The following is a 49,915-nucleotide window of genomic DNA, read 5'->3' as shown; positions in this document are numbered from 1 at the left end:
CACTGCCTACGAAACAGCAGCTCAGCCTGCTAACGCGCCTGCGATAGCCTGACCTCACTCATCAACCCTGTCCGCCCAAACGGGGTAAGCCCAGTCCTGAATGAGTCATTCAAGACCTCCCAAGCCCTGAATGACTCATTCAAGACGTTGCCTCAGGCCTCCCCCACGTCCTTGCGCAGCAAGCAGAACTCGTTGCCCTCCGGGTCCTGCAGCACCTCCCAGGACTCGCTCCCGTCCTGGCCCACCTCCGCCCGGCGGGCACCCAGCGCCAGCAACCTCGCCAGCTCCGTCTCCTGGTCCGTCCCCGCCGGGCTCACGTCCAGGTGCAGCGGCAGCTTTCCCCGGCGCGGGTTCTCCGTCCGCGCCAAGATCAGCGTCGGCGGGCCGGAACCGAAGCGGCCGCCCGGTGGGCCCAGCTCGAGGCCGTCCGGCTCGTGGCCGATCACCTCGTAGCCGAGCACCGCGCACCAGAACTCGGCCAGCCGGTCCGGGTCGTGGCAGTCCAGCACCAGTTCCGTGATCCGGCAGGCCATCCGCTCAGCTCCGTTCGGTTTCCCTCGCCACGTCCGCGGCTTCGTCCTCGTCCATCGCCTTCGTGTCGCGCGGGGGCAGGAACGGCTCCGCCTGGTCGTCCTCGCGGCCCGCCTCGATCGCGCGCCCGCGGGCCAGCTCGGCGTCCAGTTCCGCCCCCAGCAGCACCGCGACGTTCGAGATCCACAACCATACAAGGAACACGATCACCCCGGCCAGCGAACCGTAGGTCTTGTTGTACGAACCGAAGTTCGCCACGTACAACGCGAACCCGGCCGACGCCAGCACCCACAGCAGCACGGCCAGCAGCCCGCCCGGCGTCAGCCACTTGAACCCCGGCAGCCGCACGTTCGGCCCCACCCAGTACAGCAGCGCGAACGCCAGGCTGACAAGCAGCGCGATCACCGGCCACTTCGCGATCTCCCACACCAGCACCCCGGTCGAGCCGAGCCCGATCGCGTCGCCGATCCGGCGGGCCACCGAACCGGTCGCGACCACGCCCAGCGCGCACGCCGCCAGCAGCACCACGATCCCGACCGTCAGCGCGATCCGCAGCGGGATCGTCTTCCAGACCGGCCGGCCCTCCGGCATGCCGTAGATCGCGTTCGACGCGCGCATGAACGCCCCGATGTAGCCGGACGCCGACCACAGCGCGCCGAGCAGGCCGATGATCGCCAGCGGCCCGGCCAGACCGCGCGAACCGGCCAGCTCCTTGATCGCGCCGACGAGGATGTCCTTGCCCTGCCCCGGAACCAGCTGGTTGATGTTGTCGATCACGGTCTGGATCGCGTTCGGGCCCAGCAGGCCGAGGATCGCGGTGAGCACGATGATGCCGGGGAACAGCGAAAGTACGCCGTAGTACGTGAGCGCCGCGGCCCAGTCGGTCAGGTTGTCGCGGTTGAACTGCTTGAAGGTGCGTTTGAGCACCTCGCCCCAGGTCCGCTTGGTCAGCTCGCCCGGTCCTTCGGGCGCCTTCCGTCGATCGGCTGCCATCGCCACCTCCTGCTTCCGCGCTGGCATACCCCGTCCGGGACGGGGTACTCCTCGTTCGTCCCGACCAGCAGGAGGAAGCCGTGACCGAGGTCAGCCGCGTGATCGACGTACCGCCCGAGGCCGTGTTCGAGGTGCTCGCCGACGGCTGGCTCTACGCCGGCTGGGTGGTCGGGAGCTCGCACATCCGCGACGTCGACGAGGATTGGCCCGCCGTGGGTTCGCGGATCCACCACAGCGTGGGCCCGTGGCCGGTGCACATCCAGGACCAGACGGTCGTGACGGCCGTCGAACCGGGCCTGTCGCTGTCTTTGGAGGCTCACGGCTGGCCGCTGGGCGCGGCCGCGGTCGGGTTGACGCTCGTGCCGCACGGCGAAGGCAGGACGCTGGTCCGGATGACCGAGCACATCGTCCGCGGCCCGGGCAAGGTGCTGCCGGCGGCCCTGCAGTCGCTGCTGGTGAAGCCGCGGAACACGGAGTCCCTGGCCCGGCTGGCGGATCTGGCGACCGGCAAGCACGCCCGGGCGAAGAGCGGCCACCCGCGCCCGTGATCAGCCGGCGGGCTCGCCGAACCAGCGGGCGAGGTGGACGTCCAGCTCCCGCTGGTGCTCGCCGATCCAGGCGACGTACCCGTCGGGGCGGAGCAGCAGCGCCGGCACGTCCACGGCCGCCGTGGGATCGGCGATGACGTCGACCCGGTCCGCCCAGCCCCCGGCGCTCAGCCGCTCGGTGCGGTCGAGCACCAGGCCGCGGCCGCGGCGCAGCCGGTCGTAGAGGCGTCCCTGCTTCAGCTCGACGTCGGCCAGGCGGCGGCCGACCGGGTCCGGGCCCGCGCCGAAGTCGTAGCGGATGCCGAGCGCGGTGATCTTCTCGATCAGGTACCGGTTGACGTCGGGGAAGTCCATCAGTTCGGTGAGCAGCCCGCGCACCGCCCGCGGACCCGGTCCGGCGGCGTGCAGTTCGACCTGGGCGCGGGTGTTGTCCAGCACGTCCTGGGCGACGGGGTGGCGTTCGGCGTGGTAGGTGTCCAGCAGGGCGTCCGGTGCCGAGCCGCGGATCCGCGCCGCGAGCTTCCAGCCGAGGTTGACCGCGTCCTGGACGCCCAGGTTCAGGCCCTGCCCGCCGGCCGGTGGGTGGATGTGCGCCGCGTCGCCGGCCAGCAGCACGCGCCCGACGCGGTACTGCTCGACGAGCCGGGTGGCGTCGCCGAAGCGCGACAGCCAGCGCGGGGAACGCACGCCGAAGTCGGTGCCGGCGAGGGCACGCAACGCTCGCCGGAAGTCTTCGATGGTGGGCGTTTCCGCACCGGGCTCCGACTCGGCGACGACGACGCGGTAGACGTCTTCGCCGAAGGGCCGGAAGTCGAAGGCCTTGTTCGTCTCCCGGACCTCGGCCACCTTCGCCGAGATCTCCTCCGGCGGCATGGCCGCTTCCAGTTCGCCCATCAGCGTGAAGGTGCGCGACGGTTCGCCGGGGAAGCCGACCCCGAGCAGCTTGCGGACGGTGCTGCGCGCGCCGTCGCAGCCGACGAGGTAACGGGCTTTCACCCGCTCCCCGTCGGCGAGTTCGACGGTCACCCCGTCGTCGTCCTGCTCCAGGCCGGTCAGGGGGCGGCCACGCCGGATTTCCGCGCCGAGGTCGGCCGCGTGGTCACCGAGCAGCCGGTCGACGACGGGCTGCGGGATGCCCAGCAGGTACGCGGATTCCAGGCCTTCGGGCGCCGGTTTGGGGATGGCGGCGAAGATCCCGCCGACCGGGCGCCGGCGTCCGTGTTCGAGGAGGCGGTCGAGCAGGCCGCGCATCGCCATCAGCTCGAGGCTGCGCACGTGCAGGCTCACGATGCGCACGAACGACGACGCGGGCTCGGGTTCCTTTTCCAGCACGAGAACCCGCACATCGTGCAGCCGCAGTTCAGCGGCCAGCATCGCACCGGTCGGCCCGCAGCCGGCGATGATCACATCGAACACGAACCACCCGTTTCCGCAGGTCCTGACACCGGCGGCCGAGTATGCGGGAGGCGGGGTGCGGCCGCAAGCGAAATATCGGGCCCGGGAAGGCCGCCGGGCTCGGCGGGGGATCGCGGGGCGGTGGTCCGGCGCTCAGCCGCGGATCGCCCGGCGAGGCGCCCGAACCACCGCCGCGTCCCGGCCCTCAGCCGCGGATCGCGCGGCGAGCCGCCCGAACCGGCCACACCCCGGCCTCAGCCGTAGATCGCGCGGTGGGCCGCTCGGATCACCGCCGCGTATCCCCCACCCAGCACGCCCGCCCGGGCCAGCGCCGCCTTGGCCGCGTTCGCGCCCGGGCCGCCGTGGACCGCGCCGCCCGGGTGGGCCGATGCCCCCGCCAGGAACAGCCGGTCCACCGGGGTGTCCGCGCGCCCTGTTCCGGGGACCGGGCGGAAGAACAGCTGCTGGTGGATCGCCGTCGTGCCCGCGTTGATCGCGCCGCCGACCAGGCCCGGGTTGTGGTCCGCGAGCTCGGCCGGCCCCTGCACGTAGCGGGCCTTGATCAGGTCGGTGAACCCCGGCGCGTTCGCCTCGACCGTCTCCTCGATGCGCTTCACCCGCCGCTCCAGCGCCGCACGGTTCTCCATCGTCCCGCGCGGCACGTGCGTGTACGCCCACGCCGCCTCCGTGCCCGCCGGCGAGCGCGTCGGGTCCGTCGTGGTCATCTGACCCAGCAGCAGGAACGGGCGGCGCGGGGTCCGGCCGCGCGCGAGTTCGCCGCCGAACGCCGACAGCCCGTCCAAATCCGTCCCCAAGTGGATCGTGCCGGCGCCGCGAGCCTCTGAGGCCGTCCACGGGATCGGGCCGGACAACGCCCAGTCGACCTTCACCGTCGCACTGTCCCATTCGAACTTGCCGAGGTCCTCCAGCAGCCGCGACGGCAGCCACTCCGCCCCCACCAGCTTCCGGTACAGCACCGGCGCCGGCACGTCGGCGAGGACGGCCTTGGCCGCCCGCACCGCGACCCCGGAGCCGTCCCGGACGCCGAGCGCCCGGCCGTCGCCGACGAGCACCTCGCGCACCGGACGTCCACAGTGGACTTGGCCGCCGCGGGACTCCAGCCGGCGCACCAACGCCGCGATCAGCTCCCCCGCCCCGCCTTCGGGCACCGGGAAACCCACGTCCTGGCCGATCATCGCGAGCAGCCAGCCGAAGACCGCGCTGCCCGCGTTGTCCACCGAAAGGTCGCTGTGCGCGGAGTTCCCCGCCACGAGCAGCTTCGCGCCCTCGCCGGCGAATAGCTCGTCGCCGAACCGGCGCGCCGGCAGCGTCAGCATCCGCGCCAGGCGCAGCGCGTCCCCGGTTCCGGTGCGCCGCAGCAGCTTCAGGGCCGGGCGGACCGGCGGGAACGGCGTGAACAACGCGTTCAGCAGCGGCTCGCGGATCCCCTTCCACTGCTCGAACAGCCGGCGCCACGCGTCGCCGTCGCCCGGGACGAACTCGTCGGCCGACGCCGCTGTGCGGTCGAGGTCCCGGGACAGGACCGCACACCGGTCGTCGGGCAGGATGTGCGCGAGGACGTCGGGGGCGTGCCGCCAGCGCAGGCCGTGCTCCTCCAGCTTCAGGCCCCGGATCACCGGCGACACCGCCGAGAGCGGGTAGAAGGCGCTGAACAGGTCGTTGCGGAAGCCCGGTTCGGTGACCTCGGCCGTGCGGACCGCGCCGCCCACGTGCTCGGTCGCCTCCAGCACGAGCACCGACCAGCCCGCGTCGGCCAGCAGGTTCGCCGCCACCAGTCCGTTGTGGCCGGCGCCGATCACCACGGCGTCGGCGGCTTCGGTGCTCACTGGCGGCCTCCCGTTCAGGCTTGTGACTGGTGGCTCGGCCCCACCCGCGTGAGCGAGCGCAGCCTGGACCCGACCCCACCGCGGCGCGGCGGGGCCAGGGGCGGGCTCGCCGCCCCCTCGCCCGACCGGAGCCCGGCGACCAGCTCGGCGACCGCGGACGCGGCGTCGTACCGAGGTTGCCAGCCCAGCGCGATCTCCGCCAGCGTGGTGTCCGCGAGCGCCGCGCGGTCGGCGAGTTCCAGCCAGCCCGGGTGGACCGGGAGCGCGCCGCCCGCCCAGGCCGCCCGGACCGCGACCAGCGCCAACGGCTTGGGGACCGGGAGCCGCCTGCCGCCGAGGACCGCGGCCAGCGCGTCGGAGTCGAGGACTTCGGGCGCCGCGAGGTTGACCGCGCCGGCGAAGCCGCGGTCGAGGATCAGCCGGATCGCTTCGGCGACGTCGGCGGTGTGCACCGCCTGGGCGCGCAGTCCCGTCCACAGCGGAACCGGCAGCCGCCGGCCGCCGACGATCCGCGCGGGCACCACCGGGTCGAGCAGCCAGCGCGCGAACTGCCCGGCCGCGCGCCGGTGGACGATCGCGCACGGCCGGATCCGGGCCACGGACACCTCGGGGTGCCGTTCCCCGAACCGGTCGAGCAGCGTCTCCAGCGCGGCCTTGCCCCGGCTGTAGGCGCTGTGCGGAATCCCGGTGCACGCATGGGTTTCCGGCACTTTCTCCCAACGCGGCGCCGGGCCGTAGGCCGCGACCGACGACGCGACGACCACGTGCGGCACCCCGGCCGCCGCGGCCGCGCCGAGGACGTGCCGGGTGCCGTGGTCGTTGGTCCGCCACATCGGCGGGTCGCCGCGCACCGGCGAGATGGCCCACGCGAGGTGGACGACCGCGTCCGCGCCCTCGAACAGCCGGGTCAGCTCCGGTTCGGCACCCCGGACCCCGATGTCGACGGCGCGCCAGCCCGCCCGGCGGTACGGCTCGGCCGTGGTGTCGGGCAGCCGGCGCGCCAGGCCGACGACGTCGCAGGCAGGGTCGAGGGCGGCCAGCAGCGCCGTTCCGACGTTGCCGGTGGCCCCGGTGATCACGATCCGCACACCGGGTGCGTACCCCGTCACGCGAACATGAAACTCAGACCAGGTCCCGGGGGATCCGCCGGTGCCAGTTCCGGGAGACGATCCGGCGGGCGCCGTCGTAGCCGTCGAGCCGGGCGTCGATCACGAACTCGGTGTCCGTGCAGGACACCCGCGTGCGGGTCTCGCTGCGCGCCAGCCACTCGCCGCGGGAGAACGTCACGACCCATTCGGTTTCGGCGACCGGCGAGCAGAAGTCGTCGGCCTCCCAGGTGTAGCGCTCCCGGACGTCACGGCTCACCTCGAGGTCGAGCTCGTCGAAGCGCACGGTGCCGGCGTTCTTCACGATGTCGAGCGCGGAGTGGTAGTCGACGAGGTCGCGCGAAACGGTCCAGCGCTGCTCCCCCGGCGTCAGCGCGGTCACCGGCATCGGCGGCGCGCCTTCGGGTTCGCCGAACGGCCGGGCGGGCAGCTCGTCCGGTTCGGCGACCGGCCGCACCGGCAGCTCCAGCGCGCTGTGTCCGGTGTGGACACTCAGCAGCACCGGCTTCGGCGGCGGCCACGCCAGTGGCCAGTACGAAGTGGACAGTGACAGCCGGATCCGGTGCCCCGCCGGGAAAGCCTGCGCGACGGCGTTCAGCTCGATCTCGACGGCGCACCGCTGCCCCGGCTCCATCGGCGCCGGCTCGTCGTGACCGTCCCGGTGGGTCAGGTTGAGCAGGCCGTAGGTGACGCGGGTGGCGCGCCCGTCCGGGGCGACGTCGGACAGCCGCGCCGCGATCATCGCCACCGGCTGGTCGGCCGAGACCTCCAGCCGGACGACCGGCGAGCCGAGGATTTCGCAGCGTTCGGTGAGCACGTCGGTGTCGAAGACCAGCGAGCCGCCGTCCTCTTCGCGCTGGTCGTAGGGCAGGTCCGGCGGGGCGCTGTAGGACGCCCACTTGCCGGAGAACTGCCCGACCGACAGCGGCGAGGACACCGTCAGCGCCTCGTCTTCGACGGTCTCCCCGGGCCGGGCGAGCCGGTGGCGCGCCAGCGGCAGCTCCTGCGGCTTCACGTGCGGCGAGGGCCAGGTGGCTTCGCCGACCCACCGGCCGGGACGGTCCTCGTAGGACGTCGACGGCGGCACGCTCTCCTGCATCCACGTCCGCAGCATCGGCCCGTCCATGGCCTCGTTCTCGACGCCGCGCAGCCAGTGGTCCCACCACGTCACGACTTCCTGGAGGTACCCGATGGCCGGCCCCGGCTCGCCGAGGTGCGGGTACTTGTGCGACCACGGCCCGATCAGCCCGCGCCGCGGGACGTCGAGGTGGGCGAGCAGCCGGATGACGGCGTTGGAGTAGCCGTCGGCCCAGCCGCTGGAGGCCAGCACGGGGACCTGGACGTCGCTGTAGTTCTCCGACACCGAGGCGTGCCGCCAGTAGTCGTCACGGCGCTGGTGGCCGAGCCAGTTCTCGATCCACAGGCTGCAGTTCTCCAGCCGCTCCAGCCACATCTCGCGCCACCGGTCGCCGACGACCGCCGGGTCCGGCGGGAGCGTGGCGTAGCCGAACATGGTGCCCGACTCGGCGACGTTGTCCGAGAGCAGGCAGCCGCCCATGTAGTGCATGTCGTCGGCGAACCGGTCGTCGGTGAACGACGAGATCACGATCGCGCGCAGGCTCGGCGGTTTCCGCGCCGCGACCTGCAGCGCGGCGAACGCGCCCCAGGAGATTCCCATCATCCCCGTGTCGCCGGTGCACCACGGCTGCGCGGCGATCCACTCGAGGACGTCTTCGGCGTCGAGCTGCTCGCGTTCGAGGTACTCGTCGGCCAGGACGCCCTCGGACTCGCCGGTCCCCCGGATGTCCACGCGCACGCACGCGTAGCCGTGGCCGGCGAGGTAGGGGTGGTGGATCGAGTCGCGCGGGGCGGTCAGGTCGCGTTTGCGGTACGGGATGTACTCGAGGATCGCCGGCACCGGCTCGGCGTCCGACGAAACCGGCCGCCAGATGCGGGCGGACAGCACGGTTCCGTCGGACGCCGGGATCCGGACGTGGTCCTCGACGGTGATTTCGTACGGCAGCGAGGTGACGGCTCGCAAGAGTCAGTTCCCTCCCGGGGTTACGCGTGGGGCTGCAACAGGATCTTCTGCGCGCCGTCGAGCTTCTTCTGGAAGATCTCGTACGCGCGCGGCGCGTCGGCCAGCGGCAGCTTGTGGGTGGCGAAGCCCTCGACGCCGAGCGGGTCGCCGTCGCCGGTGAGCACCGGCATGATGTCGTCGAGCCAGTGCCGGACGTTGGCCTGGCCCATCCGCAGCTGCACCTGCTTGTCGAACAGCTCCATCATCGGCATCGGGTCGACCATGCCGCCGTAGACACCGGACAGCGAGATGGTGCCGCCGCGGCGGACGGCGTCGATCGCGGCGTAGAGCACGCTCAGGCGGTCGATGCCGGCCTTCTCGGTGATCTTCTCGCCCAGCGGCTGCGGCAGCAGGCCGACGAGGGTGTGCGCGAGCTTCCCGACCGGGGCGCCGTGGGCTTCCATGCCGACGGCGTCGATGACGGAGTCCGCGCCGCGGCCGTTGGTCAGCTGCCGGATGCTGTCGCCGATGTCCTTGTGGTCGCGGGTGTCGAGGGCGGTGGCGCCGTGCTCGCGGGCCCGGGCGAGCCGCTCGGGCACGAGGTCGACGCCGATCACCTGGGCCGCACCGCGGTGCCGGGCGATGCGGCAGCTCATCTGCCCGATCGGCCCGAGCCCGAACACGACGACGGTGCCGTCCTTCGGGACGTTCGCGTACTCGACGGCCTGCCACGCGGTCGGGACGACGTCGGAGAGGTAGACGAACCGCTCGTCCGGCGGGCCGTCCGGCACCTTGATCGGGCCGTACTGCGCCTGCGGGACGCGCAGGTATTCGGCCTGGCCGCCCGGGACCTGGCCGTAGAGCTTGGTGTAGCCGAGCAGCGAGGCGCCCTTGCCGTGTTCCTTGACCTGGGTCGTCTCGCACTGCGACTGCAGGCCGCGTTCGCACATCCAGCAGTGGCCGCAGGAGATGTTGAAGGGGATGACGACGCGGTCCCCGGGTTTGAGGTTCGGCACGGCGTCCCCGACCTCTTCGACGACCCCCATGGGCTCGTGGCCGAGGATGTCGCCTTCGGTCATGAACGCGCCCAGCACTTCGTAGAGGTGCAGGTCCGAGCCGCAGATCCCGGTCGAGGTGACGCGGATGACGGCGTCGGTGGACTCCTCGATCTTGGGGTCCGGTACGTCCTCGACGCGGACGTCGCGCTTGCCGTGCCAGGTCACTGCCTTCATGGCTCTCCCTTTCCGGGTACGGTTCTCGAGGCCCGGTTTCCCGCAGGAGGAAGAGGCAAACGCGGCTCAGGCCAGAGCCTCGCAGCGGACTCCGCGCGCCGGCCCCACGGTCTTGAATGAGTCATTCAGGACGCCGGAAGACCTGAATGACTCATTCAAGACCTTCGCCCGTGCTGCTCAGGTCAGTGCGTCCGCCACCAGGTACACCGCCGCGGCCACGGCAGCCGCCGCCGGGAAGGTCAGCACCCAGCCCAGCACGATGTCCCGCGCGATGCCCCACCGCACCGCCGACAACCGCCGGGTCGCGCCCACCCCCATGATCGCCGCCGTGATCACGTGGGTCGTCGAGATCGGGGCCTTCACCACGAACGCCGTCACGTACAGCACCGACGACGCCACCGACTCCGCCACGAAGCCGTGCGGCGGGTCCAGCGGGAACACCCGGCGCCCCAGGGTCCGCATGATCCGGAGACCACCCGAATAGGTGCCCAGGGACAAGGCCGCCGCGCACAGCAGGGTCACCCACAACGGCACCGAAAACGTCGCCTGCTCCCCCGCCGCCACCAGCGCCAGGACGATCACGCCCATGCCCTTCTGGGCGTCCTGCAACCCGTGGCCGAGCGCGAGCGCCGACGCCGAAAGGATCTGGAACCGGCGGAACACCCGGCCGCTGCGGTGCGGGTTCGCCCGGCGCAGCAACCACAGCGCCGCCACCATCGCGCCGTAGCCCAGCCCCAGCCCCAGCAGCGGCGACGCCACCATCGGGATCAGCACCTTCTCGGCGATCCCCGCCCAGTGCACCGTGCTCGCCGCGGCCAGCGCCGCGCCCACCATCCCGCCGATCAGCGAGTGCGAGGACGACGACGGCAGCCCGAAGTACCAGGTGACCAGGTTCCAGGTGATCGCCCCGGCCAGCGCGGCGAACACCACCGTCAGCGCGTCCGGGCCGGGCGGGACGTCGATGATGCCCTTGGCCACCGTCGCGGCGATGCCCGTCGACAGCAGCGCACCCGCCAGGTTCATCACCGCCGCCAGCAGCAGTGCCGCACGCAGGGTCAGCGCCCGCGTCGACACCGCGCTCGCGATCGCGTTGGCCGCGTCGTGGAACCCGTTGGTGTAGTCGAAGAGGAGCGTCAGGACGATCACGACGACCAGGGCGGCCGTGCCCGTCACTCACGACTCCTTGACGGCGATGGTCTGCACCACGTCGGCGACGTGCTCGAAGGCGTCGGCCGCCAGCTCGAACTGCTCGACGACCTCCTTGGTCTTGAGCACTTCGAGCGCGTCCCCGCCGGGTTCGAACAGGTGGGCCAGCACTCGCCGGTAGACGCGGTCGGCCTCGTTCTCCAGCTCGTTGATCTCGATCCAGTACGGCTCGAGCTCGCCCACCTTCGCCAGGCCGGGCATCGAGTTCGCGGTCAGCTCGGCGCACCGGCACAGCACCCGGACCAGCAGGTCCGTGCCCGGCGGGAACGCGTCGATGCGGTACAGCACCGCCAGGTCCGCCGCGGTGTCCATGAAGTCCAGCACGTCGTCGATCTTCCCGGCCAGCGCCTGGATGTCCTCGCGGTCGAACGGCGTCACGAACGAGCTGTTCAGCTCGACCATGATCGTGTGCATCAGCTCGTCGCCGTGGTGCTCGACCTCGTGCAGGCGCTTGGCGAGGGGCTCCCGCTCCCCGGGCTCGGCGGCGACGAGCTCGCGCAGCACCGCGGCGGCGGTCACCAGGTTTCTCGCCGCGTCCGTGAGCAGGTCGAAGAACCGGGTACCCCGTGGGGTGAACCGCATGGATGGCCGTCCCTTCGTCGACGCAACCGCCGTGAGCCGGGTACCCCCGCCGGGGGCACGTTTAACAGGCGATCTCGGGGAAACCAGGGGGCCATGACCTCACCCGGATCCCGGCGCCTGAGAGTACTGCTCTGGCACGTGCACGGCTCGTGGACCGACGCGTTCGTCCGCGGCCGCCACGAATACCTCCTGCCGGTGTCCCCCGAGGGCGCGCCCTGGGGGCTCGGGAAGGCCGGCCGCGACTGGCCGTCGGTCACCGAGGTGCCGCTCGACGGCTTGGCCGAGGCCGAGCCGGACGTCGTCGTCGTACAGCGCCCGGAGGAGCTCGACCTCGTCGCGCGCCTGGGCGCGCCGGCCGTCTACGTCGAACACAACGCGCCGCGGCCGTACGCCGCTTCGAGCGAGCACCCCCTCGCGACGCGGTCGGACATCACCGTCGCGCACGTGACGCACTTCAACGAGGCGATGTGGGACTGCGGCCGCGCGCCCACGACGGTCGTCCCGCACGGCATCCCCGACCCGGGCGCGCGCTACACCGGCGAGCTCGCCGCCGGCGTGTCGATGATCAACGAACCGGTGCGCCGTCGCCGCGTGACCGGCGCCGACCTGCTGGAAACGCTCGCCGAGGCCGCCCCGGTCGACCTGTTCGGCATGGGCACGGAGGAGGTCGGCGGCCGCGGCGACGTCCCCGCGCCGGCGCTGCACGACGAGATCGCCCGCCGCCGCGTCTACCTGCACACCGCCCGCTGGACGTCGCTGGGACTGTCCCTTCTGGAGGCGATGCACCTGGCCATGCCGGTGGTCGTCTTCGCCGCCACCGAGGCGATCGAGGCCGTCCCGCCGGACGCGGGCGTGCTCTCCACCGACGTCTCCGTGCTGGCCCGGGGCTTCCGCGAGCTGGTGCACGAACCCGACTTCGCCGCGCTGGCCGGCAAGAACGCCCGCGAACACGCCCTGAAAAAACACGGGCTGGACGCCTTCCTCGCCACTTGGGACCACCTCCTCGCCGAGACGGCCCGCTGAACCCCGAAGGGAACGCCTCACCGATGAAGATCGCGATGGTGTCCGAACACGCCAACCCCCTGGCCGCGTTGGGCGAAGCCGACGCCGGCGGACAAAACGTGCACGTCGCCGAGCTGTCGGCGGCCCTCACCCGGGCCGGCCACGACGTCACCGTCTACACGCGACGGGAGAGCCTCGACGAGCCGCTCGAAGTCCGGACGCCGCAGGGTTACGACGTCGTGCACGTCCCCGCCGGGCCGCCGCGGAAGGAGCCGAAGGACCGCCTCCTGCCGTACATGGGCGAGTTCGGCAGCTTCCTGCGCGACCGGTGGGCCGCCGACCGGCCGGACGTGGCGCACGCGCACTTCTGGATGTCCGGCCTCGCGACCGTCCTCGCGGCGAGCGCGACCGGGACGCCCGTCGCGCAGACGTTCCACGCCCTCGGCGTCGTCAAGAAGCGGTACCAGGGCGACCAGGACACCAGCCCGGCCGACCGGATCCGGCTCGAGCGGATCATCGGCAGGCAGGCCGGGCGCGTCATCGCCACCTGCTCCGACGAGGTGTTCGAGCTGTCGCGCCTCGGCGTGCCGCGGTCGCGGATCTCGATCGTGCCCTGTGGCGTCGACCTCACGCGGTTCTCCCCCGACGGGCCGATCGCCCGCCGCCGCGAACACCACCGCCTGGTGGCCGTCGGCCGGCTGGTGCCGCGCAAGGGCTTCGACATCGCGATCACCGCGCTCGCCCAGCTGCCGGACACCGAGCTGGTGATCGCGGGCGGGCCCGAACGCGGGCGGCTGTCGCAGGACCCGGAGGCCGGCCGCCTGCGGGAGCTGGCCGACCGGCTCGGCGTCGGCGACCGCGTCCGGTGGCCCGGTCAGGTGTCCCGTGCGGACATGCCGGCCCTGCTGCGGTCCGCCGACACCGTCGTGTGCACGCCGTGGTACGAGCCGTTCGGGATCGTGCCCCTGGAGGCGATGGCCTGCGGCGTCCCGGTGGTCGCGGCCGCGGTGGGCGGGCTGACCGACACCGTCGTCGACGGCGTCACCGGGCTGCTGGTCCGGCCGCGCCAGCCGAAGGAGCTCGCGTCCCGGGTCCGCCGCCTGCTCGACGACCCGGCGCTCTGCCACGCGTACGGCACCGCCGGGCACGACCGCGCGGTGGCCCGCTACTCGTGGGACCGCGTCGCGGCCGACACGCTCCGGGCGTACCACAAGCTGGTCCCGCAGCAGGCCGTCACCGCCGAAGCCCGCTGACCACTGTCTTGAATGAGTCATTCAGGGCCTCCGAGGTCCTGAATGACTCATTCAAGACATCCGGGAGCCGGTTCAGCCGACGTAGCGGCGGGCCTTCGAGTTCCGCTGGGGTTCTTCCAGCAGGTACAGGCCGTGCTCGACGTGCGGCGGGACCACGCGGCGGTCGCGCAGCACCCACGGCAGGCCGCGCAGCACGTCCAGCAGGGCCGCTGCCGTCGCGCGGTCGCGAGGGGCGGAGCGCAGCACCTCGCGACCGCGGCGGAAGACCGCCGGCCAGGGACGGCGCAGCAGGAGTGTCCACAGTGTGTTGCGGATGCCGAGGCGACGGCGGTGGCGCGGGTCGCGCAGCTTCGACGGCGCGTGGTGGATCACGACGTCCTCGGCCCAGCACATCCACCAGCCGCGTGCGGCGAGGTCCAAGGCGAACAGCTCCTCCTCGCCGCCCAGCCACATCCGCGTCGAGAAGCCGCCGACCTCGCGGAACGCGCTGACGCGCACCGCGGTCAGCCCGGCCATGACGCCCAGCAGCGCCGGCCCCGGCAGCCACGACGGGCCCGGCACCGGCGATTCGCGCAGCTCCGGCGTGATCGGATCCTCGGCCAGGCCCGGCTCGACCAGGCAGCGGCCGGTCACCGAACCCAGCCCCGGGTACGCGTCGAGCAGGTCCGCCGCCCGCGTGAGCGCGCCCGGCTGCCAGGTCGTGTCGTCGTCGCAGAACGCCACGTACGGCGTTGTGACCTCTTCGACAGCGATGTTTCGCGCCACCGCGCCGAGGTTCTCCCGCAACGGGAGCAGCCGGACGCCGGGGAATTCGCGCGCGACCATGGCGGCCGTGTCGTCCGCGGACCCGTTGTCCGCGACGAAGATCGGCGGGTCGTCTGGCAGGGATGTCATGTGCGCCAGGGTCTCCCGCAGCTGCTCACGCCGGTTGCAGGTGATGATCACGACCGAGATGCGCGCCATTCGGCGGTCCTTTCCAGAGTCCGGGCCTGGTCTTCGACGTGGGCGGGTAAGAGGCGGCGGGAGCCGAGTGCCCGGGGCAGCCGGGCCACGGCGCCGAGCACGGCGCCAGGCGCGGTGACGAGCGTCCGGGCCACTTCCCGGCGGCAGACGCGGGGCGGGCGGCGCAGCACGGCGATGAGCAGCCGGTTGCGCAGCTCCGCGCGGCGGCGCCAGGACGACGGCGGCCGCGACCGCGACGGGTGGTGGTGGGCGCGCAGGTGCCCGACGTAGCAGACGTCCCAGCCGCGCGCGGCCAGGTCGTAGGCGAGCAGCTGCTCCTCCGCCCCGAAGTGCAGGAGCGGGCTGAAGCCGCCCACCTGCAGGTACGCCGTCCGGCGGACGATCGCGGAGCAGGCGAGGAACCCGAGCACCAGCGGCCCGGGCGCGCCGTCGGGGCGGCCGAGCGGGCTGCGTTCCATGTCGGGCGTCACGGGGTCGTCCCGGCATTCCGGGCCGACGAGGGTGCGCGCGGCGAGGAGGCCGGTCCTGGGGTGCTCGTCGAAGATCCGTTCGGCTTCCGGCAGCGCGCCGGGCGCCCACCACGAGTCGTCGTCGCTGAAAGCCACGTACGGCGTCTCGGCGACGAGCACTCCGAGCGTACGGGCGGCGGCACCGAGGTTGTGCGGCAGCCGGATCAGCCGGACGCCGGGGAAGCTCGCGGCAACGTCGGCCGTGTCGTCCTCGGAGGCGTTGTCCAGCACCACGACCGGCGGCCGCGGGTCCAAAGAGGACAGCTGCTCGAGAGTGCGTGCCAGCTCGCCGGCGCGGTTGCAGGTGGCGATGACGACGGTCGTGCGCGCCTTCACCGCGAACCCGCCAGCTCGTCGAGCAACCCGGCCAAGGACGGTGCCGGCGGCGATGGGACCGCAGTGGACAGACACCACTTCAGGCGGGCGTCGAGCAAGGCGGTGTCCCCCGCTTCTTCGGCGGCGACGACCGGCCAGCCGAGCGCTTTCCCCTGCGCGGTCACCTTTCCGCCGCCGGCCACCGGGTCGACGGCGAGCACCGGGACCCCGGCCTTCAGGCCGAGCACCAGCCCGTGCAGCCGCGTGGTCACGACGGCGTCCACTTTGGACACGAGCGAGACGAACTGGTCCGGCGTGGCGCACCGCTGCCAGTCCTCGTGCGCCAGCCGCGTGTCGAGGGGCACCCGCGCGCAGTCCAGGCGGGCGACCCAGCCGGTCAGCGCGTCGTGGACTTCGTCGTGCCGTCCCGCGCCGCCGTACTCGGGCTGGTGCGGGGCGAGGACCACGCCGAGCACCGGGGTCTTCGAGACCGGCGCGGCCAGGGACAGGTCCGGGGTGACGCCGTCGTCGCGTGGGAAGACCCGGTGGAACCCGGTCACCGCCGGGTCGTCCGGGTCGGGCACGGACACCCCGATCGCGATCCGGCGGTAGGACGCGTACCGCTCGTGCAGCGAACGCACCTGCGGCCCGTGCAGCGGGCCGCAGGCGAACACCAGGTGTGTGTAGTCCTCGGGCGGGGCGTCGGGCAGGTGCCGGGTACCGGGGCGGAAACCGGGGCTCCACACGACGTCGTGGTCGATCCCCGCGCTCGCGAGCGCGGCCCCCACCGCCCGCAAGCTGAGGACGTCGCCCGCGGTCGCTTCGCCGTGCAGGAAACTGGCCCATCCGGTGAGCAGAACTCGCATGACGGCCGGGTACCCGGCCGGCGCGGCCTAAACGGGGTTTGCGCCCACTGCGCCCGGGTAGCCCCCACGGCATGACGGATCCGGGAGTGCCCAGGCGGTTCGAACGCGCGGTCGTGACCGGGGGTGCCGGCTTCGTCGGCGCGCACCTGTGCGAACTGCTGCTCGAAGAGGACGTCGAAGTGATCGCCGTGGACAACCTGGCGACGTCCTCGGCGGACACCCTCGACGCGCTGCGCCGGCACGACCGGTTCCGGTTCGTGCGCCACGACGTCACTCAGCCGATGCCGCTGAACTGCCGGGCCGACGTCGTCTTCCACCTGGCGTCGGCCGCATCGCCGCGCGACTACCTGGCCCTGCCGCTGGAGACGCTGCGCGCCGGTTCGCACGGCACCGAGCACGCGCTCGACCTCGCCCGCCGCGACGGGGCCCGGTTCGTCCTCGCCTCCACCAGCGAGGTCTACGGCGACCCGCTGGAACACCCGCAGCGCGAGGAGTACTGGGGCAACGTCAACCCGATCGGCCCCCGCAGCGTCTACGACGAGGCCAAGCGCTTCGCCGAAGCCCTCACCTCCGCCTACCGTCGCGAACACGGCGTCGACACCGGGATCGCGCGGATCTTCAACACCTACGGCCCCGGCATGCGCGCCCACGACGGCCGGATGATCCCCGCGTTCCTCGACCAGGCCCTCAAGGGCGAACCCATCACGGTCACCGGCACCGGCGAGCAGACGCGGTCCATCTGCTACGTCGAGGACACCGTCCGCGGCCTTGTGGCGCTGGCCCGATCCGGCCACCCGGGACCGGTCAACATCGGCAACCCGCACGAGCTGACGGTGCGCCAGGTCGCCGAGCGGATCAAGGGGATCACCGGCTCGGCCTCCCCCATCGAGGAGATCGACGCCGTCGTCGACGACCCGAAGCGCCGCTGCCCCGACATCTCCCTCGCGCGGGACGTCCTCGGGTGGGAACCGAAGATCGACGCCGACGACGGTCTCCGTCGCACTGCGGCGTGGTTCCGCCGGGCGCCGCTGCGCTGAGTAGCGACGCCCAGGGGTTTTGCGCGCGATCGTTTATGGGTGACTTCGCCGGGTAGCGCTATAGGCGAGAGCGGACCGGCGAAGAAGTCCGCACCGGAATGCCAGAGGCAGGTCGATGCGCATCCTCGGGATCAACGCCGTCTTCCACGATCCGGCCGCCGCGCTGGTGGTCGACGGCGAGATCGTCGCCGCGGCCGAAGAAGAACGCTTCAGCCGCCGCAAGCACGGCAAGCAGGCCGTCCCCTTCTCCACATGGGAACAACCCGCGCAGGCCGCGGCCTGGTGCCTGGAACGGGCCGGGCTGACCGCGAAGGACCTCGACGCCGTCGGCTATTCCTACGACCCCGCGCTGGTCGAGCCCGGCCTGCCCGGCCACGACCCGAGTGGCGAGGAGCTGCGGACCGAATTCGCGAAACGCGCCCCGCTGTTCCTCAAGGCCGCATTGCCCGGTCTCGACCCGGGCATCGTCAAGTTCGTCCGCCACCACGTCGCGCACGCCGCGTCGGCCGCGCTCGCCGCGCCCTTCGGGGACTGCGCCGTGCTCGTGGCCGACGGCCGCGGCGAAAGCACGTCCTACCTGGCCGGTGAGTACCGCGACGGCCGATTCAAGGAACTGGCCGCGCAGAAACTCCCCCACTCACTGGGGCTGCTCTACGAAGACCTGACCGAGCACCTCGGCTTCGCCCGCTCCAGCGACGAGTACAAGGTCATGGCGCTGGCCTCCTACGGGAAGCCGGAGTACCTCGACGAGCTGTGCGAGCACGTCCACGTCACCGGCGACGGCGGCTTCCACGCCTCCGGCGTGAACCTGGGTGCGCTGGCCCCACGCCGGGAAGCGGGCGAAGAACTGACCCGCCGGCACGCCGATCTGGCCTCGAGCGTCCAAAAGGTCCTCGAAGACATCCTGCTGGAGCTGACGGACTGGCTGCACGACCGCACCGGCCACCGCGACCTCGCGCTGGCGGGCGGGATCGCGCTGAACTGCGTCGCCAACAGCAGGCTGCACGCCGAGGGCCCGTTCGACCGGGTGTGGGTGCAGCCCGCGGCGGGCGACGCCGGCACTGCGCTGGGCGCGGCCCTGCAGCTCGCCGCCGACGCCGGGGAACGCGGCGCGCCGATGGGCGACGCCGGCCTCGGTCGCGAGTGGACCGACGAACAGCTCGAAGAGATCCTCATCAAAGCGAAGCTGCCCTACGAACGTCCCGACGACGTCGCCGAAACCGTCGCCGAAGCGCTCGCCGACGACGCCGTCGTGGCCTGGTTCCAGGGCCGTGCCGAGTTCGGGCCGCGGGCGCTCGGCCACCGGTCGCTGCTGGCCCACCCGGGCCGCAAGGCGAACCTCGAACGCCTCAACGACGTCAAGGGCCGCGAGCAGTTCCGCCCGGTGGCGCCGATGGTGCGGGCCGAGCGGGCGGCCGGGATCTTCACCCGCGGCCCGCTGCCGAGCCCGTACATGCTGTTCGTGCACGACGTCGCCGAAGACTGGCGGGAGAAGATCCCGGCCGTCACGCACGTCGACGGCACCGCCCGCGTCCAGACCGTCGAAGACCGCGAAAACCCCGTGCTGGCGCGGATGCTGGCCGGGTTCGAACGGCGCACCGGCCTGCCGGTCGTGATCAACACCAGCCTCAACACCGCGGGCCGGCCGATGGTCGACTCGCCCCGCGACGCGCTCGAGTGCTTCGGCTCGGCGCCGATCGACCTGCTGGCGCTGGGGCCGTTCGTGCTCCGGCGTCCCCGTCCGACACGAGCCGGCGCGGCGTCGCCGGAGGAGAAGGAGGTGCCGTGATGGAAGACCATCTCGCCGCTCTGGCCGAGGCCGCCCGGCGGACCCGCGAATCCGCGCCCAAGATCGTCGCGTGGGGCCGGCACCTGGCCGGGGTCTTCGAGGCCGGCGGCCGGCTGCTCGCCTGCGGCAACGGCGGCAGCGCGGCCGAGGCCCAGCACCTGACCGGCGAGCTCGTCGGGCGGTTCCGCCACGAGCGGCAGCCGCTGTCGGCGATCGCGCTGCACGCGGACACCTCGGCGACCACGGCCATCGTCAACGACTACGGCGACCACGAGGTCTTCGCCCGCCAGGTGCGCGCCCACGGGCGGCCGGGTGACGTCCTGGTCTGCCTGTCCACCAGCGGAACCAGCCAGAACGTCGTCGCCGCGGCCAAGGCCGCGCACGAGCTGGGCGTCACCACGTGGGCGCTGACCGGGCCCGCGCCGAACCCCCTCGCCGCGTTGTGCGACGACGCCGTGACGGTCGAGGCGCCGACCGTCGCGACCGTCCAGGAGATGCACCTGGCTCTGGTGCACGGCCTGTGCGCGGCGCTCGACGACGCGCTCGGGGTGACCGCGTGAGGCCGCTGGTCGTCCTCGGCGACACGCTGCTCGACGTCGACGTCGAAGGCACCGCCGAGCGGCTGTGCCCGGAGGCGCCGGTACCGGTGGTCGACCTGACCGCGCGGCGCCGCCGCCCGGGTGGCGCCGGCCTCGCCGCGTTGCTGGCCGCGCGGTCCGCGGCCGAAGTCGTGCTCGTGACGCCGCTGGGCGACGACGAAGGCGGGCACGCGCTCACCGGCCTGCTCGAACCCGACGTCACCGTGCTGCCGCTCCCGCTGCGGGGCACGACGGTGTGCAAGACGCGCGTCCGCGCGGGCGGTCAGTCGTTGCTGCGCCTGGATTCCGGCGACGGCACGGCCGCCGCCGGCCCGCTGCCCGCCGCGGTGCGGGAGGCCCTCGAAGACGCCGGCGCGATCCTCGTCGCCGACTACGGGCGCGGCCTGACGCGCAACCCGCACGTCCGGCGGCTCCTGCGGGAGCGGGCCGAGCGGATTCCGGTGGTCTGGGACCCGCACCCCCGCGGTGCCCAGCCGGTGCCCGGGATCGCGCTGGTCACGCCGAACCTCGCCGAGGCCCGCGCGGTGCTCGCCGGGCACGAAGACCCGGCCGAGCTGGCCAAGCTGCTGCGCGGGCACTGGCACGCCGGCGCGGTCGCGGTGACCGTCGGCTCCCGCGGCGCCGTGGTGTCCGACGGCCTCGGCGAAACGGCCGTGCCGATCCCCGCCGCGGCGCGGGTGCCGGGGCACGCCGCGCCCGACACGTGCGGGGCGGGCGACCGGTTCGCCGCGGCCGCCACCGCGGCCCTGCTCGACGGCGCCGACGCCGGGGAAGCCGTCACGACCGCGGTCGAAGCGGCCGCCCGGTTCGTCGCCGACGGCGGGGCCACGACGCTGTCCACGAACGACGGTCCGATGGCGGACCCGCAGCCGGCCACCGACGCCTTCGGGCTCGCCGAGCGCGTCCGGGACCGCGGTGGCCGCCTGATCGCCACCGGCGGCTGCTTCGACCTGCTGCACCCCGGGCACGTGAGCCTGCTGCGGCAGGCCCGCGCGCTCGGCGACGCCCTCGTCGTCTGCCTCAACTCCGACGCGTCGGTGCGGGCCCTCAAGGGACCCGGCCGCCCGCTCGTGCGCGACCGCGACCGGGCGCGGCTGCTGACCGCGTTGTCCTTTGTGGACGCCGTGGCCGTCTTCGACGAGGACTCCCCCGCCGCCGTGCTGGACCGGCTGCGCCCGCACGTGTGGGTGAAGGGTGGCGACTACGCGGCCGCCGACCTGCCCGAACGCGCGGTCGTCGAACGCCACGGCGGCGAAGTCGTGCTCGTCCCGACCGTCCCCGGCTATTCGACGTCGCGGCTGGTCGCCGCGGCGGCCAGTGCCTGATTTCCCCGATCTTGCGAAGGAGTGCGATGCGACCCCTCGGCAACGTCCTGATCACCGGTGGTGCCTCCGGCCTCGGCGCCGCGACCGTCGACGCCGTCCGCAAGGCGGGCGGCACCCCGTACGTCCTCGACCGCGTCCGCCCCGAAGACCCGGCCGAATACGTCGAGGCCGACCTGAGCGACACCGCCGCGACCGAAGCCGCGGTGCGCGAGCTGGCCGACCGCGCCGGCGGCTTGGACGGCGTCTTCACCGCCGCCGGCACCGACGCCTGCGGCCCGCTCGGCGAAGTGTCCACCGAGGACTGGGAGCGAGTCGTCAAGGTGAACCTGCTCGGCACCGCCGCCGTCGTCCGCGCCGCGCTGCCCCACCTGGAGCGCTCACAGGGCACGGTCGTCACGGTCGCGTCCACTTTGGGCATCAAGGCCGTGAGCGACGCGACCGCCTACTGCGCCTCCAAGTTCGGCGTCGTCGGGTTCACCCGCGCGCTGGCCGCGGAACTCGCCGGGCGCGTCGGCGTCACGCTGCTCATTCCGGGCGGGATGTGGACGCACTTCTTCGACGGCCGCACCGACCAGTACAAGCCGCCGCCGGACGCGAAGCTCAACCAGCCCGAGAACGTCGCGAACACCGTGGTGTTCGCGCTGCAGCAGCCACCCGGCTCGGAAGTGCGCGAACTCGTCGTGTGCGCGTCGGAGGAGGGGTCGTGGCCGTGAGCTCCGCGGTCCTCGTGCTGCGCGCGCTCGGGCTCGGCGACCTGCTGACCGGGGTCCCGGCGCTGCGGGCGCTGCGGGCCGCGTACCCGGACGAGCGCCTCGTCCTGGCCGCCCCGGACGGGCTGCGCGACCTCGTCGAGCTGATCGACGCCGTCGACGAGCTGCTGCCGACCGCGGGCCTGGGCGACCTCGCGTGGCCCGGGCCGCCGCCGAGGCTGGCCGTGAACCTGCACGGCAGCGGTCCGGAGAGCCTCCACGACCTGCTGGCCACCGACCCGGCCGAGGTGCTGACCCACCACCACCCCGACTTCCCCGACGTCCCCGGACTCGAGTGGCGCGACGATGTCCACGAAGTCGACCGATGGTGCCGGCTCGTCGAGTACGCCCACGTGGAAGCGGACCGCACGGCGCTGCGGCTGCCGGTGCCGCCGGGCCCGAGCCCCGCGCCGGACGCCGTCGTGGTGCACCCGGGCGCGGCCTTCCCGGCGCGGCGCTGGCCGCCGGAGCGGTTCGCCGGCGTGGTGCGGGCGCTCGCCGCGGCCGGGCACCGCGTGGTGCTCACCGGCAGCGCGGGCGAACGCGACCTGGCGTCGTCGATCGCCGACCGCGCCGGGCTCGGCGAAGACGCCGTGCTGGCCGGGCGGACGGACCTGGCGGAACTGGCCGCGCTGGTGGCCGGGGCCGCGCTGGTCGTCTGCGGCGACACCGGCGTCGGGCACCTCGCGACCGCGTTCGGCACGCCGTCGGTGCTGCTGTTCGGCCCGACCCCGCCGCGGCTGTGGGGCCCGCCGCCGGCCGCGCGGCAGCACGTCGTGCTCTGGGCGGGCAACGTCGGCGACCCGCACGGTTCGGAACCCGACGGCGGGCTGCTGCTCCTCGGCGAGGAACGCGTGCTGGCCGCGACCCGCTCGGCGCTGGAAGCGCGGGTCGCGCATGGCTGAGCACATCGGGATCGTCGGCGCGGGCTACGTCGGCCTGACCAGTGCCGCCTGTTTCGCGCGGCTCGGGCACCGGGTGACCTGCGTGGACACCGACGAGTCCAAAGTGGACGCCCTGCGCCGGGGCGAGGTGGCGATCGCCGAACCCGGCCTGGCCGAGCTGGTCGGGCAAGGCCTCGGCGACGGGACGCTCACCTTCACCGGCGCCCAGGCCGAGCTGTACGGCGCCGACCTCGTCTTCCTGTGCCTGCCGACGCCGCCCGCCGAGGACGGGCGGCCCGACCTCGGGGTGCTCGAACACGTCGTGCCGCAGCTGGGGCGCCTGCTGCGGCCCGGCTGCGCGGTGGTCACGAAGTCGACGGTCCCGGTCGGCACCGCGGCCCGGCTGCCCGTGCTGCTGGGGCGGGATGACCTGCCGGTCGTGGCCAACCCGGAGTTCCTGCGCGAAGGGCACGCCGTCGAGGACTTCCTGCACCCGGACCGGGTCGTCGTCGGGACCGACCCGCCGGGCTCGGCCGCCGGGCACCGGGTCGCGAGGCTGTACGAGCCGACCGGCGCGCCGGTCGTGGCGACCGACTCGGCCAGCGCGGAACTCGCGAAGTACGCGAGCAACGCGTTCCTCGCGGTGAAGCTGTCCTACGTGAACGTCCTCGCCGAACTGTGCGAGCGGTTCGGCGCCGACGTCCGCGAGGTCGCCCGAACCATGGGCCTGGACGCGCGGATCGGTCCGGAGTTCCTCGCCCCCGGCCCCGGCTGGGGCGGCTCGTGCCTGCCGAAGGACACCTCGGCGCTGCTGCACGCGGCCGAGTCCGCGGGCGTCGAGTTCGGCATCCTGCGTGACGCGGTCCGCGTCAACGCCCGGCAGCGCGCGCGGGTCGTGCGGGCCGTGCGCCAGGCGGTCACCGGGTCGCCGGCGGGTTCTCTCGCCGGCGCGCGGATCGGCTTGCTGGGCCTGGCGTTCAAGGCCGGCACCGGCGACCTGCGCGACTCGCCTGCGCTCGCCGTGGCGGCCGATCTCGCGCGGGCGGGCGCGGAGCTGGCCGCCCACGACCCGGCCGTGGGCGCCGTGCCCGGCCTGGACGCCGTCCAGGTCGTCGACGACCCGTACCTGGTGGCCAAGGACGCCGCCGCACTGGTCGTGCTCACCGAATGGCCGGAGTTCCGGGATCTCGACTGGGCCCGGCTGGCCGCGTCGGCGGCGCAGCCGATCGTCGTCGACACCCGCAACCTGCTCGACCCCGACGCCGTCGCGGGCTTCACGCACGTCGGCGTCGGAACCCCACCCAGGAGGCAGTCATGACCCTGCGCGTCGTCGCGCTGACCTGCACACTCAAGCCGTCGCCGTCGAAGTCGAGCAGCGACCTCATCGCGCGCCAGCTGCTCGACCTCTTCGCCGAGCGCGGCGTCACCGGCGAGGTGGTCCGCGTGGTCGACCACGACGTCCGCCCTGGCGTCGAAGCCGACATGGGCGCCGGCGACGAGTGGCCGGAGATCCGGCGCAAGATCGCGGCCGCGGACATCCTGCTGATCGCGACCCCGACGTGGGTCGGCCACATGTCGAGCGTCGCGCAGCGCGTCCTCGAACGGCTGGACGCGGAACTCTCCGAAACCGACGACGAGGGCCGGCCGGCGATGTTCGGCAAGGTCGCGGTGGCCGCCGTGGTCGGCAACGAGGACGGCGCCCACAAGATCATCGCGGATCTGTTCCAGGCGCTGAACGACGTCGGTTTCACCGTGCCCGCGCAGGGCGCGACGTACTGGAACGGCGAAGCCATGCAGGGCGGCGACTACCAGGACCTCGACGAGACGCCCAAGGCCGTGGCCTCGACGAACGCGACGCTGGTCCGCAACGCCGTCCACCTGGCGACTGTGCTCGGAGCGCAGCAGTACCCGGCCTCCTGACTACTCCTTTCGGGTGAGGTCCTTGCTTCGGACGAGTGTGGCGCAGGCCACGGGGTAGCCGGGCAGGACCTTCGATCCCGTCAGGGGGCTCCACCGATGCCGAACCGAGTCATGATCAGCCGCGACAGCAAGCCGATCCCCTGCGAGGAGTGCGGCCTGCCCACGCTGCACGTCGCCCGGCTGGTCGCCGGGGACGGCTCGCTGCTGGGCCAGACGATGGTCTGCACGGCCTGCCGCCGCCACCGCTCGGAAGCCGAGGCCATCGCGGTCCCGTGACGGCTCGGCCCGCTCCACCGACGTAGTGAATGACTCATTCATGTCGCCTGGCGACATGAATGAGTCATTCACGTCAGTTCAACGGTTCTCCAGCTTCTCCACGAGCAACCGGGCCGGCAGGATCATCGTGCCCAGGCCCAGCCGGGCCGGGACACCGTCTTCATCCGCCGTCACCAGGCGTTGTTCCAGCTTCTCCAGCAGCGCACGGCATTCGTCGAGATCCACGGGCTCCCCGGCCACCGCCACCGCCTGCACCGCGCCGGCCAGCAGGTGCATCAGGTCGGCCAGGGAGTCCCGCGCGTCCGGCCAGGGGTACTCGAACGGGTGACTGCCGGACCCGCTCGCCGTCGTGCGCACCGCCGCGACCAGCTGGGACACCGCCGGCCACAGCGAAATCAGCGTTCGCAGCGGGCGTTCGTGGCGGGTGCCGGAACTCGGCCGGCCGCGGCGCAGGTTGAGCTTGCGTCCTTCCTGCGTGAGACCGACAGCTTCCTCGGCCGCCAGCACCTGGCTGCGGGCGTCGCGGGACTGCGACCGCAGGTCGTCGAGTCCGCCCGGCTCGTCGTGGCGGACCAGATCCGACAGCGATTCCAGCAGGCCGGCCAGCGCCTTCGTGAGCCGGTCGGCCGCCGTGGCCAGGCGTTCGCCGTAGAGCGGCGGGAAGATCAGCGTGTTGACCGCGACGCCGATGGCCGCGCCCAGCGCCGTCTCCAGGAGGCGGTCGCCGAGCAGCGAAAGGTCGCGGGCCGTGCCGTAGGAGATCAGCAGCATGCCGGTGACGCCGACCCAGACGCCGGCGTCGCCGAACCGCCGCCAGCTGCCCGCGAGCAGGCCCAGGAAGACGACGACGGCCAGCGCGACCGCCTGCACCGGGATCAGCTGCCCGGCCACTGCCGCGAGCAGCACGCCGGTGGCCACCGAGCCGACCTGCTGGAGCCATCCCCGCAGCGACCGGTACACGGTCGCTTCCACCAGGAAGATGGCCGCGTACGGCGCGAGGAACGGCTGCGGCAGCTTCAGCACCAGCGTCGCCAGCAGCCACGCCGCCGTCGCCGCCAGCGTGGCCTTCGCCGTCTGGACGAGGACCCGGCGCTCGCGGCCGGGCACCCGCATCGCGCGGGCGAACCAGCCCACCGGCGTCCGGTCGTGGTGGTCGGCGTCCGTGCCGAACACCGCGACCAGGCCCCGTTTGACGTCCTCGCCCGCCTTCAGCCGGAGGGTGTGCCGGTCGGTCATCCGGGCGGCGCCACGTGCACGAGCTTCGTCTGGGTCAGCTCGTCGAGCAGCTCCGGCCCGTAGCCGTAGCCGTTGCCGCTGCGGCCGCGGGGGTGCGCCGCCCCGCCGGGGGCGCCGCCGAAGACGTTGTTGACCTTCACCGTCCCCGCCGGCAGCTCTCGCCACGCGCGCTGGGCGTTCGCCATCGACGCCGTGAGGACGGTCGCCGCGAGCCCGTAGTCGCCTTTGGCCGCTTCGGCGAGCCCCTCGTCGAAGCTCGGCACGACCTGGACCGGCGCGACCGGGCCGAAGGTCTCCTCGGCCATCACCCGCAGGTCCGCCGCGCAGCCCGTGAGCACCGTCGCCGGGTAGTGCGCGCCCGGTCCGTCGGGCACTGCTCCCCCGGTCAGCAGCCGCGCCCCGCGCTCGACCGCGTCCGCGACGTGCGAGTGGACGTGCTCGCGGTGGCGCCGGTCGACCAGCGGCGCGAGCGTCCGCGCTTCGGCCTCCTTGACCAGTGCGGCTAGGAAAGCGTCGGCGATGGCTTCGTGGACGTAGATCCGTTCGACGGCGACGCAGATCTGGCCCGAGTTGGCGAACGCGCCCAGCGCCGCCTGACCCGCCGCCCACGCCGGGTCGACGTCCGCGTCGACGACGAGAGGGTCGTTGCCGCCGTTCTCGAGCAACGTCTTCGCGCCGGTCGCGGCCGCGCTCGCGGCGATGGACCGGCCGGTCGCCGTGCTGCCGACGTGGGCGAGGACGTCGACGTCGGCACGCATCGCCAGGACCGCCCCGACCCCGCCGTCGCCCTGCAGCGTCTGCACCACCCCGCCGGGGAACACACCGCACAGGAGCTCGCCGAGCAGCTGCCCGGTGTGCGGCGCGCGCTCGCTCGGCTTGTGCACCACCGTGTTCCCGGTGACCAGGGCCGCGCCGAGCAGGCCGCAGGCGACCGCCACCGGGTCGTTCCACGGCGTCAGCGCGACGACCACGCCGCGCGGTTCGGGCACCATCAGGTCGGTCGCGCCCGGGTCGCCGAGCAGGCTGCGCCCGCGGTGGACCGGGCCGAGCTCGGCGTACTGGTCCAGGGTGCCGGCGCCGGCGAGGACGCCTTCGCGGGCTTCGTCGCGCGGGCGGCCGGTTTCCGCCTCGTTCGCGGCGGCCAGCTCATCAGCCTGGGCCCGCAGCCGGTCGGCCGCAGTGTGCAGCAGCGCGCCGCGCTCGGCGGCCGGCGTCCGCGCCCACGCGGCCCGGGTCTCGTTCGCCAGCAGCAAGGCGGCGTCGATCTCGTCTTCGCCCGCGGTGGGCACGCTGCCCACCACGCTGCCGTCGGCCGGGTTCCGGATTTCGATCGTCCCCGCGGTCATCCGCACCTCCTTCTCGTCCTCGCCCGGTTACCCGCCCGGACCCGATCGACACGCCGTTTGACCGGGCGCCACGCGGGTAGCCCGGTCCGGTGACTGCTTCGCTCGACTACACCGTGGTGATCCCCACGACGGGCCGGGAGACGCTTCGGCCACTGCTCGACACCGTGCTCGGCGGCGAAGGCCCGCGACCGGCGGAGATCCTCGTCGTCGACGACCGCCCCGGCGGGTCCGAACTGGACGTTCCCGCCGGCGTCCGCGTCCTGCGTTCGGGCGGGCGCGGCCCGGCCGCCGCGCGCAACCTCGGCTGGCGCACGGCGAAGAGCGAGTGGATCGCCTTCGTCGACGACGACGTCGTGCTCGCCCCGGACTGGCCCCGGCAGCTCGCCGAAGACCTGGTGTCGCTGCCGCCGGAGGTCGCCGCGTCCCAGGGCCGGATCACCGTCCCGCTGCCGGCCGACCGCCGTCCCACCGATGACGAGCGCAGCACGGCGGGCCTCGAAACCGCGCGGTGGATCACCGCCGACATGGCGTACCGGCGCGCCGCGCTCGTCGAGGCGGGCGGGTTCGACGAGCGGTTCCCGCGCGCGTTCCGCGAAGACTCCGACCTCGCCCTGCGCGTCGCCGAAGCCGGGCACCGGATCGACCAGGGCGAGCGGCTGACGACGCACCCCGCCCGACGCGCCGGATTCTTCTACAGCGTGAAAGCCCAGCGCGGCAACGCGGACAACGCCTTGATGCGCGCCAAGCACGGCGTCCTCTGGCGTCAGCGCACCGGTGCGGGCCAGGGCCGGCTCGGGCTGCACGCACTGTCCACAGTGGCCGGTCTGGCCGCGCTGGCGCTCCCGATCTTCCGCCGGCGCGGGAAAGCCGTCCTCGCCGCCGGGATCTGGGCCGGGCTGACGGCGGAGTTCGCCACCCGCCGGATCCTGCCCGGCCCCCGCACGCCGGGCGAGATCGCCCGGATGGCCGTGACGAGCGCGCTCATCCCGCCGGCCGCCTGTTACCACCGCGTCCGCGGCGAAATCGCGGCGCGGCGCCCGAAGCCGCCGGTCGCGGTGCTGTTCGACCGCGACGACACGCTGATCGTCGACGTCCCCTACCTCAACGACCCGGCCGGGGTCCGCCCGGTGCCCGGCGCCGTCGAGCTGGTGCGCGGGCTGCGGGACCGGGGCGTGCCGGTCGGCGTGGTCAGCAACCAGTCGGGTGTCGCGAAAGGACTGATCAGCCCGGACCAGCTCGCGGCGGTGAACGACCGCGTCCAGGAGCTGTTCGGCCCGTTCGGCACGTGGCAGGTCTGCGTCCACGACGACGGCGACGGCTGCGACTGCCGCAAACCCCGGCCCGGCATGGTGTTCCGCGCGGCGGACGAGCTGGGCGTCGATCCGGCGTCCTGCGTAGTCATCGGCGACACCGGCGCCGACGTCGACGCCGCGCTGGCCGCCGGGGCACGTGCGGTGCTGGTGCCGACGGCCCGCACGCTCGAACCCGAGATCGCCCGCGCGCGCCGGCACGCCGCCGTCGCGCGGGACCTGTCCGAAGCGCTGCGCGTCGCCGGGGTCGCCGGATGAGCCGGGTGCTCGTCGCCCGCCAGGACAACCTCGGGGACGTCCTGCTCGCCGGGCCGTGCGTCCGCGCGGTCGCCGCGCAGGCCTCGCACGTGACGCTGCTGGCCGGGCCGCACGGGCGCGCCGCGGCCGAGCTGCTGCCGGGCGTCGACGAGGTGCTCACGTGGACGGCGCCGTGGATCGACCCCGCGCCGCCGCCGGTCACCGCCGAGGACACCGGCGAGTTCGTCGCGCGGATCCGGGCGAAGTCGTTCGACCGGGCGCTGATCCTGACGTCGTTCCACCAGTCGCCGCTCCCGTTGGCGCTGCTGCTGCGGCAGGCGGGCGTCCCGTGGATCGGCGCGATTTCCGAGGACTACCCGGGCAGCCTGCTCGACCTGCGCCACCGCGTCGACGGCGACCCGCCGGAACCGGTCCGGATGCTGTCCCTCGCCGAGGCGGCGGGGTACGAGCTCCCCCCGGACGACCACGGCGCTCTGGCCCTGCAGCGCCCGCTGCCACCCATCACGCGCCTGACGGGCGGCGGCGCGTACGTCGTGGTCCACCCGGCGGCGTCGGTACCGGCGCGCCAGCCGTCGCCGGCGTGGAGCCACCGGGTGGTGCAGGCACTGGCGGCGGAGGGACATCGCGTGCTCGTGACGGGAGCGCCGGGCGAAGCGCACCTGACGGCGGGGGTGGCGGGAACATCGGCGGTGAACCTCGGCGGCCGGACATCCCTGGCCGAGCTGGCGGCGGTGCTCTCGGGAGCACAGGTGGTGGTCGCGCCCAACACGGGCCCGGCCCACCTGGCCGCGGCGGCGGGCACCCCGGTGGTGTCGCTGTTCGCCCCGGTGGTCCCGGCCGAGCGCTGGGCCCCGTACGGCGTCCCGGTGGTGCTGCTGGGCGACCAGGCCGCGGCGTGCCGCGACAGCCGGGCCCGGGTGTGCCCGGTGCCGGGCCACCCGTGCCTGGAGGAGATCGACCCGGCAGAGGTGTGCCGCGCGGTGGCGGAGCTGGGCGCGGTGACCCAACCCCGGCCGGCGATCAGTTCGCTGCTGTAACCCGGTTTTCAAGTCGGTACCGGCCCGGGCGAGCGGCACCCGCCCGAGCCGGGTCCGGGGTCAGCCGCCGATCTCCTTGCTGACCCCGCTCGGGCCGTCGTAGGTCCGGTCGGGCAGGCCCCGCACGACATCGAGGGTGCGGTCATCGGCCCCGTTCCGTTCGGCCGCGCGCACGAGGTCGTCGCGCCGGGCGGGGTAGTCGACACCGGAGAGGTACTTCTGCAGTTCGATCGGATTCGGCTTGTTCACGGGAATCTCCATTCCGCTCGGGGAACGGCGCGGTTACCCGGTCGAAGCCCGGACACACGCGCGGTCGACGCGGCCGCCGCACTCGGTGGGAAAGCCGGCCGAGAGCGCGCTCAGCTCGGCGCCGGCTGCTCCTCCGCGGAACGCAGGTGCCGCACCACGGCATCCGGGTGCCGGGTCAACGGCTGCAACGGCAGCTCCGGCTTGTCCACCACCCGCTCCAGGTGCCGCAGCAGGATCCCCTCCCGCAGCGCCCATGGGCAGATCTCGACGCGAGGCACGTCCAGCGCCGACAGCGTCACCTCGGCCGCGAGTGCCCCGGCCACCACCTGACGGGCCCGCGGGCGGGAGATCCCGCGCCACCCCGCGCGCTCGGCCGCCGGGACGCGGGCCAGTCTCGGGAGCCACTTCCGCAGGTCCGCCACCGCCAGCTCGCGCGGCGCGAACGGGCCCTTGCGCTGCGGTGACGCGCCCGTCAACCGCGCCAGCTGCTTGAACGTTTTCGACGTCGCCACCACGCGCCGCGGCGGGCCCTCCCAGCGCAGGCGGTCCAGCACCTCGGACAACGTGTCGCGGACGTGGCGGCGCACCGCCTTCAGCTGCGCGCGCGTCGGCGGGTCGGCCGTGAGGAACTCGCGGGTGAGGCGGCCCGCGCCCAAGGGGAGGGAGATCGCCAGCTCGGGTTGCTCGTCGCGGCCGAGCACCAGCTCCATCGACCCGCCGCCGATGTCGATCAGCAGCAGCCGCCCGGCCGACCAGCCGTACCAGCGGCGCGCCGCGAAGTACGTCAGGCGGGCCTCTTCCTCGCCGGACAGGAACTGGGGCCGGATCCCCGAATCCGCCTGGATGCGGTCGATGACGTCCTCGCGGTTCGCCGCGTCGCGCACCGCCGCGGTGACGAACGGGTACAGGTGGTCGACGCCGAGCCGGACCGCCGCGTCGACCGACCGGGTCACCGCCGCCGCCACGCGCTCGACGCCGGTCTCGCTCAGCGTCCCGTCGGGCAGCAGCTCCTCGGCCAGCAGCGTCGGCTCCTTCACCGCGTGCGCCGGGAGCGGTGGTGCCCCGGCGGACACGTCCACGACCTGCAGCTGAGCGGAGTTCGATCCGATGTCCAGCACGGCCAATCTCATCCGGACGGGTTACCCCGCGCCGGCCGGGTTTAGTCCCGGGTGGACGTGGTAGCCGTCCGGGAACGAAAGGAGCCGCCCGTGTCCCTCCCGGCGCCACTGCCCGCCGACGCCGCTTCGCCGCGACGCGCCGTCGTGACCGGCGCGGACTCCGGCATCGGCCGCGCGGTCGCCGTCGCCCTCGCCGGCGGGGGCCTGGACGTGGGCATCACCTACCACTCCGACGCCGACGGCGCCGAGGAAACCGCTGCTGAGGTCCGCTCGCGCGGCGTGGCGGCGCACGTCCGGCAGCTCGACCTCACCCGGCTGCCCGGAGCCGCCGACGTCGTCGACGCGTTCGCTGCCGATCTCGGCGGCATCGACGTCCTGGTCAACTGCTCCGGCACCGGCAGCAGCCAGCGGGTGCTCGACCTGAGCTACGAGAAGTGGCGCGAAGTCCTCGACGTCGACCTCGACGGGGTCTTCCTGCTGTCGCAGCGCGCGGCGCGGCACATGATCGACGCCGGCCACGGCGGCCGGATCATCACCATCACCAGCGTGCACGAGCACGTCCCCCGCGTCGGCGCCGCGCCCTACTGCGCCGCCAAGGCCGGAGCGGGCGCGCTCACGCAGGTGCTCGCCCTGGAGCTGGCCGAACACGCCATCACCGTGAACTCCGTGGCGCCGGGCGAGATCTCGACGCCGATGACCGGGCAGGCCGACGCCGACCCGCGCGAGCAGCGGCGGCCCGGCATCCCGCTCGGGCGCACCGGGCACGCCGCCGAGGTGGCGGCCGCCGTCGCGTTCCTCGCGACCCCCGCGGCCGGCTACATCACCGGCACGTCGCTGGTCGTCGACGGCGGGCTGGTCCTGATGGGCGCCCAGCACGGCACCGCCCACGACGGGAACGCCTGGCGTTCCCCCTGAGACCAGGGGCCCGCGCCGTGGCTGCAGGGACACCGGCGCGGGTCCCGGCCGGTGGCCGGACGGCGGTCCCCCAGCCCGCCGTCCGGCCCCTTCCACCCCTCCCGTTTCCCGTCCGGTTCGCCGGGTATCCGCCCCGCAAGGGAAAAGGAGGCTTTTCATGACGTCCGCCGAGACCCGCTCCCGGACCGGCCCCGCCTGGCTCCGCCCGGTCGTCGCCGTGCTCGGGCTGCTCTACCTCGCGCTGGGGATCGCCGGATGGCTGACGCCGGAGACGGCGACGGTCGGCCACGTGACGAGCAGCCAGGTGGCCGGCCTGTTCAGCGCGAGCGTGCTGCTGAACCTCGTCCACACCGCGGTCGGCGTCCTCGGGTTGCTCGCCGCGACGCGCGGCGCCGGCGCGATCATCTACTGCTGGGTGCTGTTCGTGGGCTTCGCCGGCATGACCGCCTACGGCGTGCTCGCCACGGCGTTCGGCACGCCGGAGGACCCGATCAACGTCAACTGGGCGGACAACGTGCTGCACGGGCTCACCGCGATCGCCGGGCTGGTGCTCGGGATCGCCGGTGCCCGCGCGGTTTCGGCACGGCAGCGACGGGTAGCCGGGGAAGACGCCACGTGAAGGAGGCTGCCGTGCACCGCGAAAGCGATCAGCACTCGCCGCGCGAGGACGACGAGCTGAAGGCCGAACTGCAGGGGATGCTGCAGGGCAACGGCCCGTCGCGCGCCGAGGAGTGGCGCGACCCCGAAGGCCCCGCGGACGACGACCCCGACGTCCCGCCGATGGGCGGCGGCGCATGACCACAGGTGGCTCGGCGACGGTGCGAGAACCCACCGTCGTCGTGCACTACCGCCTGCACGCGGACTTCTGCGTCCGGTTCCCGCGGTTGCGCCGCGCGCTGGGCGCCCGCAGCGGACTGGACCTGGACGCCGACGGCCTGCGGGTGCGCTTCGGGCCGTGGCTCGTCACGACGCCGCTGGGCAACATCGCGGGTGCCGAAGTCAGCGGGCCGGTCAACCCGGTGCGCGCGCTCGGTGTCCGGCTGTCGCTCGCCGACCGCGGCCTGACGTTCGGCACGACCACGGAGGGCGGCGTGTGCCTGCGGTTCCGGGAGCCGGTCCGCGGCATCGACCCGTGGGGCCTGATCCGCCACCCCGGCCTGACGGTCACGGTCTGCGAGCCGGACCTGGTGGCCGACGCGATCAACCGGGTGGTGGCGGAGGCGTGACGAGGATCTTGGCCATCGCCGTCGACTGCCGCCGGCCCGACCTGCTGGCGGAGTTCTGGAAAAAGGCGTTGCGGCAAGGGAAAAGCCGGACCTGGACGGACTCCCACGGGCTGACCTACCGGCAGCTGGACTTCGCCGACGGTCCCGCACTGCTGTTCCAGCCGGTGCCCGAGGAGAAGGCGGTGAAGAACCGGCTGCACCTCGATCTGGCGCCGTCGGAGGGTGACCAGCGCGCCGAGGTCGAGCGGCTGGTGATGCTGGGCGCGAAGGTCCTCGACGACCCGCCCGACGATCCGTGGGTCGTGCTCGCGGACCCGGAGGGCAACGAGTTCTGCGTCCTCCCGGCGCGCTGATTCAGGCTTGGCCCTCGGGCAGGCAGACGGTCTCGTCGCTCGCGTAGGCGGCGAGGCGCTCGTCGAAGCCGTCCGGGGCCCCGGGTCTGCGGAAGTCCGGGGGATCCGGCTGGCCCGGGTAGCCGTCTTCGTAGAGGCCGCGCACGAACGCCACCACCGCCGCCGGGGCCGGCAGCACGTCCGAACCGAGGTAGGACAGCACGACCACGTCCTCGCCGGTGGCCGACTCGACGGCGGCGGCCCAGCCGTCGCGCTCGTCCCACAGCAGTGCCGTTTCGTGGTCGGGGAACCGCGCGAGCCGCCGCTCCAGCGCCAGGTACGCCGTCGCCGGCGCGTCCACCTCGCAGAACCAGGCGGGCGCGTCCAGCTCGGCCGCGACGGCCAGCAGGTACTGCCTCAGCCCGCGCGCCGCGGCGCCGAGCCCGTCCCGTTCGATCATCCCGCGCCTGCCCATCCGGTCGGTACCCCCGCCGGGTGATACCCCACCACCCTTCCGGTCAACCCCGGTGTTCCCCCAGGTGGCGCAGCACGTCCTCGTCACTCGTCTGGCGGAAGTCGGCGTACCACTGGCCCACCGCGCGAAAGTCCGGCGGTTCGGTCACGCAGACGACGTCGTCGGCTTCGCGCAGCAACCCCGCCGCCGCGCCCGGGGCGCCGACCGGGGCCGCGAACACGACTGTCCGCGGGTGCGCGGCCCGCACGTCGCGCAGGGCCGCCGTCGCGGTGACGCCGGTGGCGAGCCCGTCGTCGACGAGGATGACGTCCCTGCCGTCGAGCCTGGCCGCCGGCCGGCCGGACCGGTAGCGCTCGAGCCGGCGGCGGGCCTCCGCGCGTTCCCGGTGCTCGGCCCGCGCCAGCCGGGCCGCGGTGAGCTTCAGCCCGCGCAGGATGGCTTCGTCGTAGATCGCCGGGCCGTCCGGGGTGACCGCGCCGACGCCGAACTCGCGCCGCCCGGGCGCGCCGATCTTGCGCGCCACCGCGACGTCCAGTTCTGCGCCGAGCCGGCGCGCGACGACCGCGGCCACCGGCACGCCGCCGCGCGCGAGGCCGAGCACGAGCGGGCGGCCCCAGTGCCGGCGCAGTAGTTCTACGGCGAGGCGCCGGCCGCCGTCCTCGCGGTCGGCGAAGACGGGCCGTCCGTCATCCACCACGCGCATGAGTCTGCGCCGGCACGAACGGGCTGTCCTCCGCCGGCTCCCAATGGTGCAGCGGGGTGACCGCGGTGGTCTCGTCACAGTGGACGAACGCGTCGTACCGAGCCGCCGGGACGTACCCGTCGCCGCGGTGGACGACGCCGATCGCGCGCTGCTCGCGGGGTTCGCGCGCCCAAGCGTCGTCGTCGCGGAAGACGAACAAGCTGTCTTCGCCGGGCACCGCGGCGTGCAGCACGCCTTCGAGGCTGTCCGCGCGGGCCGGCTCGACCGTCATCCGGCGCGCCGGCCCGCCCCAGTGGCCGGCGGCGATCACCGACCCGCGGTGCGTGCCGAACCCGACCGTGACGACGCCACCGGCCTCGTGCCGGTCCCGCGTCAGCCGGCCGAGGGTGCCGCCGACGTGCGTGTTGTGCGCCCACACCACGGCTTTCGACCGCGGACCGTACGCCCGCAGCAGCCGGTCGAGGGTGTCGCTCAGGTGAGTGGCGCGGGCGGTGCGGGCCCGCCCTCCGCCGCGGAGGAATTCGCGGTAGTAGCCCTCGGCCCCCGGTACCCCGGCGCGAGCCGACGTCAGCAGCCGCACGACCGCGTCGCGGCAGTTCTCCGGCACCAGTCCGGCGAGGTCTTCGCCGCCGGACTCGAAGCGGCGGAACGCGCGGATCGTCGCCTCGACCTGGTCGGGCGCGTGCTCGCGGACGAAGCCCAGGATGCGACGCAGGGAGTCCCACAGGCTGTGGACGTCGAGGCCGTGGAAGCCGCACGGGACACCGTCGCCGGTGGCGTTGAACGCCCGCAGCCAGCCGGCGAACCCGGCGACCTCTTCGTTGGCCCACAGCCAGGTCGGCCAGCCGCGGAGACCCCACAGCGCCTGCCCGGCGTCGTTCGGCGCGCCGGGCGCCCCGGCGACGCAGGAGTGCACCCGGTGGCACTCCGCCCAGTCCCCTTCGACGGCGACGAACGAGAAGTCCCGTTCGGCCAGCAGCCGTTGCGTGAGCTCGGCGCGCCAGCGGTGGAACTCGGCCGTGCCGTGGGTCGCCGCGCCGAGCAGGACGACCCGGGCGCGCCCGATGCGCCGGACGAGCGGGTCGAGGTCCTGCGGGCTGCGCAGGGTCGTCGCCGCTTCGCGGATCGCCGTCACGTCGGTGAGCAGGGTTCCGGACATACTTCGCAGTTCCCGTTCGGGCGGTTCGCGAAACCCTCAGGGCCGCCAGCCGTCCTGCCAGTCCGGGTGGGCTTCGTACACCGAGGCGACGAGTTTCACGGAGGCGTCGTCGTGGGCGTCGGAGATCTCGCGGCGCAGGAACTCGGCCTTTTCGGCGAACGGCACCGGATGCCGGTCCTCCATCGCTTCGACCGGCCCGCCGGCGAGGATGAGCCCGTCGCCGTCGTCGGCGTACATGATCCGCAGCCTGCCCCGCCGTTCGGCCTCGTCGATCAGCGGCAGTTCGCCGTCGCGGACGCGCTGTTCGTCCTCCGCGAGCCGGGCGAGCACGAATTCGTCCAGCTTCGCGACCGGGGTGTCGTCGAGGTTCGTCATGGGCGGGGGTTACCCGCGCCACCGCGGACGCACACCCGCCCGCGGCTCACGCGCCGGCGCGCGCCACCCGCCGGGCGACCGCGAAACCGGTCCCGAGCAGGATCGCCCCGCCGGTGATCCACGGCCAGAGCGGCACGGCGGCGGCACCGGCCGGGCTCGCCGCGGTCGCGGCGGCCGGCACCACCTCCCCCGGGCCCGCGACGGTGAGCCGGAAGGGCACGGTGCCGGAAACCGGGTGGCCGTCGGCGGAGGTGACGCGGTAGCGGATCGCGTAGGCCCCGGCCGGGCCCAGCGGGCGCAGGGGCACCGAGACCCGTCCGTCCACAACGGACACAGGACCGGCTTCCCAGTGCGAAGCGCCGTCCGGGCCGAGCACCGCGAGCTCGGTGAACCGGTTCTCGACGGGTTCGCCGAACACGAGCACCGCCTCGGCCGGGGAGGTGGCGATGGCCGCTCCCTCGGCGGGCGAACTGGACACCAGGACGCTGTGCGCGGCCGCCGCGGGCGCGCCGAGCAGCACCGCGCAGCACGCGGCCGCCAGCACGGCGGCGATCCGGACGGGAAAAGACGAGCGGAGGGCCATGTTTTTTCCTCGCGTTCTCGCGAATTCGGGGATTGCGCGAACCGTAGCGAGCACGACGGGGACCACAAGAGGCCGTCCGGAAACAGCTGCGTTAAGCAATTCTCACCGGCTCCCGGACCCGGGCGCCGCGAACCGGTCGAATCGGACCGTTGCTCCGTCAGTCCGCCGTCCGAACCACCCGAATGGCGCAGCCGGACCGGCGTCCGGCCGAGCATCTCACCGCCCGACGGCGTCCGGCGGCCGCCGGACTTAACGCGGCCTTCACGTGAGGATCACGCCCGGTAACGCGCCGGCTGGTTTTCTGCTCCCCGCATCCCGTTGTTTCCCCGCCATTCCGGGGCCGTTCCCTTTCCGGGCGGACATCCGCTTTCCTTGGAGGACCACACCGTGCGAGGACCCGCACTGCGCCGAGACCACGTCATCGCCGCGAGCCTGGCCGGCGCGGTCGTGGTCGTGGTCGGCTACGCGTCCGGCATCGGCCTGCGGCCCGGCGGCGCCGCGGACGCGGCCACCCCGCCCGCGATCGCGGACGGCGGGCACCCCGCCGCGCCGGAAACGCCGGGCGCGCAGCCCGTTCCGTCCGCGCTGCCGCCGTCGGACGTCCCGGTTTCGCCGCTGCCCGCGGTTCCGGTCGGCGACCGGCCGGCCGAAACGATGCCGTCCGTGCCCGGCGGCGTCGACGCAACGCCGACACCGGCCCCGGAGCCACCCGCCCCGACGTCCCCGCCGGAACCGGCGCCCCCGCCGCCGGGGACCGAAGTGCCCGCCTGCCAACCCGGTGCGGCCCAACAGGTCCTGGACACCGTGGGCGCGTTGCCGCTCCTCGGCACCGTGACCACCGGCCTCGGCGTCACCGGTGCGGACGGGCTCGGCGCGCTCGTCCTCGGCTACTGCCGCACCGCCGACGGCGGCCTCGAACCCGCGATGGTCCCGGCGGACTCCGTGGGCATCCCGGCCGCCACCGTCGCGAGTGGACGGTGACGGGTGGACGACGTCAAGGCGTGGTACGTGTTCACGCGCACCGTCGACTACACCGGCCTGACGCTGTTCGCCGGCGGGCTGCTGTTCCTCGCCGTGCTCTGGCCCGCGGGCGCCGGCCACCGCGGCGCCCGGTCGGTGGTGGTGACGGGCTGGCTCCTCGGCCTGCTCGGCACCCTCGCCGGGCTCGGCCTGCAGGCGGCGTGGGCCGCGCAGCGTCCGGCCGGTGACTTCCTCGCCACGGACCTCCTCGGCCAGGCGCTGGACAGCCAGTTCGGCCGGATCTGGTTCGCCAGGGCGCTGTTGTGGCTGCTCGGCGGCGTGGTGCTCGCGTGGCTGCTGCAACGCGGCCCCGCCGCCGCGACCGCGTTGCCCTGGCGCGCCGGGAGCGGGGCGATCCTGCTCGGACTGCTGCGCACCACCGGCCTCACCGGCCACGCGGCGGAAAGCACCTCGCCGTGGCTGACGCAGCTCGCGGACTTCGCCCACCTCGCCGGGGCGTGCGCGTGGATCGGCGGCCTGGCCGTGCTCCTCTTCGGCGTCCTGGCCCGCCGCGACCCCGGCGAGCTCGCGTCGGTGATCCCCCGGTACTCGAAACTCGCCATGACCTCGGTCGCCGTCGTGGTCGCCGCGGGCGTGGTGCTCGCCTGGCAGACCGTCGGCAGCGTGGGCCGGGTCTTCGGCACCGCCTACGGCCGCACCCTGCTGGTCAAGCTCGCGGTGCTCGCCGTCGTGCTGCTCGCCGCGCAGGCCAGCCGCGGCTGGGTCGGCCGCCGGCTCGACTTCGCCGTCGTCCTGCGCGGGGACGCCGGCACCGTCCGCCCGTTCGTCTACTCCGTCGCCGCCGAGACCACCCTCGTCATCGTGGTCCTCCTCGCGGCGAGCTTCCTCGTCACGGCCAGTCCCGGCCGCTGATCGCACCCCGCGAAAGGAGTCCTCAGTGGACAACCCCAACCCCGCCGCTGCCGAACAGCCGGAGGCGGTGCGGCGACGACGGAACTGGCCCGTCGCCGTCGCGATCCTCGCCCTGGCCGCCGCCCTGGTCAGCATCGCCACGCTGCGCGGCGGGCAGAGCGAGCAGGCCGCCCCGGCCGCGTCGGCGAACGTCGACCTCGCCGCGCTCGCCAAGCAGGGCCCGCTGGCCGTCCCGCTGTACCAGGGTCTCGAGCAGGAACAGGCCGGTGGCGCGGCCGCGGCCGCCGCGCCGTCGGCGAAGTCCGTCGAGGCGATGGGCTACAAGTTCAGCCCGGCGAGCCTGACCATCTCGGTCGGCGACACGGTGACGTGGACCAACCACGACACCGCGCCGCACAACATCGTCGTCACCGACGGGCCGGAGAAGTTCACGTCCCCGACGCTGCAGACCGGGCAGACCTTCAGCCACACCTTCACGAAGGCCGGGACCTACTCCTACTACTGCGCCATCCACCCGGACATGAAGGCCACGGTCACGGTGACCGGCTCGGCGCCGACCAGCGCCCCGCCGACCTCGGCCCCGACGTCCGCGCCGACCTCGGCTCCGACCCATTCGATGCCGATGCCCTCCACCCCGGCGGGCGGTGGCTCCTGCGTACCGAAGTCGGTGCTGCAGCCGATCATCGACCACGTCAAGAGCGCGCACCTGGAGACCTCGCCGGGGCAGCAGGTGCAGGACATCCTCGACCTCGACCAGTACATCAAAACCCACACCGTGTGGCTGGAAACCGTGCTCGCGCCGGCCTTCGACGGGTCGGCGGACAAGGTCGTCACCGACACGCTCGCGCCGATCGTCGCCCACATCAAGAGCGCGCACCTGGAGACGTCGCTGGGCCAGCAGGTGACCGACCTGCTGAACCTCGACCAGTACATCAAGACCCACACCGTGTGGCTCGAAACGGTCCTGACCCCGCTGCTGGACCAGGCGAGCTGCTGACCCCCGCGGGTGGCCCGGTTCCCCCGCCGGGCCACCCGCCCCCTTTCCCGGAGGTCTTCCCGACATGCCCGACACCGCCGTCCTGCCGCGGACCGGCCACACCCTGCGCCGCGACCGGTGCGTCATCGAGCTCTCCCTGCGCGTGCTGGGGATCCCGCTGCTGCGCCGCCGGCTCACCGCGACGGACGGGCACTGGACGCCCGGGGCCGCGCTCGCCGTCACCCTGCGCAGCCCCGACGCCGTCTTCACCGCCGAAGAAGTCGCCGATCACCCCTTGGTGATCGACGGGAGCGTCGCCGGACGGGCGGTGCGGCTGCGCGGCGACGTCCGGCACCGCGACGAACACAGCCTGGTCGTCTGGGCCGCCGGTCCGGTCCTCCCGGCTCGGCGCAAGCCCCGGCGAGGCCGGGTCGCCCGGTTCGTGGCGGGGCGCCGGCTGCACGCCGAGATCGCGATCGAGTTCGTCCGATGAGGCGGGCCGCGGTGGCCGTCGCCACGCTGGTGCTGGCCCTGACCGTGCCGTTCGCCGCGCCGGCGGCCGCGGCCACGCAGGTGGTCATGATGCAGGGCTACGCCTACTCCCCCGCCGCGCTTACCGTCCGGGTCGGCGACACCGTCACCTGGATGCAGCACGACGACGCGCCCCACGACGTCGTCACGACGAGCGCGCCGGTCGCGTTCCGGAGCCCGCGGCTGTCGGCCGGCCAGAGCTGGAGCTACACGTTCCGGCAGCCCGGCACGTACTCGTACTACTGCTCGGTGCACCCCGACATGCGTGCGTCGGTGACGGTCCTGCCCGCGCCCACGACGGCGGCCCCGAAACCGGCGAGCACCCCGGCGGCGGCCAAGCCCACGCCGGCGCGGACGACGACCGCCGCGGCCGCGCCACCGTCGGCGGCGACTCCACCGGTCACGAGCGCGCCGGTCACGAGCACGCCTGCCGCGGCTCCCGCCACCGAGGCACCGGCCGTGCAGCAGGCGACGGCCGCGGCTCCGCCGACGTTGAGCCCGATGCTGCTGGTCGCCGGGCTCGTCACCGGGGTCGCCGTGCTGTGCCTGCTGCTCCTGAGCTCGCGCCGGGAGTGAATTCCTGTCCGAAACCTGTCCCGGTGAGGACTGGACCAATATTATTAGCTCCCGAGAATGGAGTCATCGCCCTTCAGCGCGGAAGGTGACCGATGAATCTCCTGACTCCCCTGCTCGCCATCGTCATGGCGGCCACCCCTACCCCCACTCCCACCGCGACGCTCGCGGTGATCTGCGACAAGTACTGCGACGCCCGGGATCCCGCTCTCTCCCCCGGCGACCGCGAAGGCGCGTCGGCGACCGTCGGCGGCCGCCGGCTGTCCCTGCACCTCGACGACGGCGACGACATGGGCTGGGCGGCGATCACCGGCGGGACGGCCGGCGACCACGTCTGGCTGGACCGCTCGTTCGACGCCGGGCGCACGTGGGCGTCGGGCAGCAAGCTCGGCGACACGGCGACGCCGTCGGGCGGCACCGGCTGGCGGACGTTGATGTACAACGTCGACGACTGGACCGCCAAGGGCGTCGGCCTGCTGCGGGCGTGCGGGCAGCCCGCCGGTTCGGGAACCATCGCCTGCACCGGCTGGGCCCGCACGACGTGGAACGCATGGGACCGCCGGACCGCGGCCGCGACGGCGTTGATGGAGCGGTACAACCAGAGCACCGGCCTGTTCGACACGACCGGCTGGTGGAACTCGGCCAACGCCCTGACCGCGATCATCGACAACGTCCGGATCAGCGGCATGAGCAGCTACCGCTACGCGATCGACACGACGTACACGAAGAACCTCGCGGCCCAGGGCGGCCAGTTCCGCAACGACTACATCGACGACACGGGCTGGTGGGGCCTGGCGTGGGTGGACGCCTACGACCTGACGGGCGACGGGAAGTACCTGAACACCGCCCGGGCGGACGCGGACCACATGTACGCGTACTGGGACGGCGTCTGCGGCGGCGGGGTCTGGTGGAGCACGAGCCGCACGTACAAGAACGCGATCCCCAACTCGCTGTACATCCAGCTGAACGCGGCCCTGCACAACCGCATCCCGGGCGACACGGTCTACCTGGCGCGGGCCCGCGCGGGCTGGAGCTGGTTCGCCGGCAGCGGCATGATCAACGGGTCGAACCTGGTCAACGACGGCTTGACCACGTCGACGTGCGCGAACAACGGCCAGGCGGTGTGGTCGTACAACCAGGGTGTGCCGTTGACGGCGCTGACCGAGCTGTACCGGGCCACGGGCGACGCGAGCTTGCTGACGAAGGCCCGTGCGATGGCGAACGCGTCGACGACGAACGGCTCGTTGAACCCCGGCGGCATCCTGCGCGACCCGGGCGAGAGCGCCGGTGGCGGCGGCGCGGACGGCCCAACGTTCAAGGGCGTGTACGCACGGGACCTGGCGGTGCTGAACTCGGCGCTGTCGGACCACCCGTACACGGGATACCTGCAGCGCCAGGCGAACTCGGCGTACGCCAACGACCGCAACAGCGCCGAGGCGTACGGGCTGCTGTGGGCGGGCCCGTTCGACCAGGCCGACGCGGCCCGGCAGCAGAGCGCGCTGGACCTGATGAACGCGGCCCCCTGACCCGCCTCGAGGGTCTTGAATGAGTCATTCAGGGCCTGGGAGGTCTTGAATGACTCATTCAAGACCTCCCAGGGGCCGCTGCCTCAGAGGGTCTTCTCCAGGCGGCCCGCCAGCAGCTTGATGAACCGCGACGGGTCGGCCAGCTCGCCGCCCTCGGCCAGCAGCGCCATGCCGTAGAGCAGCTCGGCCGTCTCGGCCAGCCCTTCGTCGTCCGGGCGCGCCGCGTGGGCTTCCCGGAGACCGGTGACCAGCCCGTGGTCCGGGTTCAGCTCCAGGATCCGCTTGATCGGCGGCAGCTCCTGGCCCATCGCGCGGTACATCTTCTCCAGCGTCGGCGTGAGGTCGTGGGTGTCCCCGACGATGCACGCCGGCGACGTCGTCAGCCGCGACGAGAGCCGGACCTCCTTGACGTCCTCGCCCAGCGCCGTGCCCATCCACGTCAGCAGGCTTTCGAAGTCCTTCTTCTGCTGCTCGCGCGCGACCTCGGTGGCCTTCTTGTCCTCGTCCGACTCCAGGTCGACCTGGCCCTTGGCGATCGACTGGAACTGCTTGCCGTCGAAGCCGCCGACGCCGTCGACCCACATCTCGTCGATCGGGTCGGTCAGGACCAGCACCTCGTAGCCCTTGGCCCGGAACGCTTCCATGTGCGGGGAGTTCTCGATCGCCGAGCGCGACTCGCCGGTCATGAAGTAGATGTGTTCCTGGCCTTCCTTCATCCGCGAGACGTAGTCGCGCAGCGAAGTCGGCTTCTCCGCGTCGTGCGTCGAGGCGAACGACGAGATCTCGAGGATCGCTTCGCGGTTCTCGAAGTCGTCGAGCAGGCCCTCCTTGACCGCGCGGCCGAACTCGCGCCAGAACGTCGCGTACTTCTCGGCGTCGGCGGTCATCATCGTCTTGACCGTCGAGAGGACCTTCTTCACCAGGCGACGGCGGATCAGCTGGATCTGCCGGTCCTGCTGCAGGATCTCCCGCGACACGTTGAGCGAGAGGTCCTGCGCGTCGACGACGCCCTTGACGAACCGCAGGTACTCGGGGACGAGGGACTCGCAGTCGTCCATGATGAAGACGCGCTTCACGTACAGCTGCACGCCGCGCTTGCGCTCCCGCAGGAACAGGTCCATCGGCGCGTGCGAGGGCAGGAACAGCAGCGCCTGGTACTCGAACGTGCCCTCGGCCTGGAGCCGGATCGTTTCCAGGGGGTCCTGCCAGTCGTGGCTGACGTGCTTGTAGAACTCGTGGTACTCGTCCTCGGTGACCTCGCTCGACGAGCGCGCCCACAGCGCCTTCATCGAGTTGACGGTCTCGACCTCGGCGTCGTCGCCCTCGCCCTGCATCCGGATGGGCCAGGTGATGAAGTCGGAGTACTTCTTGACGATCTCGCGGATCTTCGCCGGGGACGTGTAGTCGTAGAGGTGGTCCTCGGCGTCCTCGGGCTTGAGGTGCAGGGTCACCGCGGTGCCCTGCGGCGCGTCCTCGACCGGCTCGATCGTGTACGTGCCTTCGCCGGTCGACTCCCAGCGCACGCCCTCGCCGGTGCCGGCCTTGCGCGTCACGAGCGTGACCTTGTCCGCGACCATGAAGCTGGCGTAGAACCCGACGCCGAACTGGCCGATGAGGTCCTGCGACGCCGCGGCGTCCTTGGCCTCCTTCAGCTTGGTCAGGAAGTCGGCGGTGCCGGACTTGGCGATGGTGCCGATGAGCGCGACCACCTCGTCACGCGTCATGCCGATGCCGTTGTCGCGCACGGTCAGGGTCCGCGCCGCCGCGTCCGCCTCGAGCGCGATGTGCAGGTCGGAGGTGTCCGCGCCGAGGTCCTTGTCGCGGTACGACTCCAGCCGCAGCTTGTCGAGCGCGTCGGAGGCGTTGGACACGAGTTCGCGCAGGAAGGTGTCCTTGTTCGAGTAGATCGAATGGATCATCAGCTGCAGGAGCTGACGCGCTTCCGACTGGAACTCCAGCGTCTCGATCGGGGTGGTCACTTCCGGTCCTTTCCGGGTGCGTCGGCCGTTGGCTGGGTCGATCCTACCGAGGGGGTCCGACAGTCCCGGCCGCGCACTTTATGAACGCAATGCAGACTCCCCCGGCAGCCGGGGTGATGCTGACCACGCCCCGCTGCCGATCAAGGAGGATCGAGTGCCCGGACGCCTTCCCCGGTGGGCCGCCGCGTTCGCCGCGACCGCTGCCCTGACCACCGCCTTCGCCGCTCCCGCCGCCGCGGCGGGCGTCGCCGACCACCCCGTCCGCACGACCGGCTGCGGGCGCGCGGCCCCGGTTCCGGCCGGGGTGACGACGACGCAGCACGTCGTCTCCGGCGGCCTCGACCGCGAGTACACGGTCCACCTGCCGGCGCACTACAACCCGCGCCGCGCGTACCCCCTGGTGCTGTCGTTCCACGGGCACAAGCGCACGTCGCAGTACCAGGAGGAGCTGTCGGGCTTCTCGGCGCTCGACGCGATCTCGGTGTACCCGCAGGGCCTGATCGGCACCGACGGCGAGTCGGCCTGGACCGGCGCGCCCTACTCGGCGGCCGCGGACGACGTCCTGTTCACCAGCGACCTGCTGAACTCGCTGCAGCGCACGCTCTGCGTCGACAACAACCGGATCTTCGCGGCCGGCAAGTCCAACGGCGGCGGGTTCGTCGGCGTGCTGGCCTGCCGGCTGGCCGGCCGGATCGCGGCGTTCGCGCCGGTGTCGGGCGCGTTCTACCCGCAGGGCGGCGCGTGCGACCCGAGCCGCCGCGTGCCGATCCTCGACTTCCACGGCACCGCCGACACGACGATCCCCTACACCGGCAACCCGGCCAAGGGCCTGCCGGCGATCCCGGACTGGCTGGCGGCGTGGTCCACAAGGGACGGTTGCTTCGCCGGGCCGGTGTCGTGGTCCCCGGTCGACGGCGTGGTCGTCCAGAAGTGGCTCGGGTGCGCGCTCGACCACTACCGCGTCGAAGGCGCCGGGCACGTCTGGCCGAGCACGCGGCCGAACAACGACTCGGCCACCCCGACGGTCATCGACGCCACGCCGGTCATCTGGCGCTTCTTCCGCGCGCATCCGCTGCGCTGAAACACGATTGACGCACCTCTTTCCCCTCAGCGACGATTTCCGCCGAGAGGAAAGAGGTGCGTTGTGAAGGTGCTCGTCTTGAACGCCGGTTACGAGCCGCTGCATACGGTTTCGGTGCCGCACGCGATTCGCATGCTGGTGCGGCACGTCGCGGAGATCCACGAGGCCGAGGACGGTCTCGCGTACGGGCTGTTCCCGCGTCCGAAGATCGTGCGGTTGCTGCGTTATGTAGTGATGAAGTGGCGATATACGCAGCCGCCCCGCTGGTCCCGCAGAGGAGTGCTGACGCGCGACGGCCACCGCTGCGCGTACTGCGGCGGCCGCGCGACGACGATCGACCACGTGACACCGCTGAGCCGCGGCGGCGCGCGGACGTCGTGGCTGAACACGGTGGCGGCGTGCGGCGGGACGTCCCGCAGCTGCAACGCGCGGAAGGCGGACAAGCTGCCGGCCGAGGCGGGGATGAAGCTGCGGTTCACCCCGTACGTCCCGACGTGGGACCAGCTGCACGCGCTGAGCGCGTGACGGCGCGGCCCGCTCCCGTCGGCGGGGCGGGCCGCCCGTCGGCGGGCCGCGGAAGCGACGTCCGAGTGTCTTGAATGAGTCATTCAGGTCTTGGGAGGTCCTGAATGACTCATTCAAGACGATGGGCGGAGCCGCCGCCGTCCGCGCCACCGCGACTTCGCCGGTCCCTGGCTCCCAAGTCCATGCGGTGCCCTTCACCGCGATCCCCGCGCCCGTCGGCGGGGCTGCTGCCCGGTCGTTAAGCTCGAACCGATCGTCCCCCGCATCCGTGTGTTCCGGGGAAGGCCGGGAGGTCGTCTTGACCGACGAAGGACAGCTGGTCGCCGGGCGGTACCGCCTTGCCGAACGGGTCGGCCAGGGCGCCATGGGTGTCGTCTGGCGGGCTCGCGACGAGCGGCTCGACCGCGTCGTCGCCGTCAAGCAGCTCGGCTACGACCCCGCCCTCGGGCAGGCCGCCGGTGAGCAGGCCGCCCAGCGCGCCCTGCGCGAGGCCCGGCTGACCGCTCGGCTGCGGCATCCCCACGCCGTCACCGTGCACGACGTCGTCGAGGAAGCCGGCGAGCCGTACCTCGTCATGGAGTACCTGCCCTCGCGCAGCCTCGCCGACGTGCTGCTCGACCGCGAGCGCCTCCCCGCCGACGAGGTCGCGCGCATCGGCGTGCAGGTCTCCTCCGCGCTGGCCGCCGCGCACGCCGAGGGCATCGTGCACCGGGACGTCACCCCCGCCAACGTCCTGCTCGCCGACGGCGGGCTCGCCAAGATCGCCGACTTCGGCATCTCGCGTGCCACCGGCGAAGGCACCGTGACCGGCGGCGGCTTCATCGCGGGCACCCCCGCCTACCTGTCCCCCGAAGTCGCCGGCGGCGGCGACGCGGGCTTCCCCGCCGACGTCTTCTCCCTCGGCGCGACGCTCTACCGCGCCCTCGAAGGCCGGCCCCCCTTCGGCAACGACGACAACCCGATCGCCCTCCTGCTGCGGGTCGCCCGCGAGGAGCCGATTCCGCCGCAGCACCGCGGCCCCCTCGCCGAGGTGCTCGGCCGGCTCCTGCAGCGCGACCCCGCGCAGCGCCCGTCGATGGCCGAGGTCCAGGAGCTGTTCGAAGCCGTCACCGAAGGCCGTGCGCTGCCGCCGCCCCGCCCGCGGCCCCGCACCGAGACACGGCTGCTGCGCGTCCACCGTCCCCGCCGCCGGGTCGTGCTGGCCGGCGCCGCGGGAGCCGTCCTGCTCGCCGCCGGCGTGCTGATCGGGACCGCGCTCGTCCCGGACGCCACGCCGGTCGCCGCCCCGGCGACGTCGGCTACCCCATCGCGACCGCCGACGACCACCAGCGCTCCGCCCGACCTGGGTTGCGCCGCCAACTACCAGGTGACGAACACCTGGCCGGGCGGCTACCAGGTCGAAGTGACGGTCCGCAACGACCGCACGGACGACCTCACCGGCTGGAGCGTCCGCTGGACCCTGCCGGGCGGCCACCGCATCACCGGCCTGTGGAACGGCGACTTCACGGTCGACGGCTCGACCGTGACAGTCGGCAACGCGGCCTGGAACGCGAAGCTCGACGCGGGCGGCGCGACGACGTTCGGCTTCATCGCCCTCACCGGCAACGGCAACGCGACGAGCCGCCCGGAACTGACCTGCCGGACCGTCTAGGACCGGCAGAGCAGCGCGTCCGCCGTCCGGCTCGAACCGATCCGGCCGGTGTAGGCGACGCCGGCGACGTACTCCCCCGGCGCGCACTGGCCCTTGTAGTTCCCGGTCGCGAAGTCGCCGCCGGGGTCTCCCGACGGCCGGTTGTCGCCGCGGTCGAACCACACCGTCCGGCCGGTGCGGCCCAGCGGTGTGGCAGACCGGCCGCACAGCACGGCGGAGAAGGCGGCGCCCTGGACGCTGTACCCGACGACCGCGTGGTCGGGTGGGCACTGCGTCTTCGTGTAGCCGGACGCCCAGTCGGTGTCGACGTACGTCTCGTCGCGCACGACCACGTACCCGGCCGGCGCGGCGAGCGTCCCGGTGCACAGGCCGCGGTTGCCGGTGTGGGCCAGGCCGGCGAGCCGCTGGCCGTCGGCGCAGACGCCCTTGCGGGCGCCGGAGTTCCAGTCCGGCAGCGCGCGGACCTGGCGCGACTCCTGGAAGTCGCCGTAGTCGAGGTTCAGCATCGCCCAGTGCTCGGCGGACGGGATCGGCCCGGTCCGGGACGGCGCGGAGATCAGCCGCTGCCACGCGGGGCCGCGCCAGTCCGCGCCGTCGAGGACGTCGATGCGCCGGCCGGCCGAGTCGTAGCCGAGCAGGGCCCAGCCGTCGCCGGAGCCGTTGGTCTGGAAGCCGACCGCGGGCCAGTAGGCGAAGTCCGTGTCGGTCTCGGCGAGGTAGTTCACGAAGTTCTCGAAGAACGCGCGTGACGCCGGGTCGGTGGTGTTGCGGCCTTCGCCGAACTCGCTGATCCACAGCGGCGCGGTGTAGTGCTTGCCGGTGTCGGCCGAGACGAAGAACGCTTGCCGGTAAAGGACGTCCCGAAGTTCCTGGGGCGAGAGGTCGCGGTAACGCGGGTCGTGGGTTTCGCCGATGCCGGTCGCGCCGGAGTGGTTGGGGCCGGTGTAGCCGTAGAAGTGCGCCGAATAGACGAGCTTGCCGGAGTCCACGAGCGTGTGCGAGAGCGTCCGGGCCGGTTCCAGCGTGGGCCGCCCGTGCGCGAAGCCGTCGATCGGCAGCCCGGTCCAGTTGATGCCCTCGACGAAGATCAGCAGGTCCCGGTTGGCCTCGGTGAGGATGCGGTCGGCGACCTGCTGGCTTGCACGCTGCCAGTCGGTGCCGTTGCCCCAGCCCCAGTTGGGATCGTCGAAGGTGTTGCGGCGGACCTCGTTGTAGAGGTCGGCGCCGACGACGCGCTTGTTCGCGGCGTAGCGGCGCGCCATGAACAGCCAGTCGTCCTGCCACTGCTGCTCGGTCTGCGCGGTGTTCCAGCGCTCGTTGCCGTCGAGGCCGCAGCACCACCGCGAAGTCGTGGTGTGGTTGTTGAGGATGACGGCGAACCCACGCGCGGTCAGCCGGTCGACGACGCGGTCGTAGACCTGCAACGGCGTCAGCCCGTGCAGATCCGGGTTGGCGGGCAGGTCCGGGACCGGCCGGGTGTCGTGGAGCATCGCGTTGGAGAACTGCAGCCGGACGCTGTTGAGCCCCAGCTGCGCGAGCCCGTCGGTGACGGTGTCGATCGACGCGCGGTCCAGCCCGAGCGGCGTTTGGTAGGCGATCTCGCCGGCGTGGTGGTTCGCCGGGTCGTTCACGTCGCCGGAGCCGGTCCACGTGCCGCTCGCGCCGTGCCAGTTGGCGGCTTTCAGCTTGAAGCGGTCGCCGTGCGCGTCGACGACGTACCGGCCGCGGGTGCTGAGCGGCCCGGTCCAGGACGGCGGATCCGCCGCGGCGACGGTCACGGGGACCGCCAGACCGGCGGTGACGAGCAGGACGGTGAGCAGCGCACCCGAGATCCTCACCCGAGGAGTGAACCAACTCGCGGCCCGCCGGATAAGGGCCATAAGGAGGTCGTGAGTGAGAAACAGGGTTCTG

General features: G+C 73.2%; 51 protein-coding genes. 28 read left to right on the top strand and 23 right to left on the bottom strand.

Annotated features, from left to right (window positions below; all coding sequences use genetic code 11):
* Window positions 1–152: 152 nt before the first annotated feature.
* Window positions 153–533 (bottom strand): VOC family protein, encoded by a 381-nt coding sequence (locus ACERZO_RS48750; RefSeq protein ID WP_372672854.1) that lies wholly within the window; start codon window positions 531–533, stop codon window positions 153–155.
* 4 nt (window positions 534–537) lie between these two features.
* Window positions 538–1,551 (bottom strand): YihY/virulence factor BrkB family protein, encoded by a 1,014-nt coding sequence (locus ACERZO_RS48745; protein WP_372672852.1) that lies wholly within the window; start codon window positions 1,549–1,551, stop codon window positions 538–540.
* Between the two features lie 53 nt (window positions 1,552–1,604).
* On the opposite strand from ACERZO_RS48745, the gene ACERZO_RS48740 reads away from it, so the two are divergent.
* Window positions 1,605–2,072, top strand: a complete 468-nt coding sequence (locus ACERZO_RS48740; RefSeq protein WP_372672850.1) for an SRPBCC family protein — start codon at window positions 1,605–1,607, stop codon at window positions 2,070–2,072.
* Here ACERZO_RS48740 and ACERZO_RS48735 read toward each other — a convergent pair whose 3' ends face one another.
* The 7 genes from ACERZO_RS48735 to ACERZO_RS48705 form a co-directional block, all read right to left on the bottom strand.
* Window positions 2,073–3,488 (bottom strand): FAD-dependent monooxygenase, encoded by a 1,416-nt coding sequence (locus ACERZO_RS48735; protein ID WP_372672849.1) that lies wholly within the window; start codon window positions 3,486–3,488, stop codon window positions 2,073–2,075. It abuts the gene before it with no gap.
* A 233-nt stretch (window positions 3,489–3,721) separates the two neighbouring features.
* The gene (locus ACERZO_RS48730; RefSeq protein WP_372672848.1) at window positions 3,722–5,314 is read right to left on the bottom strand and encodes a phytoene desaturase family protein; all 1,593 of its coding nucleotides are present in this window, start codon (window positions 5,312–5,314) and stop codon (window positions 3,722–3,724) included.
* Window positions 5,315–5,328: 14 nt separating this feature from the next.
* Complete coding sequence (locus ACERZO_RS48725; RefSeq protein WP_372672858.1) at window positions 5,329–6,402, bottom strand: NAD-dependent epimerase/dehydratase family protein; 1,074 nt, start codon at window positions 6,400–6,402, stop codon at window positions 5,329–5,331.
* Between the two features lie 34 nt (window positions 6,403–6,436).
* Window positions 6,437–8,461 carry a CocE/NonD family hydrolase gene (locus tag ACERZO_RS48720; protein WP_372672847.1) on the bottom strand — a complete coding sequence of 675 codons (2,025 nt, stop codon included), beginning with the start codon at window positions 8,459–8,461 and terminating at the stop codon, window positions 6,437–6,439.
* Window positions 8,462–8,481: 20 nt separating this feature from the next.
* A complete protein-coding gene (locus ACERZO_RS48715) occupies window positions 8,482–9,672 on the bottom strand; it encodes a zinc-dependent alcohol dehydrogenase (protein ID WP_372672845.1) in 1,191 nt (396 codons plus the stop codon).
* A 177-nt stretch (window positions 9,673–9,849) separates the two neighbouring features.
* The gene (locus ACERZO_RS48710) at window positions 9,850–10,845 is read right to left on the bottom strand and encodes an inorganic phosphate transporter (protein ID WP_372672844.1); all 996 of its coding nucleotides are present in this window, start codon (window positions 10,843–10,845) and stop codon (window positions 9,850–9,852) included.
* The gene (locus tag ACERZO_RS48705; RefSeq protein WP_372672843.1) at window positions 10,846–11,460 is read right to left on the bottom strand and encodes a DUF47 domain-containing protein; all 615 of its coding nucleotides are present in this window, start codon (window positions 11,458–11,460) and stop codon (window positions 10,846–10,848) included.
* A gap of 93 nt (window positions 11,461–11,553) precedes the next feature.
* Here ACERZO_RS48705 and ACERZO_RS48700 point away from each other — a divergent pair, with 93 nt between their 5' ends.
* Together ACERZO_RS48700 and ACERZO_RS48695 are read left to right on the top strand one after the other, a co-directional pair.
* Window positions 11,554–12,483 (top strand): glycosyltransferase, encoded by a 930-nt coding sequence (locus tag ACERZO_RS48700; RefSeq protein WP_372672842.1) that lies wholly within the window; start codon window positions 11,554–11,556, stop codon window positions 12,481–12,483.
* 23 nt (window positions 12,484–12,506) lie between these two features.
* Complete coding sequence (locus ACERZO_RS48695) at window positions 12,507–13,715, top strand: glycosyltransferase family 4 protein (RefSeq protein WP_372672840.1); 1,209 nt, start codon at window positions 12,507–12,509, stop codon at window positions 13,713–13,715.
* Between the two features lie 72 nt (window positions 13,716–13,787).
* On the opposite strand, the gene ACERZO_RS48690 is transcribed toward ACERZO_RS48695, so the two are convergent.
* The 3 genes from ACERZO_RS48690 to ACERZO_RS48680 are packed head-to-tail and all read right to left on the bottom strand — an operon-like array spanning window position 13,788 to window position 16,368.
* Complete coding sequence (locus ACERZO_RS48690) at window positions 13,788–14,678, bottom strand: glycosyltransferase family 2 protein (RefSeq protein ID WP_372672839.1); 891 nt, start codon at window positions 14,676–14,678, stop codon at window positions 13,788–13,790.
* Window positions 14,657–15,523: a glycosyltransferase family 2 protein gene (locus ACERZO_RS48685; protein ID WP_372672837.1), complete on the bottom strand. Its 867-nt coding sequence runs from the start codon at window positions 15,521–15,523 to the stop codon at window positions 14,657–14,659. The genes ACERZO_RS48690 and ACERZO_RS48685 overlap by 22 nt, the downstream gene beginning before the upstream one ends.
* Window positions 15,520–16,368, bottom strand: coding sequence for a polysaccharide pyruvyl transferase family protein (locus ACERZO_RS48680; protein WP_372672836.1), 849 nt, complete (start codon window positions 16,366–16,368; stop codon window positions 15,520–15,522). Before ACERZO_RS48680 ends, ACERZO_RS48685 begins: the two co-directional genes overlap by 4 nt.
* Before the next feature lie 71 nt (window positions 16,369–16,439).
* Here ACERZO_RS48680 and ACERZO_RS48675 point away from each other — a divergent pair, with 71 nt between their 5' ends.
* The 9 genes from ACERZO_RS48675 (at window position 16,440) to ACERZO_RS48635 (ending at window position 24,947) form a co-directional block, all read left to right on the top strand.
* Window positions 16,440–17,405, top strand: a complete 966-nt coding sequence (locus ACERZO_RS48675) for a UDP-glucuronic acid decarboxylase family protein (protein ID WP_372672835.1) — start codon at window positions 16,440–16,442, stop codon at window positions 17,403–17,405.
* Window positions 17,406–17,520: 115 nt separating this feature from the next.
* Entirely contained in the window at window positions 17,521–19,194 is a 1,674-nt protein-coding gene (locus ACERZO_RS48670) for a carbamoyltransferase family protein (protein ID WP_372672834.1), read from the top strand.
* Complete coding sequence (locus ACERZO_RS48665) at window positions 19,194–19,754, top strand: D-sedoheptulose-7-phosphate isomerase (protein WP_372672856.1); 561 nt, start codon at window positions 19,194–19,196, stop codon at window positions 19,752–19,754. The genes ACERZO_RS48670 and ACERZO_RS48665 overlap by 1 nt, the downstream gene beginning before the upstream one ends.
* On the top strand, window positions 19,751–21,118 hold the full coding sequence (locus tag ACERZO_RS48660; RefSeq protein ID WP_372672833.1) for a PfkB family carbohydrate kinase: 1,368 nt from the start codon (window positions 19,751–19,753) through the stop codon (window positions 21,116–21,118). Before ACERZO_RS48665 ends, ACERZO_RS48660 begins: the two co-directional genes overlap by 4 nt.
* A 26-nt stretch (window positions 21,119–21,144) precedes the next feature.
* Complete coding sequence (locus tag ACERZO_RS48655; RefSeq protein WP_372672832.1) at window positions 21,145–21,831, top strand: SDR family oxidoreductase; 687 nt, start codon at window positions 21,145–21,147, stop codon at window positions 21,829–21,831.
* Window positions 21,822–22,772, top strand: coding sequence for a glycosyltransferase family 9 protein (locus tag ACERZO_RS48650; protein ID WP_372672831.1), 951 nt, complete (start codon window positions 21,822–21,824; stop codon window positions 22,770–22,772). Before ACERZO_RS48655 ends, ACERZO_RS48650 begins: the two co-directional genes overlap by 10 nt.
* Window positions 22,765–24,069: a UDP-glucose dehydrogenase family protein gene (locus ACERZO_RS48645; protein WP_372672829.1), complete on the top strand. Its 1,305-nt coding sequence runs from the start codon at window positions 22,765–22,767 to the stop codon at window positions 24,067–24,069. Before ACERZO_RS48650 ends, ACERZO_RS48645 begins: the two co-directional genes overlap by 8 nt.
* Complete coding sequence (locus ACERZO_RS48640; protein ID WP_372672828.1) at window positions 24,066–24,671, top strand: flavodoxin family protein; 606 nt, start codon at window positions 24,066–24,068, stop codon at window positions 24,669–24,671. The genes ACERZO_RS48645 and ACERZO_RS48640 overlap by 4 nt, the downstream gene beginning before the upstream one ends.
* 96 nt (window positions 24,672–24,767) lie before the next feature.
* The gene (locus ACERZO_RS48635; RefSeq protein WP_372672827.1) at window positions 24,768–24,947 is read left to right on the top strand and encodes a hypothetical protein; all 180 of its coding nucleotides are present in this window, start codon (window positions 24,768–24,770) and stop codon (window positions 24,945–24,947) included.
* Between the two features lie 78 nt (window positions 24,948–25,025).
* On the opposite strand, the gene ACERZO_RS48630 is transcribed toward ACERZO_RS48635, so the two are convergent.
* Entirely contained in the window at window positions 25,026–26,060 is a 1,035-nt protein-coding gene (locus ACERZO_RS48630) for an FUSC family protein (protein ID WP_372672855.1), read from the bottom strand.
* A 119-nt stretch (window positions 26,061–26,179) separates the two neighbouring features.
* The gene (locus tag ACERZO_RS48625) at window positions 26,180–27,529 is read right to left on the bottom strand and encodes an aldehyde dehydrogenase family protein (protein ID WP_372672826.1); all 1,350 of its coding nucleotides are present in this window, start codon (window positions 27,527–27,529) and stop codon (window positions 26,180–26,182) included.
* An 89-nt stretch (window positions 27,530–27,618) separates the two neighbouring features.
* Between ACERZO_RS48625 and ACERZO_RS48620 the strand changes: the two genes are divergently transcribed.
* Entirely contained in the window at window positions 27,619–29,097 is a 1,479-nt protein-coding gene (locus ACERZO_RS48620) for an HAD-IIIA family hydrolase (protein WP_372672825.1), read from the top strand.
* Window positions 29,094–30,134 (top strand): glycosyltransferase family 9 protein, encoded by a 1,041-nt coding sequence (locus tag ACERZO_RS48615; RefSeq protein WP_372672824.1) that lies wholly within the window; start codon window positions 29,094–29,096, stop codon window positions 30,132–30,134. The genes ACERZO_RS48620 and ACERZO_RS48615 overlap by 4 nt, the downstream gene beginning before the upstream one ends.
* A 60-nt stretch (window positions 30,135–30,194) precedes the next feature.
* Here ACERZO_RS48615 and ACERZO_RS48610 read toward each other — a convergent pair whose 3' ends face one another.
* The gene (locus ACERZO_RS48610; protein WP_372672823.1) at window positions 30,195–30,383 is read right to left on the bottom strand and encodes a DUF2795 domain-containing protein; all 189 of its coding nucleotides are present in this window, start codon (window positions 30,381–30,383) and stop codon (window positions 30,195–30,197) included.
* A gap of 110 nt (window positions 30,384–30,493) precedes the next feature.
* Window positions 30,494–31,501, bottom strand: a complete 1,008-nt coding sequence (locus ACERZO_RS48605) for a Ppx/GppA phosphatase family protein (RefSeq protein ID WP_372672822.1) — start codon at window positions 31,499–31,501, stop codon at window positions 30,494–30,496.
* Between the two features lie 90 nt (window positions 31,502–31,591).
* Between ACERZO_RS48605 and ACERZO_RS48600 the strand changes: the two genes are divergently transcribed.
* The 5 genes from ACERZO_RS48600 (at window position 31,592) to ACERZO_RS48580 (ending at window position 33,995) form a co-directional block, all read left to right on the top strand.
* Entirely contained in the window at window positions 31,592–32,416 is an 825-nt protein-coding gene (locus ACERZO_RS48600) for an SDR family oxidoreductase (protein WP_372672821.1), read from the top strand.
* Between the two features lie 157 nt (window positions 32,417–32,573).
* Window positions 32,574–33,035, top strand: a complete 462-nt coding sequence (locus tag ACERZO_RS48595) for a DUF4383 domain-containing protein (RefSeq protein ID WP_372672820.1) — start codon at window positions 32,574–32,576, stop codon at window positions 33,033–33,035.
* Between the two features lie 11 nt (window positions 33,036–33,046).
* The gene (locus tag ACERZO_RS48590) at window positions 33,047–33,214 is read left to right on the top strand and encodes a hypothetical protein (protein WP_372672819.1); all 168 of its coding nucleotides are present in this window, start codon (window positions 33,047–33,049) and stop codon (window positions 33,212–33,214) included.
* A 20-nt stretch (window positions 33,215–33,234) separates the two neighbouring features.
* Window positions 33,235–33,642 carry a hypothetical protein gene (locus ACERZO_RS48585; RefSeq protein WP_372672818.1) on the top strand — a complete coding sequence of 136 codons (408 nt, stop codon included), beginning with the start codon at window positions 33,235–33,237 and terminating at the stop codon, window positions 33,640–33,642.
* Window positions 33,639–33,995, top strand: coding sequence for a VOC family protein (locus ACERZO_RS48580; RefSeq protein WP_372672817.1), 357 nt, complete (start codon window positions 33,639–33,641; stop codon window positions 33,993–33,995). The genes ACERZO_RS48585 and ACERZO_RS48580 overlap by 4 nt, the downstream gene beginning before the upstream one ends.
* A 1-nt stretch (window position 33,996) precedes the next feature.
* On the opposite strand, the gene ACERZO_RS48575 is transcribed toward ACERZO_RS48580, so the two are convergent.
* The 5 genes from ACERZO_RS48575 to ACERZO_RS48555 are packed head-to-tail and all read right to left on the bottom strand — an operon-like array spanning window position 33,997 to window position 37,269.
* Window positions 33,997–34,434: a DUF6292 family protein gene (locus ACERZO_RS48575; RefSeq protein ID WP_372672816.1), complete on the bottom strand. Its 438-nt coding sequence runs from the start codon at window positions 34,432–34,434 to the stop codon at window positions 33,997–33,999.
* Between the two features lie 58 nt (window positions 34,435–34,492).
* Window positions 34,493–35,152, bottom strand: a complete 660-nt coding sequence (locus ACERZO_RS48570; RefSeq protein ID WP_372672815.1) for a phosphoribosyltransferase — start codon at window positions 35,150–35,152, stop codon at window positions 34,493–34,495.
* Entirely contained in the window at window positions 35,136–36,311 is a 1,176-nt protein-coding gene (locus ACERZO_RS48565; RefSeq protein WP_372672814.1) for an erythromycin esterase family protein, read from the bottom strand. The genes ACERZO_RS48570 and ACERZO_RS48565 overlap by 17 nt, the downstream gene beginning before the upstream one ends.
* Window positions 36,312–36,347: 36 nt before the next feature.
* Complete coding sequence (locus ACERZO_RS48560) at window positions 36,348–36,686, bottom strand: hypothetical protein (protein ID WP_372672813.1); 339 nt, start codon at window positions 36,684–36,686, stop codon at window positions 36,348–36,350.
* Window positions 36,687–36,732: 46 nt separating this feature from the next.
* Entirely contained in the window at window positions 36,733–37,269 is a 537-nt protein-coding gene (locus ACERZO_RS48555; RefSeq protein WP_372672812.1) for a copper resistance CopC family protein, read from the bottom strand.
* Between the two features lie 387 nt (window positions 37,270–37,656).
* Here ACERZO_RS48555 and ACERZO_RS48550 point away from each other — a divergent pair, with 387 nt between their 5' ends.
* The 6 genes from ACERZO_RS48550 to ACERZO_RS48525 all read left to right on the top strand — a co-directional run bounded on the left by ACERZO_RS48550 (window position 37,657) and on the right by ACERZO_RS48525 (window position 42,768).
* Entirely contained in the window at window positions 37,657–38,250 is a 594-nt protein-coding gene (locus ACERZO_RS48550; RefSeq protein ID WP_372672811.1) for a hypothetical protein, read from the top strand.
* A 3-nt stretch (window positions 38,251–38,253) separates the two neighbouring features.
* Window positions 38,254–39,162, top strand: a complete 909-nt coding sequence (locus ACERZO_RS48545) for a CopD family protein (protein ID WP_372672810.1) — start codon at window positions 38,254–38,256, stop codon at window positions 39,160–39,162.
* Window positions 39,163–39,187: 25 nt separating this feature from the next.
* Window positions 39,188–40,159 carry a cupredoxin domain-containing protein gene (locus ACERZO_RS48540; RefSeq protein ID WP_372672809.1) on the top strand — a complete coding sequence of 324 codons (972 nt, stop codon included), beginning with the start codon at window positions 39,188–39,190 and terminating at the stop codon, window positions 40,157–40,159.
* A 64-nt stretch (window positions 40,160–40,223) separates the two neighbouring features.
* Window positions 40,224–40,631 carry a hypothetical protein gene (locus tag ACERZO_RS48535; RefSeq protein WP_372672808.1) on the top strand — a complete coding sequence of 136 codons (408 nt, stop codon included), beginning with the start codon at window positions 40,224–40,226 and terminating at the stop codon, window positions 40,629–40,631.
* A complete protein-coding gene (locus ACERZO_RS48530; protein WP_372672807.1) occupies window positions 40,628–41,245 on the top strand; it encodes a cupredoxin domain-containing protein in 618 nt (205 codons plus the stop codon). Before ACERZO_RS48535 ends, ACERZO_RS48530 begins: the two co-directional genes overlap by 4 nt.
* A gap of 92 nt (window positions 41,246–41,337) precedes the next feature.
* Complete coding sequence (locus ACERZO_RS48525) at window positions 41,338–42,768, top strand: glycoside hydrolase family 76 protein (RefSeq protein ID WP_372672806.1); 1,431 nt, start codon at window positions 41,338–41,340, stop codon at window positions 42,766–42,768.
* A gap of 83 nt (window positions 42,769–42,851) precedes the next feature.
* Here the strand turns inward: ACERZO_RS48525 and htpG are convergent, their stop codons facing one another.
* Entirely contained in the window at window positions 42,852–44,747 is a 1,896-nt protein-coding gene (gene htpG / locus ACERZO_RS48520; protein ID WP_372672805.1) for a molecular chaperone HtpG, read from the bottom strand.
* Between the two features lie 154 nt (window positions 44,748–44,901).
* Between htpG and ACERZO_RS48515 the strand changes: the two genes are divergently transcribed.
* The 3 genes from ACERZO_RS48515 (at window position 44,902) to ACERZO_RS48505 (ending at window position 48,004) form a co-directional block, all read left to right on the top strand.
* Window positions 44,902–45,828 (top strand): alpha/beta hydrolase family esterase, encoded by a 927-nt coding sequence (locus ACERZO_RS48515; RefSeq protein ID WP_372672804.1) that lies wholly within the window; start codon window positions 44,902–44,904, stop codon window positions 45,826–45,828.
* 63 nt (window positions 45,829–45,891) lie between these two features.
* A complete protein-coding gene (locus ACERZO_RS48510; RefSeq protein ID WP_372672803.1) occupies window positions 45,892–46,353 on the top strand; it encodes an HNH endonuclease in 462 nt (153 codons plus the stop codon).
* Window positions 46,354–46,651: 298 nt separating this feature from the next.
* Window positions 46,652–48,004 carry a protein kinase domain-containing protein gene (locus ACERZO_RS48505; RefSeq protein WP_372672802.1) on the top strand — a complete coding sequence of 451 codons (1,353 nt, stop codon included), beginning with the start codon at window positions 46,652–46,654 and terminating at the stop codon, window positions 48,002–48,004.
* Here ACERZO_RS48505 and ACERZO_RS48500 read toward each other — a convergent pair.
* Window positions 48,001–49,884, bottom strand: coding sequence for a glycoside hydrolase family 5 protein (locus ACERZO_RS48500; protein ID WP_372672801.1), 1,884 nt, complete (start codon window positions 49,882–49,884; stop codon window positions 48,001–48,003). The genes ACERZO_RS48505 and ACERZO_RS48500 overlap by 4 nt on opposite strands.
* Between the last annotated feature and the right edge of the window lie 31 nt (window positions 49,885–49,915).

This window comes from Amycolatopsis kentuckyensis (genome assembly GCF_041679295.1).
In the GTDB taxonomy this organism is placed as follows: Bacteria; Actinomycetota; Actinomycetes; order Mycobacteriales; family Pseudonocardiaceae; genus Amycolatopsis; species Amycolatopsis kentuckyensis_A.
Note: the sequence above shows the minus strand (reverse complement) of the source record. Positions and strands in the feature narration are given on the sequence as shown.

Bases quoted from the DNA above. Each gene is read 5' to 3' on its own strand.
- ACERZO_RS48635 (WP_372672827.1), top strand. From the start codon at position 24,768: ATGCCGAACCGAGTCATGATCAGCCGCGACAGCAAGCCGATCCCCTGC.
- ACERZO_RS48750 (WP_372672854.1), bottom strand. From the start codon at position 533: ATGGCCTGCCGGATCACGGAACTGGTGCTGGACTGCCACGACCCGGAC.
- ACERZO_RS48500 (WP_372672801.1), bottom strand. From the start codon at position 49,884: ATGGCCCTTATCCGGCGGGCCGCGAGTTGGTTCACTCCTCGGGTGAGG.
- ACERZO_RS48680 (WP_372672836.1), bottom strand. From the start codon at position 16,368: ATGCGAGTTCTGCTCACCGGATGGGCCAGTTTCCTGCACGGCGAAGCG.
- ACERZO_RS48535 (WP_372672808.1), top strand. From the start codon at position 40,224: ATGCCCGACACCGCCGTCCTGCCGCGGACCGGCCACACCCTGCGCCGC.
- ACERZO_RS48715 (WP_372672845.1), bottom strand. From the start codon at position 9,672: ATGAAGGCAGTGACCTGGCACGGCAAGCGCGACGTCCGCGTCGAGGAC.
- ACERZO_RS48565 (WP_372672814.1), bottom strand. From the start codon at position 36,311: ATGTCCGGAACCCTGCTCACCGACGTGACGGCGATCCGCGAAGCGGCG.
- ACERZO_RS48575 (WP_372672816.1), bottom strand. From the start codon at position 34,434: ATGATCGAACGGGACGGGCTCGGCGCCGCGGCGCGCGGGCTGAGGCAG.
- ACERZO_RS48555 (WP_372672812.1), bottom strand. From the start codon at position 37,269: ATGGCCCTCCGCTCGTCTTTTCCCGTCCGGATCGCCGCCGTGCTGGCG.
- ACERZO_RS48670 (WP_372672834.1), top strand. From the start codon at position 17,521: ATGCGCATCCTCGGGATCAACGCCGTCTTCCACGATCCGGCCGCCGCG.
- ACERZO_RS48695 (WP_372672840.1), top strand. From the start codon at position 12,507: ATGAAGATCGCGATGGTGTCCGAACACGCCAACCCCCTGGCCGCGTTG.
- ACERZO_RS48665 (WP_372672856.1), top strand. From the start codon at position 19,194: ATGGAAGACCATCTCGCCGCTCTGGCCGAGGCCGCCCGGCGGACCCGC.
- ACERZO_RS48630 (WP_372672855.1), bottom strand. From the start codon at position 26,060: ATGCGGGTGCCCGGCCGCGAGCGCCGGGTCCTCGTCCAGACGGCGAAG.
- ACERZO_RS48560 (WP_372672813.1), bottom strand. From the start codon at position 36,686: ATGACGAACCTCGACGACACCCCGGTCGCGAAGCTGGACGAATTCGTG.
- ACERZO_RS48615 (WP_372672824.1), top strand. From the start codon at position 29,094: ATGAGCCGGGTGCTCGTCGCCCGCCAGGACAACCTCGGGGACGTCCTG.
- ACERZO_RS48705 (WP_372672843.1), bottom strand. From the start codon at position 11,460: ATGCGGTTCACCCCACGGGGTACCCGGTTCTTCGACCTGCTCACGGAC.
- ACERZO_RS48530 (WP_372672807.1), top strand. From the start codon at position 40,628: ATGAGGCGGGCCGCGGTGGCCGTCGCCACGCTGGTGCTGGCCCTGACC.
- ACERZO_RS48625 (WP_372672826.1), bottom strand. From the start codon at position 27,529: ATGACCGCGGGGACGATCGAAATCCGGAACCCGGCCGACGGCAGCGTG.
- ACERZO_RS48745 (WP_372672852.1), bottom strand. From the start codon at position 1,551: ATGCCAGCGCGGAAGCAGGAGGTGGCGATGGCAGCCGATCGACGGAAG.
- ACERZO_RS48640 (WP_372672828.1), top strand. From the start codon at position 24,066: ATGACCCTGCGCGTCGTCGCGCTGACCTGCACACTCAAGCCGTCGCCG.
- ACERZO_RS48570 (WP_372672815.1), bottom strand. From the start codon at position 35,152: ATGCGCGTGGTGGATGACGGACGGCCCGTCTTCGCCGACCGCGAGGAC.
- ACERZO_RS48595 (WP_372672820.1), top strand. From the start codon at position 32,574: ATGACGTCCGCCGAGACCCGCTCCCGGACCGGCCCCGCCTGGCTCCGC.
- ACERZO_RS48645 (WP_372672829.1), top strand. From the start codon at position 22,765: ATGGCTGAGCACATCGGGATCGTCGGCGCGGGCTACGTCGGCCTGACC.
- ACERZO_RS48655 (WP_372672832.1), top strand. From the start codon at position 21,145: ATGCGACCCCTCGGCAACGTCCTGATCACCGGTGGTGCCTCCGGCCTC.
- ACERZO_RS48525 (WP_372672806.1), top strand. From the start codon at position 41,338: ATGAATCTCCTGACTCCCCTGCTCGCCATCGTCATGGCGGCCACCCCT.
- ACERZO_RS48690 (WP_372672839.1), bottom strand. From the start codon at position 14,678: ATGGCGCGCATCTCGGTCGTGATCATCACCTGCAACCGGCGTGAGCAG.
- ACERZO_RS48700 (WP_372672842.1), top strand. From the start codon at position 11,554: ATGACCTCACCCGGATCCCGGCGCCTGAGAGTACTGCTCTGGCACGTG.
- ACERZO_RS48675 (WP_372672835.1), top strand. From the start codon at position 16,440: ATGACGGATCCGGGAGTGCCCAGGCGGTTCGAACGCGCGGTCGTGACC.